General features: G+C 38.5%; 53 protein-coding genes, 2 tRNA genes, 1 pseudogene and 1 riboswitch (1 of these 57 running past the window's edge). Of the genes and pseudogenes, 25 read left to right on the top strand and 31 right to left on the bottom strand.

Annotation, left to right across the window (positions count from 1 at the left end; genetic code table 11):
- Positions 1-1,386: the 3' portion of a glucans biosynthesis glucosyltransferase MdoH gene (gene mdoH / locus H5115_RS15185; RefSeq protein ID WP_033020973.1), read on the top strand. It extends 576 nt beyond the left edge of the window; only the last 1,386 of its 1,962 coding nucleotides appear in the window; the start codon falls outside the window, past its left edge; it ends in the stop codon at positions 1,384-1,386.
- Positions 1,387-1,794: 408 nt separating this feature from the next.
- Here mdoH and fusA read toward each other — a convergent pair whose 3' ends face one another.
- The 7 genes from fusA to H5115_RS15150 form a co-directional block, all read right to left on the bottom strand.
- Positions 1,795-3,879 carry an elongation factor G gene (gene fusA, locus H5115_RS15180; protein WP_004334977.1) on the bottom strand — a complete coding sequence of 695 codons (2,085 nt, stop codon included), beginning with the start codon at positions 3,877-3,879 and terminating at the stop codon, positions 1,795-1,797.
- Positions 3,880-4,085: 206 nt separating this feature from the next.
- Positions 4,086-4,811, bottom strand: coding sequence for a response regulator (locus tag H5115_RS15175; RefSeq protein WP_182756134.1), 726 nt, complete (start codon positions 4,809-4,811; stop codon positions 4,086-4,088).
- 14 nt (positions 4,812-4,825) lie between these two features.
- The gene (locus H5115_RS15170) at positions 4,826-6,448 is read right to left on the bottom strand and encodes a sensor histidine kinase (RefSeq protein WP_182672433.1); all 1,623 of its coding nucleotides are present in this window, start codon (positions 6,446-6,448) and stop codon (positions 4,826-4,828) included.
- Between the two features lie 11 nt (positions 6,449-6,459).
- On the bottom strand, positions 6,460-7,980 hold the full coding sequence (locus H5115_RS15165; RefSeq protein WP_182756132.1) for a tripartite tricarboxylate transporter permease: 1,521 nt from the start codon (positions 7,978-7,980) through the stop codon (positions 6,460-6,462).
- 3 nt (positions 7,981-7,983) lie between these two features.
- Positions 7,984-8,451 carry a tripartite tricarboxylate transporter TctB family protein gene (locus tag H5115_RS15160; protein WP_182756130.1) on the bottom strand — a complete coding sequence of 156 codons (468 nt, stop codon included), beginning with the start codon at positions 8,449-8,451 and terminating at the stop codon, positions 7,984-7,986.
- Positions 8,452-8,463: 12 nt separating this feature from the next.
- Complete coding sequence (locus H5115_RS15155) at positions 8,464-9,444, bottom strand: tripartite tricarboxylate transporter substrate binding protein (protein WP_182756128.1); 981 nt, start codon at positions 9,442-9,444, stop codon at positions 8,464-8,466.
- Between the two features lie 11 nt (positions 9,445-9,455).
- Positions 9,456-10,697: an OprO/OprP family phosphate-selective porin gene (locus tag H5115_RS15150; protein WP_182756127.1), complete on the bottom strand. Its 1,242-nt coding sequence runs from the start codon at positions 10,695-10,697 to the stop codon at positions 9,456-9,458.
- Between the two features lie 500 nt (positions 10,698-11,197).
- Between H5115_RS15150 and H5115_RS15145 the strand changes: the two genes are divergently transcribed.
- Positions 11,198-14,176, top strand: coding sequence for a DUF3857 domain-containing transglutaminase family protein (locus H5115_RS15145; protein WP_182756125.1), 2,979 nt, complete (start codon positions 11,198-11,200; stop codon positions 14,174-14,176).
- Between the two features lie 159 nt (positions 14,177-14,335).
- Here H5115_RS15145 and H5115_RS20375 read toward each other — a convergent pair whose 3' ends face one another.
- Together H5115_RS20375 and ylqF are read right to left on the bottom strand one after the other, a co-directional pair.
- A complete protein-coding gene (locus tag H5115_RS20375) occupies positions 14,336-14,482 on the bottom strand; it encodes a hypothetical protein (RefSeq protein ID WP_404936125.1) in 147 nt (48 codons plus the stop codon).
- Positions 14,483-14,702: 220 nt separating this feature from the next.
- Positions 14,703-15,647 carry a ribosome biogenesis GTPase YlqF gene (gene ylqF / locus H5115_RS15140; protein WP_004334981.1) on the bottom strand — a complete coding sequence of 315 codons (945 nt, stop codon included), beginning with the start codon at positions 15,645-15,647 and terminating at the stop codon, positions 14,703-14,705.
- A gap of 91 nt (positions 15,648-15,738) precedes the next feature.
- On the opposite strand from ylqF, the gene H5115_RS15135 reads away from it, so the two are divergent.
- A complete protein-coding gene (locus H5115_RS15135; RefSeq protein WP_024593828.1) occupies positions 15,739-16,275 on the top strand; it encodes a YaeQ family protein in 537 nt (178 codons plus the stop codon).
- A 183-nt stretch (positions 16,276-16,458) separates the two neighbouring features.
- On the top strand, positions 16,459-17,064 hold the full coding sequence (locus H5115_RS15130; protein WP_004334986.1) for an alpha/beta fold hydrolase: 606 nt from the start codon (positions 16,459-16,461) through the stop codon (positions 17,062-17,064).
- On the opposite strand, the gene H5115_RS15125 is transcribed toward H5115_RS15130, so the two are convergent.
- Positions 17,061-17,270, bottom strand: a complete 210-nt coding sequence (locus H5115_RS15125) for a hypothetical protein (RefSeq protein ID WP_024597139.1) — start codon at positions 17,268-17,270, stop codon at positions 17,061-17,063. The two genes, H5115_RS15130 and H5115_RS15125, sit on opposite strands and share 4 nt — an antisense overlap.
- 334 nt (positions 17,271-17,604) lie before the next feature.
- On the opposite strand from H5115_RS15125, the gene H5115_RS15120 reads away from it, so the two are divergent.
- Positions 17,605-18,078: a Dps family protein gene (locus tag H5115_RS15120; protein WP_182672452.1), complete on the top strand. Its 474-nt coding sequence runs from the start codon at positions 17,605-17,607 to the stop codon at positions 18,076-18,078.
- A gap of 285 nt (positions 18,079-18,363) precedes the next feature.
- Here H5115_RS15120 and H5115_RS15115 read toward each other — a convergent pair whose 3' ends face one another.
- Positions 18,364-21,306: a TonB-dependent receptor domain-containing protein gene (locus tag H5115_RS15115; RefSeq protein ID WP_182756123.1), complete on the bottom strand. Its 2,943-nt coding sequence runs from the start codon at positions 21,304-21,306 to the stop codon at positions 18,364-18,366.
- A 238-nt stretch (positions 21,307-21,544) separates the two neighbouring features.
- On the opposite strand from H5115_RS15115, the gene H5115_RS15110 reads away from it, so the two are divergent.
- Positions 21,545-22,297 carry a LytTR family DNA-binding domain-containing protein gene (locus H5115_RS15110; RefSeq protein ID WP_024597141.1) on the top strand — a complete coding sequence of 251 codons (753 nt, stop codon included), beginning with the start codon at positions 21,545-21,547 and terminating at the stop codon, positions 22,295-22,297.
- A 22-nt stretch (positions 22,298-22,319) separates the two neighbouring features.
- On the opposite strand, the gene H5115_RS15105 is transcribed toward H5115_RS15110, so the two are convergent.
- The 4 genes from H5115_RS15105 to H5115_RS15090 form a co-directional block, all read right to left on the bottom strand.
- Positions 22,320-22,718, bottom strand: coding sequence for a hypothetical protein (locus H5115_RS15105; protein WP_182756121.1), 399 nt, complete (start codon positions 22,716-22,718; stop codon positions 22,320-22,322).
- Positions 22,719-22,778: 60 nt separating this feature from the next.
- A complete protein-coding gene (locus H5115_RS15100) occupies positions 22,779-24,854 on the bottom strand; it encodes a S9 family peptidase (protein WP_182756119.1) in 2,076 nt (691 codons plus the stop codon).
- 141 nt (positions 24,855-24,995) lie between these two features.
- Positions 24,996-25,559, bottom strand: a complete 564-nt coding sequence (locus tag H5115_RS15095; RefSeq protein ID WP_024589489.1) for a hypothetical protein — start codon at positions 25,557-25,559, stop codon at positions 24,996-24,998.
- Between the two features lie 96 nt (positions 25,560-25,655).
- Positions 25,656-25,743, bottom strand: a riboswitch (cyclic di-GMP riboswitch).
- A gap of 88 nt (positions 25,744-25,831) precedes the next feature.
- Positions 25,832-26,488 (bottom strand): cytochrome b/b6 domain-containing protein, encoded by a 657-nt coding sequence (locus tag H5115_RS15090; protein ID WP_182756117.1) that lies wholly within the window; start codon positions 26,486-26,488, stop codon positions 25,832-25,834.
- A 108-nt stretch (positions 26,489-26,596) separates the two neighbouring features.
- Between H5115_RS15090 and H5115_RS15085 the strand changes: the two genes are divergently transcribed.
- The 3 genes from H5115_RS15085 to H5115_RS15075 all read left to right on the top strand — a co-directional run bounded on the left by H5115_RS15085 (position 26,597) and on the right by H5115_RS15075 (position 28,168).
- On the top strand, positions 26,597-27,301 hold the full coding sequence (locus H5115_RS15085) for an AzlC family ABC transporter permease (protein WP_004335013.1): 705 nt from the start codon (positions 26,597-26,599) through the stop codon (positions 27,299-27,301).
- Positions 27,298-27,597: an AzlD domain-containing protein gene (locus tag H5115_RS15080; RefSeq protein ID WP_024597147.1), complete on the top strand. Its 300-nt coding sequence runs from the start codon at positions 27,298-27,300 to the stop codon at positions 27,595-27,597. Before H5115_RS15085 ends, H5115_RS15080 begins: the two co-directional genes overlap by 4 nt.
- A 73-nt stretch (positions 27,598-27,670) precedes the next feature.
- The gene (locus tag H5115_RS15075) at positions 27,671-28,168 is read left to right on the top strand and encodes a glutathione peroxidase (RefSeq protein ID WP_182672468.1); all 498 of its coding nucleotides are present in this window, start codon (positions 27,671-27,673) and stop codon (positions 28,166-28,168) included.
- 118 nt (positions 28,169-28,286) lie between these two features.
- Here the strand turns inward: H5115_RS15075 and H5115_RS15070 are convergent, their stop codons facing one another.
- Complete coding sequence (locus H5115_RS15070) at positions 28,287-28,472, bottom strand: PA3496 family putative envelope integrity protein (RefSeq protein ID WP_007579801.1); 186 nt, start codon at positions 28,470-28,472, stop codon at positions 28,287-28,289.
- 387 nt (positions 28,473-28,859) lie between these two features.
- Here H5115_RS15070 and H5115_RS15065 point away from each other — a divergent pair, with 387 nt between their 5' ends.
- Positions 28,860-29,654, top strand: coding sequence for a YggN family protein (locus tag H5115_RS15065; protein ID WP_182756115.1), 795 nt, complete (start codon positions 28,860-28,862; stop codon positions 29,652-29,654).
- Positions 29,655-29,892: 238 nt separating this feature from the next.
- Here the strand turns inward: H5115_RS15065 and H5115_RS15060 are convergent.
- Positions 29,893-31,335, bottom strand: a pseudogene (locus H5115_RS15060) (PLP-dependent aminotransferase family protein).
- Between the two features lie 103 nt (positions 31,336-31,438).
- Between H5115_RS15060 and H5115_RS15055 the strand changes: the two are divergent.
- Positions 31,439-32,368 (top strand): DMT family transporter, encoded by a 930-nt coding sequence (locus tag H5115_RS15055; protein ID WP_182756113.1) that lies wholly within the window; start codon positions 31,439-31,441, stop codon positions 32,366-32,368.
- A 40-nt stretch (positions 32,369-32,408) separates the two neighbouring features.
- Here H5115_RS15055 and H5115_RS15050 read toward each other — a convergent pair whose 3' ends face one another.
- Entirely contained in the window at positions 32,409-33,275 is an 867-nt protein-coding gene (locus H5115_RS15050) for a diacylglycerol kinase family protein (protein ID WP_182756111.1), read from the bottom strand.
- Between the two features lie 325 nt (positions 33,276-33,600).
- Between H5115_RS15050 and H5115_RS15045 the strand changes: the two genes are divergently transcribed.
- The 4 genes from H5115_RS15045 to H5115_RS15030 all read left to right on the top strand — a co-directional run bounded on the left by H5115_RS15045 (position 33,601) and on the right by H5115_RS15030 (position 34,990).
- Positions 33,601-33,741 carry a hypothetical protein gene (locus tag H5115_RS15045; RefSeq protein ID WP_004335040.1) on the top strand — a complete coding sequence of 47 codons (141 nt, stop codon included), beginning with the start codon at positions 33,601-33,603 and terminating at the stop codon, positions 33,739-33,741.
- Between the two features lie 218 nt (positions 33,742-33,959).
- Positions 33,960-34,050 (top strand) — tRNA-Ser (locus H5115_RS15040).
- Between the two features lie 51 nt (positions 34,051-34,101).
- Positions 34,102-34,194 (top strand) — tRNA-Ser (locus H5115_RS15035).
- A 307-nt stretch (positions 34,195-34,501) separates the two neighbouring features.
- Positions 34,502-34,990, top strand: a complete 489-nt coding sequence (locus H5115_RS15030) for an RNA-binding protein (protein ID WP_024597153.1) — start codon at positions 34,502-34,504, stop codon at positions 34,988-34,990.
- Here the strand turns inward: H5115_RS15030 and H5115_RS15025 are convergent.
- On the bottom strand, positions 34,974-36,098 hold the full coding sequence (locus tag H5115_RS15025) for an aminotransferase class V-fold PLP-dependent enzyme (RefSeq protein WP_182756109.1): 1,125 nt from the start codon (positions 36,096-36,098) through the stop codon (positions 34,974-34,976). The two genes, H5115_RS15030 and H5115_RS15025, sit on opposite strands and share 17 nt — an antisense overlap.
- Position 36,099: 1 nt before the next feature.
- On the bottom strand, positions 36,100-37,269 hold the full coding sequence (locus H5115_RS15020; protein ID WP_182756107.1) for a monodechloroaminopyrrolnitrin synthase PrnB family protein: 1,170 nt from the start codon (positions 37,267-37,269) through the stop codon (positions 36,100-36,102).
- A gap of 136 nt (positions 37,270-37,405) precedes the next feature.
- On the opposite strand from H5115_RS15020, the gene H5115_RS15015 reads away from it, so the two are divergent.
- From H5115_RS15015 to H5115_RS15000, 4 genes are all read left to right on the top strand, one after another.
- Positions 37,406-37,861, top strand: coding sequence for an Lrp/AsnC family transcriptional regulator (locus H5115_RS15015; protein WP_024604725.1), 456 nt, complete (start codon positions 37,406-37,408; stop codon positions 37,859-37,861).
- Between the two features lie 72 nt (positions 37,862-37,933).
- Positions 37,934-40,654: an ATP-binding protein gene (locus H5115_RS15010; RefSeq protein WP_182756105.1), complete on the top strand. Its 2,721-nt coding sequence runs from the start codon at positions 37,934-37,936 to the stop codon at positions 40,652-40,654.
- Complete coding sequence (locus tag H5115_RS15005; RefSeq protein WP_182756103.1) at positions 40,644-42,026, top strand: carboxylesterase; 1,383 nt, start codon at positions 40,644-40,646, stop codon at positions 42,024-42,026. Before H5115_RS15010 ends, H5115_RS15005 begins: the two co-directional genes overlap by 11 nt.
- 6 nt (positions 42,027-42,032) lie before the next feature.
- A complete protein-coding gene (locus tag H5115_RS15000) occupies positions 42,033-43,172 on the top strand; it encodes a GNAT family N-acetyltransferase (RefSeq protein ID WP_182756101.1) in 1,140 nt (379 codons plus the stop codon).
- Here the strand turns inward: H5115_RS15000 and H5115_RS14995 are convergent.
- Positions 43,149-43,739 carry a DUF938 domain-containing protein gene (locus H5115_RS14995; RefSeq protein WP_182756100.1) on the bottom strand — a complete coding sequence of 197 codons (591 nt, stop codon included), beginning with the start codon at positions 43,737-43,739 and terminating at the stop codon, positions 43,149-43,151. The two genes, H5115_RS15000 and H5115_RS14995, sit on opposite strands and share 24 nt — an antisense overlap.
- Positions 43,740-43,939: 200 nt before the next feature.
- Between H5115_RS14995 and H5115_RS14990 the strand changes: the two genes are divergently transcribed.
- The 5 genes from H5115_RS14990 to H5115_RS14970 all read left to right on the top strand — a co-directional run bounded on the left by H5115_RS14990 (position 43,940) and on the right by H5115_RS14970 (position 47,035).
- Positions 43,940-44,125 carry a hypothetical protein gene (locus tag H5115_RS14990; protein ID WP_010554833.1) on the top strand — a complete coding sequence of 62 codons (186 nt, stop codon included), beginning with the start codon at positions 43,940-43,942 and terminating at the stop codon, positions 44,123-44,125.
- A 101-nt stretch (positions 44,126-44,226) separates the two neighbouring features.
- On the top strand, positions 44,227-44,592 hold the full coding sequence (locus H5115_RS14985; RefSeq protein WP_231609258.1) for a hypothetical protein: 366 nt from the start codon (positions 44,227-44,229) through the stop codon (positions 44,590-44,592).
- Between the two features lie 11 nt (positions 44,593-44,603).
- Entirely contained in the window at positions 44,604-45,980 is a 1,377-nt protein-coding gene (locus H5115_RS14980) for a lyase family protein (RefSeq protein WP_182756099.1), read from the top strand.
- Between the two features lie 109 nt (positions 45,981-46,089).
- Entirely contained in the window at positions 46,090-46,623 is a 534-nt protein-coding gene (locus tag H5115_RS14975) for a hypothetical protein (protein ID WP_182756098.1), read from the top strand.
- Positions 46,624-46,633: 10 nt separating this feature from the next.
- Complete coding sequence (locus H5115_RS14970) at positions 46,634-47,035, top strand: hypothetical protein (protein ID WP_004335077.1); 402 nt, start codon at positions 46,634-46,636, stop codon at positions 47,033-47,035.
- A 29-nt stretch (positions 47,036-47,064) separates the two neighbouring features.
- On the opposite strand, the gene H5115_RS14965 is transcribed toward H5115_RS14970, so the two are convergent.
- From H5115_RS14965 to H5115_RS14930, 8 genes are all read right to left on the bottom strand, one after another.
- Positions 47,065-47,250 carry a hypothetical protein gene (locus tag H5115_RS14965; protein ID WP_024597424.1) on the bottom strand — a complete coding sequence of 62 codons (186 nt, stop codon included), beginning with the start codon at positions 47,248-47,250 and terminating at the stop codon, positions 47,065-47,067.
- A gap of 15 nt (positions 47,251-47,265) precedes the next feature.
- Positions 47,266-47,586 carry a hypothetical protein gene (locus tag H5115_RS14960; protein ID WP_024597423.1) on the bottom strand — a complete coding sequence of 107 codons (321 nt, stop codon included), beginning with the start codon at positions 47,584-47,586 and terminating at the stop codon, positions 47,266-47,268.
- Positions 47,583-48,221 carry a DUF4178 domain-containing protein gene (locus H5115_RS14955; protein ID WP_182756096.1) on the bottom strand — a complete coding sequence of 213 codons (639 nt, stop codon included), beginning with the start codon at positions 48,219-48,221 and terminating at the stop codon, positions 47,583-47,585. Before H5115_RS14955 ends, H5115_RS14960 begins: the two co-directional genes overlap by 4 nt.
- 74 nt (positions 48,222-48,295) lie before the next feature.
- On the bottom strand, positions 48,296-48,988 hold the full coding sequence (locus tag H5115_RS14950; RefSeq protein ID WP_004335088.1) for a PspA/IM30 family protein: 693 nt from the start codon (positions 48,986-48,988) through the stop codon (positions 48,296-48,298).
- 24 nt (positions 48,989-49,012) lie between these two features.
- Entirely contained in the window at positions 49,013-49,426 is a 414-nt protein-coding gene (locus tag H5115_RS14945) for a YjfI family protein (protein ID WP_004335098.1), read from the bottom strand.
- A gap of 79 nt (positions 49,427-49,505) precedes the next feature.
- Positions 49,506-51,227: a polyamine aminopropyltransferase gene (locus H5115_RS14940; RefSeq protein WP_182682754.1), complete on the bottom strand. Its 1,722-nt coding sequence runs from the start codon at positions 51,225-51,227 to the stop codon at positions 49,506-49,508.
- A gap of 3 nt (positions 51,228-51,230) precedes the next feature.
- Positions 51,231-52,130: a DUF350 domain-containing protein gene (locus H5115_RS14935; protein WP_024597420.1), complete on the bottom strand. Its 900-nt coding sequence runs from the start codon at positions 52,128-52,130 to the stop codon at positions 51,231-51,233.
- Between the two features lie 26 nt (positions 52,131-52,156).
- A complete protein-coding gene (locus H5115_RS14930; protein WP_182672490.1) occupies positions 52,157-53,089 on the bottom strand; it encodes a CHAD domain-containing protein in 933 nt (310 codons plus the stop codon).
- Positions 53,090-53,486: 397 nt separating this feature from the next.
- Here H5115_RS14930 and H5115_RS14925 point away from each other — a divergent pair, with 397 nt between their 5' ends.
- Positions 53,487-55,442, top strand: coding sequence for a bifunctional diguanylate cyclase/phosphodiesterase (locus H5115_RS14925; RefSeq protein ID WP_259396411.1), 1,956 nt, complete (start codon positions 53,487-53,489; stop codon positions 55,440-55,442).
- Between the two features lie 40 nt (positions 55,443-55,482).
- Here H5115_RS14925 and H5115_RS14920 read toward each other — a convergent pair whose 3' ends face one another.
- Both H5115_RS14920 and H5115_RS14915 read right to left on the bottom strand, forming a co-directional pair.
- A complete protein-coding gene (locus H5115_RS14920; protein WP_182672492.1) occupies positions 55,483-55,944 on the bottom strand; it encodes a hypothetical protein in 462 nt (153 codons plus the stop codon).
- A complete protein-coding gene (locus H5115_RS14915) occupies positions 55,944-57,137 on the bottom strand; it encodes a porin (protein ID WP_182756092.1) in 1,194 nt (397 codons plus the stop codon). The genes H5115_RS14920 and H5115_RS14915 overlap by 1 nt, the downstream gene beginning before the upstream one ends.
- Positions 57,138-57,671 lie beyond the last annotated feature (534 nt).

The raw sequence follows: 57,671 nt of genomic DNA, 5'->3' as shown, positions 1-57,671 counted from the left end.
GGTAACCTAACCGACTTTTGTGAGCGCTGGGGAAGTAATTACGACCATATGATTGTGCTTGATGCAGATAGCGTAATGACCGGTAAATGTATGTTAGAACTTACTACAAGCATGCTAAACAACCCACAAGCAGGCCTGATCCAAACGATTCCAATACCTGTTCGTCAAGATACCTTTTTTGGTCGTTTTTTACAGTTTGCGTCAGTGCTATATAGCCCAATGCTCGCTACTGGCTCAGCATTTTGGCAAACAGATAAAGCCAATTACTGGGGTCATAATGCAATCATTAGAGTTGAAGCATTTATAACGTGCTGTGGCTTGCCAACACTTAAAGGTAACGCACCCTTTGGCGGTGAGATTTTAAGTCATGACTTTGTAGAAGCATCACTACTTCATAGTGCAGGTTGGGATGTACTATTACTATCAGATATTGAAGGTAGCTACGAAGAAGTACCAAGTAATATTCTCGATTATGCTGTACGCGATAGACGCTGGGTACAGGGTAATATTCAGCACTTAGGTTTACTATCGTCATCTAAATTAAAATTAATGAGTAAGCTGCACTTTCTATTAGGTGCAACCGCTTATATTTCGTCACTAATTTGGCTCTCAATGCTAGCGCTAAGTACTATTGATGCAGTAACGCGCGCATTAAATAGTGATGTGTACTTTAATCGTGTTTATCAATTATTTCCTACATGGCAAATAGCTAAAACCGATCTTATTGATTCACTCTTGTATTTAACTATTATTATTTTATTAATGCCTAAATTAATGGGCGTAATAGTCACCCTAATACATAGAAACAAACGCTTTGGTGGTTCAATTAAATTAATTCTAGGTTCAATTATTGAAACTGTATTTGCTATTATTGTTGCACCATTAATGATGGTATTTCATGCTTACTTTGTACTTTGCGTATTTTTAGGTAAAAAAGTGAAGTGGGATGCACAACCGCGCGAAGGTCGTATGGTTCCGTGGAAAGAAGCGTTTGGTTATACGTTATTCTCTACTATTGTGGCTATAGCATGGGGCAGCACAGCCTACTACTTCACACCTGTCTTCTTTTGGTGGCTATCACCTATATTATTAGGCTTAGTATTAGGTGCTCCAATTATCCGTTATACCAGTAGTATCAAACTTGGCGTACAGCTAAGAAAGTTAGGTATATTTATTTGCCCTAGTGAAGTTGATAACGACTCAACTCTAGAGGCGCTTAAAGTACATCTAAAAGAGATTTCCGTGCCAGAGGAAGGAACTTACCCACAAACAATTCCGGCACTGCCACAAGAGCATATGGTATCAATGCCTATACAATCTTTTAAAAAGCCACGCAGGCTAAAGATGAAAGCGCTAAAAGCTAAGGCTATAAAAAAGTTTAATTAGCGCGTTATAAAATAAAAACAAAAAAGGAGCAATTAATTGCTCCTTTTTTCTATCTAAATTAAAAAATCATGCGCTGCATTTGCCGCTAATATTTTCTACTTTTTTAGCTAACTTATTACAGTACATTTTAGAAATAGCTGATTACATTTCATCATCAAGTTGCCAGTTATAAAAATGAAAAACCTTACCATTCTCCAGTTCTACTTAAAAATAGTGAAAAGAAAAAACGAGCTAAATGATACAACAGTAATTTCCTCACTATTGATATAACGCTCTGTGCATAGACGTGTATAACAAATCCCTGCTTTGTAACAATATAAAAAAGAGTAGTTATAAAAAATAAAACCAAATTATAGGCAATAAAAAACCCGCAACATGTGCGGGTTTTTTAAAGAGTTAAAGAGCTAATTACTTAGCAGCTTTTTTCTCTTTTTCTGCAGCGATTACTGTGTCAGCTACGTTTTGTGGACATGGTGCGTAGTGTGAGAACTCCATAGAGAACTGACCACGACCAGATGTCATTGTACGTAGTGAACCAATGTAACCGAACATTTCTGATAACGGAACGTCAGCTTTAATGCGAACGCCAGTTAAACCAGCTTCTTGGTCGCTTAGCATACCACGACGACGGTTAAGGTCACCAATTACGTCACCAACGTGATCTTCTGGAGTGAACACGTCAACTTTCATGATTGGCTCAAGAAGTTGTGCGCCCGCTTTAGGGATCGATTGGCGGAAAGCACCTTTAGCAGCGATTTCGAACGCGATTGCAGATGAATCCACGGCATGGAAACCACCGTCAAAAAGTTCAACTTCAACGTCTAATACTGGGAAGCCAGCTAGAACACCTTCGCCCATCATTGACTTAAAGCCTTTCTCAACTGCAGGCCAGAATTCTTTAGGTACGTTACCACCAACAACTGATGATTTAAATGTGAAGCCTGAAGCAACTTCGCCTGGCTTGATGCGGTAGTCGATTTTACCGAACTGACCAGAACCACCAGATTGTTTCTTATGCGTGTAGCTATCTTCGATTTCACGAGTGATAGTTTCACGGTAAGCAACCTGTGGTTGACCAACGATAAGGTCTACACCGTAAGTACGCTTAAGGATATCAACTTTGATATCTAAGTGAAGCTCACCCATACCTTTAAGGATAGTTTCGCCTGAATCTTCATCAGTCTCAACTTGGAAAGATGGATCTTCTGCAACCATTTTACCGATAGCAACACCCATTTTCTCATTACCGCCTTTATCTTTAGGCTGTACAGCAATCGAGATTACTGGAGTTGGGAATACCATTGGCTCAAGTGTTACTGGGTGCTTAGGATCACATAGAGTGTGACCAGTTTGCACATTTTTCATGCCTACGATAGCAATGATGTCACCAGCTTGTGCGCTAGTTAATTCGTTACGGTCATCTGCTTGCATCTCAACCATACGGCCAACACGCTCAGTTTTACCAGTAAACGCATTAAGGATAGTGTCACCCTTATTAAGCTTACCTGAGTAGATACGTACGAAAGTTAATGCACCAAAACGGTCATCCATTATCTTAAATGCTAGCGCCTTGAAAGGTTCGTCAGCAGATACGATTGCGAATTCGCCATTTTCGTTACCTTCTTCATCCATAAGAGGTTGAGGATCAACTTCTGTTGGAGCAGGTAAGTAGTCAACAACAGCATCAAGGATTAGTTGCATGCCTTTGTTTTTGAAAGCAGAACCACAGAACGTAGGGAAGAAAGCAAGGTCACGAGTACCTTTACGGATACAACGCTTGATATCTTCGATAGAAGGTACTTCACCTTCCATGTACGCTTCCATAAGGTCATCGTCTTGCTCTACAGCAGTTTCGATAAGCATTTCATGGTATTCATCAGTTTTTTCTACCATGTCTGCAGGAACGTCAGTGATTTCGTAGTTTTCTGGAAGACCAGTGTCATCCCATACGTACGCTTTTTTAGTTAAAACATCTACAACACCAACAAACTCATCTTCGATACCGATTGGTAAAGTCATGATTAGTGGAGTTGCGCCAAGTACTTTACGTACTTGCTCAGTAACACGGTAAAAATCAGCACCCATACGGTCTAATTTATTTACAAAGATAATACGTGCAACTTCTGATTCGTTAGCATAGCGCCAGTTAGTTTCTGATTGTGGTTCAACACCACCAGAACCACAGAATACACCAACACCGCCATCTAATACTTTAAGTGAACGGTATACTTCAACTGTGAAGTCAACGTGTCCAGGAGTATCGATAACGTTAAAACGGTGATCTTTCCAGAAACAGCTTACAGCCGCAGACTGGATAGTAATACCGCGCTCAGCTTCTTGTTCCATGAAGTCAGTAGTAGATTCACCATCATGAACCTCACCTGTTTTATGGATTTGACCAGTAAGCTTTAGGATACGCTCAGTAGTCGTGGTTTTACCCGCATCAACGTGCGCGAAAATACCAATGTTTCTGTACTTCGATAAATCTGCCATTAATTTTACTCTTAATAAAGTCGATAAATTATTCGGCAGGAGTATAACATCACTTAATGCGAACATCACCATACAAGCCGCTTAAAATGCAATCAATTCAATATATTTTTTTTATCGTCAGAATCTATTAAATATCAAACATAACAAAAAAATCGCAAGGCATTGAAATTAATAGCGTTTAATACTTAAGTTTCAGATACACCAAGTTACTTCGCTATTTTATAGCAACGTTCAGGGCGGCCAATACTGCCGTAACTTTGATCCGCTGTTAACTTACCTGATTCAAGCAAATACTCTAAGTAACGGCGTGCTGTAGAGCGACTAACACCAACCAAATCGCCCATTTGCTGAGCAGTAAATGCAGTGGTTGCGTGATCTACAAAAGCATCATGTATTTTTTGCAGGGTAAGTTGGTCGACCCCTTTAGGTAAACGAACAGACGTGTTGGTTTGCTGCTTTGAGCCAAATAACGTATCAACCATTGACTGCGTTACTTCACTTGCATCAGAAAAACATTGCTGACGTGATTCAAAACGTGCAAGTGCTTGATCAAGACGGCTTAACATTAATGGTTTTACTAAAAAGTCGCATGCGCCTAACTGCATTGCTTTTTCAAGGGTTTCGACCTCTTTTGCAGCAGTGAGTAGCATAACTTCGCTTTTAATCGTTCGGCGTCGTAAGTCGGTCAATAAATCAAGTCCGTTACCATCAGGTAAATGTATATCAAGTAAAATCAGATCGGGTTCAATTGCATGCAGTAAAGCCGTTGCCGTACTTAAATTACCTGCAATGCCCACTACCTGATACTGTGCTTGCCTTAAACTTTGCTTTGGCGTTTGATTGCCTGCAATACCATTTGGTAATAACAAGTACTGCGCTAATAGCTGTGCTACCTCTACTTCGTCTTCAATTATTACTACTGAATACGTCATGTTTAATGCTCTTATTATTTTGGAATATAAACACTTAGTCTTGCGCCAAGTAGGTCTGACTCACCAATTTCTAGCGTACCACCGCATGAGTCTAAATTTGTTTTTACTAAATATAAACCAATACCATGCTCTGCTCCTGATTTAGAGCTGTACTGAGGGGTAAAAATAACATCATGGTCAGAACCTAACCCAAAGCCTGTATCTTCTACATCAAATAAGAGGGTTTGGCTGGTTTCATCAACGGTTACCCGTACTTTTGCAGAGCGAGAGTTCGATGATCTAATAGCTGCCTCAATCGCATTATCTATAAGATTACCTAAAATAGACACGACCCGCTCAAGCATATCTTTACGTGCAATAACACCAAGTAGGCTGTCGGGGTTAAGCTCAAGCGCAACATTTAATTCTCTTGCTTTATGATATTTACCTACCAACAAACCAGCAAGCACAGGGTCTTGTATGCGCTCTAACAAGTTATGAATTTGTGCCTGAGAGCCTTGGCTTTCTTGTCCTATTATTTCTATAGCTTGTTCATTTTTCCCCATTTGCACTAACGCTCCAATTAGATTGAGCTTATTGGAGTAGTCATGAGTTTGTACCCTTAAAAGCTCTGCAAAAGCCTGGACTTTAGTTAGTTGTTGGCTTAAATACTCAAGTTCATCAGAGGGGCGCATACTCAGTAAGATACCATCAGCCTGCCCTTGCACCTGCAAAGAAAATCTCGATAAAATAAGGCGTTTATCGGCGGCAAATAATTCAAACCCCACTATTTTACGTCGCTGATTACGCAATAAAAACCCTGCATGTTCAGGTAATAAATCGTTTAAGGTGAGATTCTGATTAATAATTGAAGTTGGTTTATCTAATATTTCGCAGGCGCGTTGATTGAGTTTTCGTACTTTTCCGTCTGGGTCGAGTGCAATAATACCGCTGCGTACGGTATTTAAAATTGCATCTTGTTCTGAAAACAAACGTGCAATTTCATCTGGCTGCAGACCAAAAATAGCATTTCTGACACGTTGTCCAATATAAATAGCCGCCAGTATACTTAAACCTACAAGTATTAAGCCCCATATTAATATTTCACTACTACGAGAGAGGATAAGCGGATCGATTGATTGTACTAAAAAACCAACCGATACAACGCCTACTATTTCATTATTACCTGCGTACACCGGCACTTTGCCACGAATTGATTCACCTAAGCTACCATGAGCTACCGAAATATAGCGCTCTCCCTTTAATGCAGCTTGACTATCACCTCCAACCATTTTTTTGCCAATTTTATCTTCATCGGGATGCACAATGCGAAGCGCATTTTCATCGCCAACAACAATAAAATCAGCACCTACAAACTGTCGTAAATTTTCAATTTGCATGTTAATGGTAGTTAAGTCACTTGGTATTTCCAGTGCATTAATTATATCAGCGCGTGTGGCAATACTGCTTGCCACAGCGAGTGCTTTATCGCCAATATGGTTATGTAAGCTTTGCGCTGTAAGTTGATACACCAACGCGCCAAATAATAAAGCCTGCAATACACACAATCCTGTAACCCAAATAATTAATCGTGTTTCTAATCGCTTAGGTTTTGTGACCATGTTTTGCAATGGATTTAGCTTGTTGGTGTTTTTCATTTCATTCTCAATTATGCATTTTCTTTGTCTGCACGGCGTTGCATTAAATAATCTTTTAACGGAAACAACAGCACTAAAATTGAAACTACAAATATGCTCAATGTTAGCGGACGATCCCATAAAAAGCTTAATGAGCCATCAGAAATCATCATTGAACGACGGAAGTTTCGCTCAATCATATCCCCTAATATAAAACCTAATAATAATGGTGCCATAGGAAACGACAGTAATCGCAATACTAGCGCAACTACCGCAAACCCAACCATCATAAATAAGTCGAAGGTATTAAAGGACACTAAATAAACACCAATTAAGCTAAAAAATAATATCATCACGGTGAGTACCGACTTTGGCATTGCCAATACTTTTGCAAAATAAGGAATGAGTGGCAGGTTTAAAATTAATAAAACAATGTTGCCAAAATACATACTTACAATAACCGCCCAAAATACACTTGGGTTTTCTTGCATAAGCATTGGACCTGGTTGAATGCCGTAAGCAATCAAAGCACCTAGCATAATTGCCGTAGTACCTGAGCCCGGAATACCAAGCGTTAACAGTGGAACAAACGATCCTGTACACGCCGCATTATTTGCCGACTCAGGGGCAGCCAAACCACGTAATGAGCCTTTACCAAACTTTTCTTTTAAACCTTTGGGCGCTAAATTTCGCTCTGTTGCATAAGCCATAAAACTCGCAATAGTTGCACCAGCACCCGGTAACACTCCCACTATAAAACCTAAAATAGACGAGCGACCAATCACTGGTGCTATCTCTTTAATCTCGGCTTTGTTTAACTTGGTTGAACCTATTTGCGGTGTGTCTGAGTCATTAATGTTTTTAGCATCTTTTTTCTCTGGTTTTACAACATTTACAAGCGCCTCGGCTAATGCAAATGTTGCCATAGCAACCAATAAAAAGCTTATTCCATCGAGTAAATCAGGTTGCCCGAAGGTAAATCGGTCAGTACCTGATGATGGATCAATTCCAACCGTTGCTAGCATCAAGCCAAACACCGTCATCATCATTGCTTTTAAAAATTGCCCTTTATTTGAAAATGCTGCAATAGCTGTTAAGCCTAAAAACATCAGCACAACATAATCAGGGGATTGAAAACTCAATGACACTTTTGCTAATAAAGGTGCAGCTACCATTAATAATATGGCGCCAATCGTTCCGCCTATGAAGGAGGAATAAGCAGCAATTGCCAATGCTTTACCTGCGTGCCCTTGTTTAGCAAGCGGGTAGCCATCAAAGGAGGAAGCTACCGTACCCGCTACGCCTGGCGCATTAATTAAAATAGATGACGTAGAGCCACCAAAAATAGCGCCATAATAAACACCCGCCATTAAAATCATGCCCGAATCGGCGCCAATACTATAAGTAATTGGGATCATTAAGGCAATTGCGGTAATTGGCCCTAATCCTGGTAACATACCTATAAAAGTACCTACCAAGCAGCCAGCTATAACGTACATTAAATTATTAAAGTCGAGCACGGTCGACAAACCAAGCATAATTCCATCAAACATAACTTAACTCCACAAATTGCCCGGAACCAAGTAAATACCTAATACTTGAGTCATCAAAAACCAAAAAATCACCGCAACCGGTATCGATGCAAATAGCAAAATTCCCTTACGTCTTTCCCCCATCACAAAAAAGCCCGCTAGCAAAAATGCACTGGTCGAGATTAAAAAACCAAATGGCTCAAGTGCAGCGCTATAAATCACCATTAATATCAACAAACCAATAGTGTGCAGCACGTGCGACTTCTCAAGAACATCATTGGTATTTGTTTTTTCTTTAGGTTTGATTAATGTCGACCCTATAGAAAGTAAGCACACCACAATACCAAACCCGACATATACTTTAGGAAGTGTCGCTGAGGTAACCGTTTCGTATTCTTCAAACGGTAGTAGCGGAATTTGCCATGCAACCACAGCGTATAAAGTAAATAGCGCCAAGAATAAACTTGGCCCTATTAATTCTCGATTCGTCATTTTAAACCTCGATTACGGCAATGTGCGGATAAAGCCAAGCTCTTCCATTACAGCTCTAAGCTGCACTTCTTGCGCTTCTAGTGACTTAATAAACTCATCTTTTTCTTGAAAAAGATTTAGCCAACCGTTACGAGCTCTTACAGCTTCCCACTCAGGTGTGCTTTGCAACTCACGTAGTTTTTTTGTGTACTGTGCTAACTTTTCAAGGGGTAAATTAGGTGCCGCAAAAAGACCACGCCAATTAACAAATTCCATATCGTAACCTAGTGACTTAAGTGTGGGTATTTTTGGGTAATCAGGTAAGGGCTCACCCGATGTAACCGCTAAAATACGTGCTTGACCACCGTTAGCGACTTCAAGCGCTTCACTTAAGCCAGTAGAAAGTAAATTCACTTCGCCTGAAAGCAACCCAGCCTTCGCTTTACCGCCTGCATCGTAAGGAATATAACGCAGGCGTCGACCATCTATACCCGCAGCTTTAACTGCTTGAGCCGCCACTAAGTGATCCATACTGCCGCGAGCAGAACCGCCCGCCACTTTTACCGAACTTGGATCTTCTTTTATTGATTTAATAACATCCTCCCAAGTTTTAAATGGAGAGTCATTACGCACTACAAACGCGCCATAATCTGCAATCATACTGGCTACAGGTGTTAAATCGCGATAGCTATAAGGAATTCGGCCACTTAACGCGCGCAATACGATAGGCGTTGAGTTAACCATTAAAATATCGCCTTTTTTAGTACCCGACTCAATTAAATACGCAATAGCACGACCGCCCCCACCACCAGACATATTTTGAAAAGATGCATTATTTTCAATGCCCGACTTAACTAAACCTTCGCCTATACCACGGGCTGTTGTATCCCAACCACCGCCAGGTCCGCCTGGGATTAAAAAGTGAGTATCGGCTATTGCCAATGGACTGCTAAGTACTAACGACGCTGCAAATAGGGTCGTTTTTACTGATTTAAATGACTTAAATAACTTCATTGTGTGCTCCCTTAGAATAAATACTGCATACGTGCACTAAAGCCCATACCAGAGTCTTCATCGCCAACAAGTGCTGTAGTGCCGGCGCCCTCTACATCGCTGTAAATTAAATTACCCATAAACTTAATGTCGCTGCTTACGAAATAAGACGTACCTAATGTATACGTCGTTGCCTTCGTCCCTTGTAAGCTACTTGTCGCATCAACTTCTGAAACACGTGCCACCAACTCCCATGCATCTTTAATATTTTTAGGTTGTACAAATAATGCAGAGCTCGCTTTGTATTGACGCTGCTCGCCACCTAAAAAGTAACTAGCAGAAACATGAAAACCATCAAATCGTTCCCCATCTAAAAAATCAGCACTGTTAACTACATCAAGCGAACGGCTTGCATATTCAGCCTCAAGCGTTAAAGAATCCGCCTGATAAGCAAACTCAAGACCGGTTTGCAATAAACTATCAAGTGGGCTTGTTACACCACCAGCAGCGTAATCAACAAGTCGAGTATTCGCTTCACGCACTTCACCACGCGCAAAACGTGCGCCCAATTCATTACCACCCATATCGCGATATGAATGCCACAAGCCTAAATGAATTACATCGCCAGGTGCTGCACTCGACCATGTAGCACGCCCAGTAATGGCAAGAGTAAGCTTGTCGTTTTCATCGCTACCTGTTGCACCAAATGCATCATTTTTATAAACGCCTATCGCGTAACGAAAGCCTGAGTCTTTAAAATATTGATAGGCAGAAGCACCCCAACGAAAAAAGGGCGAGAAAGTATTGGCAAGCGAGCTGCGCTCAATCGTATTAATGTGCTTTGAACTGGTTAATGCATTTAACGATATATCTTCGCGAATTTTACCGACTTTAACTTTAAGACCGTTATCAAACGCATAGCGAACCCGCGCCATCACTATTTCAGCGGTCCCTTCGCCAAACTCAAGTAATAGCTTATGATCCCAATTTCCATGCTCACTCTCTACGTAAGTACGAATACGTCGCGGAAAAAAGTCGCTCCCGCCAGAGCCCTCATTATCGGCATTGTAAGCGCCATCAAAATAGTTGTAGTCGAGCTGAACCCGTCCACCAAACTCTAAATTAAAACCACTGGTTGTTTTTAGTACACTTACTTCTTTTTGTAACGCATCTAATTGCTCTTGTAGTTTTTGCGTATCGTTATCGGCTAAAACGGATGTACTTGCTAGTGCGGCAGCAACTGCCAAAGCGAGTTGTGTGTTACTTGCTTTCATTATTCTCTCCACGCTTGTGTATGTATTTATTGTCAGGTAGATAAGCGACGACAAACTGCTATCTAACTCGCAGCTTATTGTTAACGTGAAATTAACTAAATATTTAGAAGGTAAGGTGCATTGATGATCGTTATGTGCTTTTTGCTCATAAAATTCATGAACAAAAAGAGCAAAAGCAGTTACTGTTTATATTTTGATTTATAAACACTTTTAAAGGTTTGAATGATTACCATACGAATAAACAGATAAGATTTTTGCAGATCTAACAAAGCCCACAATAAAGTAGGCTTAACTAATTATGATTTAGCAATACAACTAAAAAATCATTTCAGGGACATTTAAGGGGGGGATAAGCATTTCGCACTTACATAGCAGTTTATTTATACACTATTAATTAACTGCTCAACAATGAATTTGTTAACATCTCATTGTCAAAAAAGCCTAAATTTGGTACATTATTCCTTCAATAGTATTTATAAAAACAACTATAAGACCCTACAATGAAATGGAACTTCCTTCGACTCAGCCCTTGGCTAATTGCACTTACCTTATTAATTTTCTCTCATAATATTTTTGCGCAGCAATATAAAATAGATAAACCAGCTAATTGGGTTAATACACATATTATTGAGCAACCCAAGAATTCCGACATAACCAAAGTACGTGACGGCACACTTTATTTATTACTCGATAACCAATCCTATATACCGAGCAGGCAAAAACAGCAACGCTATACACGCTTGGTTATGAAAGCTTTAAATCAAAGTGGTGTTGATTATATAAGCCAGCTTAATCTTGATTTTGATCCAAGTTACGAGTCGCTAACGCTAAATAGCTTAACGATTATCAGAAATAATGAGCGCATTGATAAGCTTGATAGCGCGAAAATGAAGGTTATACAGGGTGAATCTGAATTAGCTGAGCGGATTTATAATGGTAGCTTATCACTCAATATTATTATTGATGATATGCGCAGTGGCGACATACTCGATTACAGCTACACAGTCACAGGCAGCAACCCTATATATGCTAATAAGTTTAGTACAAGACGCACGCTGAACTGGTCGGTACCCGTAGTGCAACAAAATATGCGTGTACTTTGGGGTAAACAAACGCCTTTACACATTAATACAATAAACGGCGCAGCTGATATTCAAGAAACGCTTAATAAATATGGCAAAGATTATTCTATAACTCTTTTTGAAGAACCTTTACTGGAGCAAAACTCTCAAACCCCAACGTGGTACGACCCATATACACAAGTTTACTTTTCTGAGTTTGACGATTGGGGTCAGGTAGTTAACTGGGCATATCCGCTTTATCAATCAGCCATAGAAACCCCAAGCAGCATTTTGGATATAGCTGAAAAAATAAAAGCAAAACACACAAAAACATCAGATAAAATTGCAGCAGCACTGCGCTTTAGCCAAGACGAAGTTCGATATTTAGGGCTTGAAATGGGCACTAACTCGCATCAACCAACGTCAGCTTCAGAAACGCTTTCGCTACGATACGGCGATTGTAAAGATAAAACAGTACTGCTTATTTCGTTATTAAAAGCGATGGATATAGAAGCCTTCCCTGCGCTAGTTGATACAGAGGAAACCAAACGTTTAAAAGAACTTCCACCTTCTGCAAGTGTATTTAATCACGTAATTGTTACGCTTAAACAAAACGGAAAACGCTACTGGCTCGACCCTACAGTTAGCTACCAACGAGGTACTCTCGAATATTTAGCACAGCCTGATTATGGCTATGCCCTAATTATTGATAAAGGTGAAAGCGCTTTAACCTCAATGGCGCAAAAACCTGTACATACAAATGTATCTGTAGAGGATAACTTTTTTATTGCTGAAAAAGTATCTGAGCCATCACGTTTTGAAACCCAGTATACTTATGCTGAATTTGGAGCAATTAACCGAAGAAGTAATATAGCCAGCAGTGGTCTAAATAGCGTTGCTAAATCTTACTTCGAGTATTACCAAGGCTTTTTAAATGGTCTATCAATCAATGAAGTAATGGCAATTAGTGAGCAAGAAAAAACGGGTAAACTAATAACCAAAGAATCGTATTTAATTAGTGAGTTTTGGGAAAAAACAGACGAAGGCTACGAAGCTAGTTTTTATGCGAGTGAAATACAAAATAGCGTTTACGAACCAAAGCAGGTAAATCGTACCGACCCACTTTACTTTGACTACCCCAATATAATTAACACCACGATACAACTACATTTTGCAGAAAAAGGTTGGGGATTTGATAGCGATCAAGAAGAAATTGACAACGACTACTTCAATCTAAAAACAACTACTGAATTTAATGATAATGTTTTAACACTGAGCTATAACTATTACGCAAAACAAGATCATATTAAAGCGGATCAAATAGATGATTATTTAGCACAGCGTAAAAAGTTAATATCAGCAACTCATTACCCTATTCTAAAATATGCAAAGGCGAGCGAAACGCCTCAAACAACAGCTGATGTGCTAGATAGCTTTGGTTATAGCTGGCTTAAATATGTGTTGGCTGGCTATATTTTAGTACTCATATTCTTTTTCGCCGATTGGCGATTAGAGTCAGCAAAAAAAGTGAAATTTGAAGATAGTCCATTTTATGCAGTATCTATAAGTAAGTTTATTATTTACAGTATTTTAAGTTTAGGCATATTTGTTAACTACTGGAGTTATCGTAACTTTAAAGCCATTAAAGAGCGCGATAACTCAAGTATTATGCCTATTGCTCGAGGTATATTTGCGTTTTTATGGTATTACCCTTTGTATCTTGCACTTGCAGAGCACAGCCAACAACAGTTAAACAAAAATAGAGTAATGCCTAACTGGACTGCCTTAACACTCTGGCTAATGGTACTCGCCAGCGCCTTTGCTTATCGTATGGACGAATACGCAACCATAGTGATTTGTATAATGCCATTTTTATGGTTGCCTCTAGTTAGTTACATTGAACAAACCGATACAAGTAAAGAAGCCCTACATTACAACTCGCACTGGCGAATTAGGCAGTATTTAATCTCGCTTGCGTTTGCACCTCTATTATTTTTAGGCGTACTTCAAGAAGTAAATATTTTACCCAATGCTGCAATTATAAAAGGCGATAGTTTATGGCCTTACCAAGTACACTTTTTAAAACGTAATCGCCTAACACCTGAAAACGAAGAAATACTCTATTTTTATAGCGATGCAATGTTTGATTACCGAGAAGACGGTAACGGAATAACCGAGAACTATATTTTTAGTTACTACAAAAACGATGACGGTAAGCTTAAATCAGATCTTAGTCATTTTAAAGACATAGAAAAAATAGAAACCACATACGGTAAAACTAAACTTGATAACACAAGTATTAAAGTAATAAAAACTGACGGTAGTGATTTCTTGCTCATTGTAGGGCGTCTAAACAAGCAGGATAAAGTACTAGTGGAGCAGATTAATTTACGTATAACAGCAAATAAAGTGCGTTAGTGGCTTAAAATATCCAATTAAGTACGAATATTTTTAGCCATAAATTGAAGGCTGTTGATCTTTAGGGGCTAAGGTTTTCCAAGCGATGCTTTTATAATAAAAATCCACATCAAATTATTTAATAAGTATTAAGCATCTATTTTTTATTAAATGGCAGTGCTAACTAACCGATTTATATATGAATAAAAAACAAGCTGCACAATAATAAGAATTATTTGCATTTAGGTGTTGACAGATAGTTAGATCTAACTGATAATCAATATCAACAAGACGGATTGCATACCACTTGTTAAGGAATGAATTGATTTGTTTCTCGACCCTGAAACAACGTGTGGCGCACGTAAACAGCTATGGTTACTTGTTATGAACCGCAACGCCCCTTGATGTTGATGATGAGTAACCGCCCTACTATTTTACTTGCTACATTGCTCATATCGGTGACGGTAGATATGAAACTAAAAAAGCCCTTACGGGCTTTTTTTATGTCTGTAATTTAGTGAGTCGCATACTCACATAAATTCAACCATTAACGACGGTTTTTACGTGCGCGTGCTCGGCGTTGTTTTTTCTCTTCTTCTTTAGCTGCTTTTTTAGCTTCTGCTGCAGCGCGTAAACCAGCAACCATTACTTCTTCTTCCTCACGCATTTGCGGAGTTTCCATAGTAATACGGCCAATGATACCGTCGCGTAATTCGTTGATTAGTATTTCAGACATTTTGTATGTGTCTATTTGGTTACCACCACGAATACAGCCACGTTTTTTACCCGCCATTTCAACAAATTCCCAATCACTTTGTGGTAATTCATCTATTTTATAACGCGCTTTTAATAACTCAGGGTATGCACGCAATAGGTACTCAGCTGTGTAACTTGCTACTTCTTCATACTCAAGTGCTGTATCACGAATGGCACCGGTGGCGCCTAAGCGATAACCTGAGTTTTCGTTTTCTACTTTTGGCCACAACATACCTGGCGTATCGTAAAGCATAATACCGTCTTCAAGCTTAATGCGTTGTTGCGCTTTAGTAACAGCAGGCTCATTACCTGTTTTTGCAACTATACGCCCAGCCAATACATTAATTAACGTAGATTTACCCACGTTAGGAATACCCATGATCATGGCTTTAATTTGCTTATCTGCACCCACTTTATGTGGCACTAGCTTTTTACAAAGCTCATTAATACGGTGTACTTCAGCTGCTTTATCATGCCCAAAAGAAATCGCTTTAACACCGTTTTCTTGCTCAAAATAATCTTTCCAGATTTGAGTCATTTTAGGATCAGCTAAATCAGCTTTGTTCAAAATTTTGATGACCGGCTTACCTTCACGCAAGGTTGCCACCATCGGGTTTTCACTACTGTAGGGAATGCGCGCATCAAGCACTTCAATGATCACATCCATTTGTGGCATTATTTCTTTAATTTCATTGCGGGCTTTATTCATGTGCCCAGGGAACCACTGGATAGCCATTTTTAACTCCTAACGTATAATTAACCGCTATTTTAACTGGCAATTCATTTAATTGCGCTATACTGGCGCAAATTTTTTCAGATTAGTTGTTATGGCTCTTAAATCCACCATTATGAAAGTGCAGTTATCGCTTAGCGATATGGACCGCCACGTTTATCAAGATTTTAATTTAACCTTGGCTCAACACCCATCAGAAACCGACCAACGGTTGATGATTCGCTTACTCGCTTTTGCACTCAATAGCTGTGATGGTTTAGAATTTACCAAAGGGTTAAGTGCTGATGATGAGCCTGAACTTTGGCATGTAAGCTATAGTGAAGAAATAGAACTATGGGTTGAGCTTGGCTTACCAGATGAAAAACGCCTTAAAAAAGCCTGTAATAAATCTAAAAAAGTGGTGCTATATACTTATGGTGAAAACAATCAAGCAATTTGGTGGCAAAAACATCAACCTAAATTGTATGAATTTAAAAATCTAAGTATTTTTAGCCTTGATTACGCAGCAACACAAGCACTTGCTGCTTTGGTTGATCGTGGAATTAAGCTCGCCATTACCATTCAAGATGGTGAAGTATGGGTAAATACCGATACAACCAATATTGAAATAAAACCGCTACAGTTAATGTAATTACGGTAGTTATACCAATTGCATTAAATTAGTTATGTATTATAGCGACAAATAAATAAGTCGATAACAAGGCGAAAATTATGACATATAGTTGTTTTATATAAATAATTTTTAACGCAGGTAGCGGATTATTTAATACGCTAGGATGATCATGTTTTTAATAAAATTGGTATTAGGGAGCATATGAAAGTTAAACACGTTATTGTTTTACATGGCTTGTATATGTCTGGCTTTGTTATGCGCCCACTTTGTTCACGACTTGAAGAGTCGGGTATGACGGTATTAAACATTACCTACAATACGCTCGACCCTCACCGCGATACCATATTTGCACAAATTGATGAGTGTATTTCTAACGAACCTGCAGCGCTTGTATGCCACTCAATGGGAGGGCTGATTGCACGTGCTTACCTAGAGGCAAACTCTCCTGCTAGCCAGAATATTACGAAGGTAATTACACTGGGTACTCCACATAAAGGCAGCCATATAGCGCAAAAAATGAAGCAAAAAGGGTTTGAATCATTTTTAAAAAATAGTGTTGAGTTTTTGCTTACTAAAAATGGTAATTGGCCTTTTAAAGCTAAGCTTTATAGTATCGCAGGGGATTTACCTATTGGGCTTATGCCTTTAATAGTCAAAGGTAGTCAGTCAGATGGCACTGTATTACTAGATGAAACCAAACTTAAAGGTATGGCCGAACACAAAGTGTTTCATTTAAGCCATACCAGTATGATTTACTCGCGCCAAGTACTCGATTACATTTTAAAGTGCTTAAACGAGAAAGATTAATCCTCTGCATTGGCTGCTATTTTATAACTAATTAAAAATATCACAGCCAGTATCAGCGGAATGGGCGCCGCAATGTAGCCAAAAAAATCTGAGTTCGCAAAGCTTGCACCTGCTAAGTGCGCTACTAGCCCTAGCACAAATGCGATGACTGCAATTCCTACCACAATTAACTCTGCTTTATTTTGTTTCGCTGTTTTTGCATGCATGTTATCTCTCCTAATTATTTCGACAACATTATTATGCGCCATTAGGGTGGATGATTTTTGACCTACATCAATAAAAAAATAGCTAAGTTATTACCTTGAATAAAGTTTGTTTTAGATCATGATTTATATACTTCTGGGTTTTATTTATTTTTGAGGGGTAGTATTTTTATTAATCAGTCCCATTTCTATTAATAGTCTAAAGTGAATACAGGTATCAAAAACAGCTAATAGGTTAAAACTATTAACTAGATACATTTAAACGATTTTACTAATTTATCGAAATTAGTAATACTTATCACAAGTTCACAAACAAACGGTTATTCAGGAGCAAGTTATGTCACATGTAAACGCAATTGGTCTAAACAGCGCAAAAAGCGAAGACATCATAAAGTCACTCAATACATTATTGAGTAGCTACCAGATTCAATACATGAACGCGCGTGGCTTTCACTGGAATATTAAAGGCCGTAACTTTTTTGAACTACACGTTAAGTTTGAAGAAATTTATAACTTACTACTTCTCAAAGTAGATGAAGTTGCAGAACGTATTTTAACGTTAGATGGCGCACCTCTACATGCATTTTCTGATTACCTTGAAGTAAGTAAAATTAAAGAAGCTAAAGGTATTAGTGATGGCGTTACAGCCGTAGAGAACCTACTTGCTGGTTACAGTACATTAATTCACATGCAGCGTGAAATTTTAACTCAAGCTGGTGATGCAGACGATGAAGGTACAGCCTCACTAATGAGTGATTACATCTCAGAGCAAGAAAAGCTGGTTTGGATGTTAAAAGCTTACTTAGACTAAAGTTAAGCAAAAAAAAGCCCTCAATGAAGAGGGCACAAATAGGGATAAATCGTTAAATAATCAAGCGATTCGGTTACTATATTAGCCTCCTCCCCATACTAAACAACGCCCCTGTTACCAGTGGCGTTGTTTTTGGTTTAAGTGGGCACAATACTTATATATTGGGATAAACGATGTATAAAAAATTACTGCCGCATTATTTTTTCCAATAAAAAAGCCCCAGCAATACTGAGGCTTTGTGAACGTAACTAATTAAGTAACTATAGTTAGTGTCGTTATTGTTGGTTAGAATTTACTTCTAAAACCAATGTAGAATGATTGTCCAATTGGGTCATACGTACCTGCATCCGTTTCAGTACCCGTGCTTGAACCACTTACACCCGATAAAATGCGTGGTGGCTCTTTATCAAATAAGTTACTTGCACCAGCGTAAAGCTCTGTTGAATCGCTGATATGGTAACTTGCTTGAACATCATGATACGTTACTGAACCAATCCCTACTCCACCTGGAGCAATACCAAAACCACTTAAGAATTGATCATCAAAGTCTGCAGCGCCAATGTAAGTTAAGCTCCAGTTAAAATCAAAGTCGTTAAGTTTATAACCAAAGTTCCAGTTAGCTTTATGCTCTGATGCACCAATTTCTCCAGCAAACTCATCTTTATCAGCGCCTGGAAGTGGGATGCTATAACCATCGATTAGGTAAGTATAAGCAAGGCGAGTTCTAAACGCACCTGGTCCAATATCAGCAGAGTACGTTAGTGTTAAATCAACACCTTCTGTACCTAAACCACCACTGTTAGATACACCACCGTCGATAAATTCTAGTGAACCAGCACTATTATTACCTGATGGCGCACTACGACGAGTTACAAAGTCACAAAAGCTTGTATCGCCACCACCATAACATTGGTCAAGAATAAACTGACGAGGTGTTGCTACGATTGCATCTGTAATTTCGATATCAAAGTAATCAAGCGTAATGTCTAGGCCTGATATTAGATTTTCTGGTGTAAATACTAAACCTACTGTTACAGAGTCACCAACTTCTTCTTTTAAATCTTGGTTGCCACGGTTAAAACCACTAATACCTTGTAAGTCAGACTGGTTAAGCGTGAACTCGCCATTTGAAGCGATATTAGTTGTAACACCAACATCTGTACGACAAGCATCACCTGCAGCACCACCGCCACTATTAGCAACACCTAAACATGGATCGTTTAAACCACTTGGGAAAGTTTGTGAAGGTGGAGAAAATAGTTCATCGATATTTGGAGCACGTGTTGAACGTGCACGGGTAGCACGTAAACGTAAGCTATCCATTACTTCCCAGTCTACACCCACGTTCCAACTTTCAGTATTGCCTACTGTTGAGTAGTCAGACAAACGAACTGCTGCATTCATTGTTACAGAATCAAGCACGGGGATATTTGCTTCTACATAATATTCAGTTACATCAAACGAGCCTTCTGTTGCTGGAATTGCATTACCCGCATTAAGGCCAGCTTGCTGTAGAGCATCAAATTCACTACGTGAGAACTCTTCACGGTATTCAAAACCAGCAGCGATACCTACCGTACCTGCCGGTAAATCAAATAAATCACCTGAAATATTACCACCAATAATCTCTTGCTCAACCGACGTTGAAAGTGAGCTAGGTGCACTTACAAAATTAATAGCACCTTGTGATAACGAATTGAAACCGTAAATATTTACCGGCGCACAGTTAAAGCCACGTGCTGTCGCATCGATACAAATAGCCTCATCAGTAATACCGTCGCCATCTAAATCTTGGCTATCGATAACAGCTTCTAAACCTTGACGAAAACTTTGTACATTAACTAGACCGCCTGATACTTGTTGCTCTTTTGTTTTACCATATACATAGTAAGTATCGTAAAACCAACCATCGGCTATTTCACCTTGAAAACCAAGCGCTAAACGGAATGTGTCACGCTCTGCTCGTGCTCCACGGTTACCTACATCACTTAAGCGCTTTGCAAAAAAGATATCACGCATACCATCACCATCAGTATCAGTTGCTGCGTTATATATATCATCTGGAACAAACGCATTACGTAGAAGCTCACCGTTTACGTTAAATTCAATTGGTACTTGCCCATTTGCATAAATGTCGTCAGAGGCGAAAGGAAATGGCTCTAATTCAGAAACGGTCGTTGTTGCGGCGTAAGTACCTTCATAAAAAAAGCTATGCTTGTCGCTTAACTCGTAGCTACCGTTTGAGGCGAATAAATAACGCTCTGTAGGTATCGCTATCGTGCGTACACCGCTTCGGTTAAAACCATTTGCAGCTACGCCATCGCCACCGTTAGTACTAAATGAGTTTTGTAGGTTGTTTGCATCATTAAACGTAAATGTTTCATCCCCAGCGCTAAAGCGACCCTGTGGCGGAAATGAAGATAAAAATGGGCTTACAGCATCAAATACAGAGCCTGGGTTTGCTGCTGGATCATCTTCAAAGAAAATACCTGAAAATTGGTCTACTGCCGAGCGGTCACGGTCACGTGAAAAAACAGCACCTTGATCCGAATACCCAAGGTGGAACATCGCGTGCCCTTTCCCATCTGAGCTTGATAAGCCTGAGGTAAAGTTAAATTGGCGTGATTCATCATCGCCTTCGCTTGATTCACCATATTGGCCTTCGAATTCAACACCTTCAAAATCATCTTTTAAAACAAAGTTAACTACACCAGCAACAGCGTCAGAACCATAAACAGATGAAGCACCACCTGTCATAATTTCAACACGTTCGATAAATTGACTCGGGATAGTATTTAAATCGACAGCAGAGCTACCAGGTACACCTGATACATAACGACGACCATTTACTAAAACCAATGTACGGTTAGAGCCTAAATTACGTAAATCAACAGTAGCAACACCCGCACTTGCGGTATTAAAGTTTGAGTTAGTACGGCTAATAGCTGGTGTACCAAATGCAGGGTTCTCTAATAGTAAGTCTTGAATATTTAACGACCCTGATGCATCAATCGCTGCACTATCTACAACTTGGATAGGTGCTGATGACATTGCCTCAGCTGAACGAATACGAGAACCTGTAACTTGTACGCGTTCTATTTTAGTTATTTCGTCATCTTCTGCAGCCACACCTTGAAATGAAAAGCTTGCAAGTATCGCGCTGCTTAGCGCAACTGTTAACGACGATTTTTTAAATAGTCGCGCGCTACCTTTGTTAGTTAATGTCATATAATTCCCCTGAATTGTTATTTTTGTAACTAAATGGTTACTTCGCGGATTACAGTAAGGGGATTTATTTAAACACTCTACGGGCATTATTTATGAGGCGTAGTCTTTGGTACGAATAGCAGCTTTTATGGGATGAATTAGTACGTCACAATTATTTTATAAATATATTGTACTTTTCATAACAGTTTTTCCGCTAAGCACGGTCTTTATTATTATATACAGCAAGAGATATAAAATAATGATCGCTTCTTTTCATGCATTAACTTTTGTTAGTAACACTAAGTTTGCAACATTTTTAACAAAGCGTGTGCAAGATCACCGACACTTTGAATCTCAATCTTTTCTTCAAACAAATAGATTAGATCAAATAGACACAGATCAATACAATGTACTGTTTTACGAACTAACCAACCTAGCTGACCCTATGCAAATAGTGCATTTAACTGAGCTTGCTAAAAAGCTGAAGTTAGTCATTATTGCTCAATCGGGACATTTTGCGAGTTTTGCCTTTGAAGTTGGCGCTGTAGATTTTTTAATATTAGATTCAACTGCATCACGTATTGATAAATGCTTTGATAAGCTGATTCACCTTTGCCCGATTGCAAGTGCGGCCGAACGCCAATACCAGCAAAGCACACAAGCTGAAAAGCCATCATCACACATTGTGGTTAAAGATGTAGGTAAGGTAAGGCTAATTGATATAAATGATATTATTTGGATTAATGGCGCGGGCAACTATGTAGAGCTGCATTTTACCCAAGGTAATACGCCGGTACTACATCGCGAAACCATGAAAAATATTGAACAACAGCTAGAACCAGAAGGGTTTGTTCGTATTCATCGTTCAACGCTGGTAAGAAAACAAGCTATTTGCGAACTGATGCCTACTGACAGTGGCGATTATAGAGTAAGACTGAAAAACGATATGTGTTTAAACCTTTCACGGCGCTATAAAGGGTGTTTAGAGAGTATTATAAGCCCTCTTCAATAGCGGTTTATAATACTCATATTAATTACCAGTTCTGTTTTATATAACTGTCATTTGGGTGCACTAATAAATAGCTTTCGGTATCTTTATAAAAATTAACTTCTACATCGCTATTTTTCCATACTTTTTCAAACATATTTTTAGCTATGATATTAATGTTTATATAGTCAACTCGTTGATAGCCACGTTCTTTTACACCGGCAAAATAGGCCTCTAATGAATCGAGGCCATCCAAAGTTAACAGCTCAAACTCTCTTAAATTAACAACCACATACTTAATCGTATTCTCAGGGTGAGTGCTCAGCTCCTGAACAACGCCATTAGTTAACAGCGTAATGCCTTCATTGTTAAAGCTCCCTTTCAATTCTAAATACATCTGAGGGGGCTGTGAACAAATCTGAAATTCACCATGTGCTCCAAACATAAATCGCCTTACATATATCAACTTCTATATATAGGATAATACAATTTTCTGATTTTGCAGTTAATTTAATAAAGCAATAAAAAAGGCCATTTCGAGTGCTTTTTCCTCTAAACTTTTAAAGCGACCTGATGCACCACCGTGCCCTGCATCCATATCGGTTTTAAATACTAAAATATTACTATCTGTTTTAAGCTCTCGCATTTTTGCAACCCACTTCATAGGCTCCCAATACTGCACTTGTGAGTCATGAAGGCCGGTAGTAACTAGTATGTTCGGATAGTTTTGTGCACGAATATTGTCATACGGCGAGTAAGCTTCAATTACATCATAAAACTGAGGCTCATTTGGATTACCCCATTCATCGTATTCATTTGTTGTGAGCGGGATACTCTCATCAAGCATCGTGGTTAATACGTCTAAAAATGGTACATGGCAGCCAACACCGCAATATAACTCTGGTGCTTGGTTTACAACTGCCCCCATCAATAAACCACCTGCACTGCCGCCTGAGGCAAACACCTTGCTGCTATCACAATAGTTTTGCGCAACAAGTGCTTTTGTCACGTCAATAAAGTCACTAAAGCTATTTTGTTTATGCTCTTTTTTACCTTGTTCGTACCACTGACGACCTAGCATTTCAGAGCCGCGAACATGTGCTATTACATAAACAAAACCACGATCGAGCAAGCTCAATGACGAACTAGAAAAACTAGGATCAATCGTATAGCCATAGGCGCCATAGCCGTATTGAAATAACGGATTTGTGCCATCTTTTTTAAAGCAGTCTTTTCGATAAACAACCGATACGGGCACTTTAACTCCGTCGCGAGCAGTTACCATTAATCGCTCCGACTGATAGTCATCGGCATTAAAACTACCGAGTACTTTTTGCTGTTTAAGTAGTGTTTTTTCGCCGGTTGCTAAATCAACGTCATATAACGAACCTGGTGTTGTTAAGCTTGAGTAATAAATACGCGCAGTGCGAGTGTCTGGCTCTGGGTTCATTGCTATTGCAGCATAATAACAAGGATCGGCAAACTCAAGTGCCATACGATCCCCTTGCCTATTAACAACTACAAATCGAGCTTGCCCTTGTTCGCGTTCACTCAATACTAAAAAGTCATTAAATAACTCGACACCTTCAAGCAGGACATTTTCTCTGTGAGCGGTATGCTCAAACCATAGTGTTTTATCAGCAATCGTTTCGTTTGTTGCCGTCATTAATCTAAAGTTTTTAGCTTGCCAGTTAGTCACAATATAAAATGTGTCACCTAGCTTATCTACGTCAAACTCGTGGCCATTTTCACGCGGCATTAATGCTTTAAATTCGCCAGTGGGCTTATTAGCATCAAGCACCCATGTATCGTTGGTCTCTGTCGATGCTAAATCAATAATAATTAAGCTTTCATCGCGGCTTTTACCAAGTCCCATAAAAAAGCTGCTGTCTTTCTCTTCGTAAACCATTACGTCTTGGCTTTGCTCGCTGCCAAGCTCATGCCTAAATACTTGGTATCCTAATAGCGTTTTTAAATCTTTTTTTACATAAAAAACAGTTTTATTGTCGTTAGCCCAAACAATTTGCCCTTCTGTATTTTCAAGTACATCAGGTAGCATTTCACCGGTCGCTAAGCTTTTAAAGCGAACATTATAAATACGACGACCTTCAGTATCTTCAGAGTAAGCCATAAACTGCTCACATGGGCTGAGGGCGACCTCTCCTAGCTCAAAAAACTCAAATCCTTCAGCTAATACATTCACATCAAGTAAAAGCTCTTTATTATCAGCCTTTATGCTTGTACTTCTATAATGACGCGAGTATTCATCATCACCACGAACTTCTGAGTGATACCAGTATTTCCCGTCTTTAACGGGTACCGAATTGTCATCTTTTACAATGCGTGCTTTTAACTCTTCAAAAAGTGTATTTTGTAGTGGCTTCATAGCAGCTAACTGTTCATCGCAGTACGCATTTTCAGCATGTAAATGTGCAAGTACTTGCTCATCTTGGCGATCGTCATCGCGCATCCAATAGTAATTATCGGTACGTATTTTATTGTGGGTACTTAATGTATGGGCTTGCTGTTTAGCAATCGGGAAATTAGGTAATAAACTTAAAGAGTAGTCAGGACGAGACACAACAAAACCAATTAAAAAAATAATGTGATTTGCAGTTTATCATAAAAATAAAAAAGCCCATCCAATAGTTGGATGGGCTAAAACGGTAAACGCTTCATTACTAAAACCGCTATACCTTTGGGAAGATAATTCACTTGAGCCTTATATTTGCTGCCAAGCCATAGCCCAACTTTGTCCAATACCGGGCTCGAACATAAACTTTTTATCGTCACTCGCGCGGCAAAACTCATTAAATGGCCAAGGCCTGCATTGATATACATGCCCAGTTTTTGGCTGCAATACCTTTGTACCCGCATTATAGTTTTCACAATTTTCAGGGTACACGTAATCATAAGTATCAAGGTTATTAACAACACGCTCATCGCATTTTGCAATACAATGAAAGTCGACGTGTGCTTTACATATACCACTGCTTTGCAAAGCAAAAATTTCATTATTTCTATAGGCTACAATTAAACCCTGTTCGGTCATTTTACCTGCGCTAACAAGAGGAACATGCACATTAATATGCTCGGCAACTAAACGTGGCCATGCGTGAGGCTCACCTTGCTCAAGCGAGGTGATCTTGTAATCAAATGATAAACTAACCAGCTCTCCTTGCATGTCGTAAAAGGTTACACTCACCACATCACCAATAAATAATTGGGTATGATGATTTAAGCAACCTATTGTTGACCACTTTCCACAGGCCAACGACGTATGCATAAACACGGCAACACCTTAAGAGTTACAAAATCTTATCCATACACTATGGATACACAAAAAATACACTGAGGGCAAGTGATACATAACAACACGTTATGCAGTAGTCCCGCTACCATAGCTTTTAAAAAGCCTTAGACCGGAAACTTTGCGTCCTAACCTTTCGGCTAGTTTGCCAGCAATGCGGCGATTATAATTCGACCCCGCATAACAATCAAACAAAAGAATGTAACCAAAAACAAAAACCAACCCTTTAAGGTTGGTTTAATGTATTTTTAACTAAACAAATAAGTTAAAGGCTCTTTCGCCCACGTAAATACCAGCAACACCAACAAAGATATAAATATTAACCACGCAGGCCAAGACGCTTTTGTTACTTTAGCCTCAGAGTCATCCGCTTTTAACTCTTTTGAGCCTGTGATCATCGCCTTCACTAGCGGTTTGCCTTTTATTCTATAAATGATAATAGCTAATACGTGCAAGCCAATAGCATAAAGTAAAATGTCAAAATTCAGCTCATGTAGCCAATTAGCAAAATCAATCGTATCGCTAGACACATATTGAGCAAGCGGCCCGTCAGTTAAAATACCATCACTGCTCATTAAGCCACTTACAAGTTGCGTTATGATTAATATAAAAAACACTATCACCATACAGCTACCGGGTGCTGAATGGCCTAACGATTCGCTTGGTGTTTTTAGCGCCTTTAAAATAGCACCAGGAGAGTGCAGTAACCCACTTAATCTCGCGGTTTTACTACCAATAACACCCCATATTAAACGTGTTACTATAAGTGCTAAAGTAAAAAAACCAGCGACAAAGTGAAGCTCAATCATGCCCTCTTCAATACTAAAATAAAGCACTGCAATGCTTACAACCAAAAACCAATGAAAGCACCTAATAAACCCATCCCACACTTTTAACGTCGTCATTGTGCCTATCCTTAAAAAAAACAGTATTATTTAATTTGTTAACTACTTTAACATCATAATATTAAGGTATCCTTATGAGCCATTCTACAAGCCGTGAGAGTAAATATCATGCAACCAGTTAAAAAAGCTATTTTAAAAGGCTTTTTAGATATGCTACCACTGTGTTTAGCCGTTGTTCCTTGGGGTATTTTATGCGGCTCTTTAGCGATTCAAAATGGTTTTAGCGCCTTTGAAACCCAAGCAATGTCGTTATTAGTATTTGCAGGCTCTGCACAGCTTGTTGCGATTGAACTTATGGCGGGCAACACACCATTGCTCACAATTTTATTCACAACATTTATTATTAGCTCTCGGCACTTTTTATACGGTTTAGCTGTGCGTCATAAGGTCATTGATCAACCTATGCGTTGGCGCTTACCGGTGAGCTTTGTTTTAACCGACGAGCTGTTTGCGTTTTCTCATCACCGAAAAGCATATAGAACAAAAACACGTTTAATATACGCATTAAGCGCTGGTTTTAGCTTTTATATTGCATGGAATATTTGGACATTAATTGGCATTGTAGCGGGTACAATGCTGCCCGATTTAACTAATTTAGGGCTCGACTTTGCGATTGCTGCCACGTTTATCGCGTTGGTTATTCCGGGGATCAAAAACTTGGCCTCACTCGTTACAGTAATTGTAGCTGGTGTTAGCGCAACGCTTTTAAAAAGTACCGGATTTGAATTATGGCTTGTTTGCTCAGCGCTGCTGGCAATGGCCGCAGGTTACAGCACAGCAAGGCTAACCGCTAAAAAGGAAGCAACGCTATGATGACAACTATTTTACTCATGGCGTGCATTACATTTTTTACGCGTTATTTATTTTTGCACCGCGCTTTACCGTTTAAAGTAGGTCCTAAAATGCAGCAATTTTTAAGCTTTAGTGCACCTGCGGTGCTTACAGCAATTTGGGTGCCTATCGTGTTTTTGAATGAAGATGGCATTAACTTAGACTGGCAAAACCCTTATTTAAGCGCAGCGATAGTCGCCATCATTGTTGCCTATAAAACACATAATATTTATTACACTACGCTTGCCGGTATGGGGCTATTTCTGATTTTAAATTAGAGCGCTCTTTATACTTTATGAAATACTGTACTCAGGTTAAAATACCGATAACAATAATAAAAAAGACGCCAATATGCACAAATTCCATCAATTAAGCGCAACAAGCTTGCAGGGTCAACCTATTAACTTTAGTGATTTTGAAGGTAAGGTTGCGCTTATTGTTAATACCGCAAGTAAATGTGGATTTACCTACCAATACGAGTCGCTTCAAGCTTTGCATAATAAATATGCCAGCCAAGGTTTAGTTATTTTAGGGTTTCCGTGTAATCAATTTGGTCAGCAAGAACCCGGCGACGCTACACAGATAGAGCAAGGGTGTTTAATTAATTTTGGTGTGAGTTTTTTAATGGCGGCCAAAGTAGATGTAAACGGTAAGCATGCTCACCCAGTCTTTCGTTATTTAAAATCGGCTTTACCTGGTTTTTTAACACGTAAAATAAAGTGGAATTTTACTAAATTTTTAATTGCCGCAGATGGCACGCCAATTAAACGTTATGCACCTTTTACTAAACCCGAAAAGCTAGAACTTACAATTCAAAAAGCTTTAGCACAGGCTAAAAGCACGCTTTAAAAAGTAATAAAGAGGCGCAAGGCCTCTTTATTGCCAATACTATTGAAACTTAAACATACGCATAACTGCACATTTAAACTCTCAATATTAATTGGTATTTTATTTATACTAGTGAAATTTAATCGGTGTAATCGCTTAAATCGTCTTCGCCTAGATTTTTACGCAAGCGTTTTTGCTCAAGGTAGTCTTCCAACTTCTTTTTAACCTTTTGCTTGTTCTTATCGTGTTGATTACGGCCGAGCATTTCGTACTCGTCTTCAACAAAATCGTCATCTAGCGCATCGTAACTAAATGTCTTACCCACAACCCACTCCATAAAGTGTTTGAGACCAACCAAGGATTTTATTATCGCAATAGTCGGTAAAATTAAAATGTTTAACGTCAAAATGCTGTGCAAATTAACATCAAAATAAAGCCACGTGACTACTGTAAATAGTCTTCATGTCAGTAATGTGAATAAATAGCGCTAAATTTGAATTGAGGAAAGTGAGAGTTTTTTATCGTATCGATAAATAAAATTTATTAATTTTTATTAGTTAGCCAATTTGACTAAAAAATAGTTATTTATTAATTGATTTCATTTACTAAAAAACAAACAAAAACAGTTAACCATATGTTTTATATTAAAAAATAAAACTGGCATCAAACTTGTTATTAATTAATCGTCATCAACAAAAAGTAGAGAACAAACATGAAAAAATTACTATTAGTTAGCGCATTAATTTGTACGCCAGCCGCTATGGCTCATAACGATAACGATTCTGCAATTTCATTTAGTAATGATGAATGTAACGTCGAATTTAAAAATGATGTGCGCATTAAGCCAAACGAATTGGAAATTTTTACCGCCAACAATAAAACCATGCAGTTTAATAGCCATGGTGACTTAACCGTAAATGGCGAACTTGTAGCGCTGAATAATTCGCAGCGCGACGCGCTAACCAAGTACTCTGATAGCTTACGCACTCAATTACCTGAAGTAGCTAATATAGCGCTTGAGGGTGTTAAAATTGCCGGAGTAGCATTAGAAGAAGTAGGCAATGCATTTAATATTGACGGTCTTGATAATATGTCTGAGCTTATGGATGACATTAAAATCGAAGTAGAAAACACATTTTACCAGCAAGGTACATTTGTGATGGGCCAACAAAGTTTTAATCAATTTGGCGAAAACTTTGAACAACAATTTGAGCAACAGATAGAAACAGCGGTTGAATCAGCAGTGATGCAATCAATGGGCAGTATTTTAGTAGCTTTAGGTTCTGAGTTACTTGGTTCAGGCGGTGATATGGATGCCTTTGAACAACGTATGGAAAATATGGGTGCACAAATAGAAGAAAAAGTAGAGCTACATGCAAGCGCACTTGAAGAACGTGCTAACTCTTTATGTGGAAACTTTGCTGAAATTGCAAAACAAGAAGAGCAATTAGTAATGCAAGTGCCTGAGCTTGAAGGTTACCAGTTATTTAGCTTTAAACAAAATTAGTACAGCAAACGTTATTTAACATCCCTTTGGCAGCACTTAAGTTTACTTAAATGCTGCTTTTTTGTGTTTCGCAAACTTATACCAACCTGCATAAATCTTTGATCAATTTAACTAATTAAATTGCACTATAACGTCGTTAAAAATTTTTTATTTAGAACAACTAGATACAAAAACTTTTGCCTAGTTCTAGCGTAATTTTCTTAACGTTAAATAGACCCCATATATAAGCAGATTGGTATTACTTTTTAGCTAATAAAGTAAGCTTACCCAATGTAACTATTGCTTGCTCAATTTGCGCGCTCCATTGCACACCATAACTTAATCTTACGCAGCTTTTATATTTATTAGAGGCCGAAAAAACAAGCCCTGGGGTAATACTAATACCAACCTCAAGCGCAAGTAAAAACAATGTTTGGCTATCGTACTCGCCTCCTAAATCTAGCCACATAACGCAGCCTCCTTTTGGATCGCTTATACGTGTATTTTTTGGCATAGCTTGTTGTAAGCACCATCGCATACGCTCTTTGTTATCGCGCAGGCGTTGCCTAAGTACTTTTAAATTTCGGTCGTACTCACCACTGGCAATAAACTCAGATAACGTCCATTGGTTTATTAACGAAGCAGAGCAACTTAGTGCTCTTTTATATCGCCTTGCTTGCGTTGCAAATTTACCCGCAACTAACCAACCTACACGATAGCTCGGCGCTGCCGTTTTAGAAAAAGATGAGCAACTAATCACTAATCCTTTTTTAGAGTACGCTAAAGCAGGTGTGCCACGTTTTGCCGTAAAATATAAATCGCCATATACGTCATCTTCAATAAGCACTACGTCATGACTTTCAAGTAGCTCCACCAGCTGCTGTCTGTTTGTATCAGGCATAAAGCTGCCCACAGGGTTACTAATTGCAGTCGAGAATAAACACGCTTTTATGTCATGCTCATTTAAAGCGCGTTCCAAATCACTTAACCAAATACCATTATCTGGGCACAGTGGTATTTCGAGCGCTTTAAGCCCTAGGCTTTCTATTAACTCGATAATCCCGTGATAGCAAGGCGTCTCAATGGCAACTACATCGCCTGGCTTTGTTACACACTTAAGTGCAATAGCCATGGCTTCTTGTGCACCATTGGTGATCACAAGCTCGTCCATATTTACACCAATACCAAAATCTAAATAGCGATGCACCAATTGCTTTTTCAGCGGCACAAACCCATCTGTTGGTCCATAGTTAATAGCTTTACTGCCAGCTGTAGTCATTACTCGGCGCATATTTCTGGCCAGTGCTTTATCGGTAGGTGCAGCAGCAATTGGGTTAGCGATACCAAAAGGAACTACATTAGCTTGATGAATCGCACTGTATACCTGCTCTATTAAGGCTTGTTTATTTACCACAACAGGTTCGCGACTTAATTTAACTCGCTTAGGTAAATTATGCGCCATGCTGACGACTTTTAAAAATTACCCTGATTTTTCACGTGCCTCTACTAACCCCTGATCTTCAAGTGTTTGATAAGCTTGCTTCACTGTCGGAATACTAATGTTTAAGTTATCTGCCATTTTACGCAGTGATGGAAGTTTTTCGCCAGGGAGTAAAACCTGTTGGGCGCTCATATCTCTGATCAACTGAATAACTTGCTGATATAGAAACTCATGCCCCTGGCTATTTTTTTGTCTTATCATCACGCATCCAAATCTGTATAGGTTACATTTTTACTTTTCTGTATATGGCAAGTATACAGATAGGTCTTAAAATAGCCATTCAATCGGGCTTTGGAGAGTAACCATGAGAAGTGCAGCGCTATACATTACAACCGTTTTAATTTGGGGTTCTACTTGGTTAGCCATCGAATTTCAGCTAGGTGATATTGCAGTCGAGTTATCGTTATTTTATCGCTTTGCTATAGCAGCACTTTTAATGTGGTTATATGTAGCGTACAAAAAATCGGATATGCGCTTTTCATTAATCGATCATGGCTTTTTTGCTTTATTAGCTCTGTTTAACTTTGGTTTAAATTACTTAATGCTTTACTGGGCACAAAATTACTTAACCTCAGCCATGAGCTCCATTGCCTTCTCGATGCTGCTGGTTATGAACATAGTTAACACTCGACTATTTTTTGGTAAGCCTATCTCAAAACGAATTTATACCGGTGCCGCACTCGCTGTATTAGGTATTACGTGTCTGTTTTGGCCACAGTTACAGCAGTTCGACTTAAGTAACGGTGCATTGGTCGGGTTACTACTTGCCCTTGGTGGCACCTTTGTGGCTTCATTGGGCAACATGGTAAGCGTTCGTAATTCTCGTAAGCAAATTGGTGTATTGCAAGGCAATGCATGGGGTATGTTATATAGTGCTATAGGCTTAGCTTTATATGTATTAATGAACGATGTGCAATTTAGTTTAAATGCTCCACCAAGTTACTGGTTATCACTACTTTACCTATCAATATTTGGCACCGTAATCGCTTTTGGTTGTTACTTTGCACTACTAAAAAATATAGGCCCTGAAAAAGCCAGCTACGTTATTGTTTTATTCCCGTTAGTGGCAGTAACACTGAGTAGCTTTTTTGAAAGCTTTGAATGGCACGCAAATACCTTTGCAGGGTTTAGCTTAGTGCTATTAGGTAACGCCATTGTGCTTACCCCAACAAAACGAATTAACGCCTTTTTAGCTAATAGAGCAATAGCTAAAAGTGGCTCCGTCCCCAGTTAGACGCGTTATTAACGCAACTAACGCAAAAGCGCCTACTTTACTATAGGCGCTTTTTTATTGGCATATGAAAAAGTAAGGCCTGTCCATGCACACTAACAACTGCAGGAGTCTTACCTATCAGCTCACCATCTGCTTCAATCAATAGCCCTTCAGTATTTATGGAAGCTGTATTTAAGCGACTATAGGTAAGGTTTTTTATATACTCATGACGCTCAAAAAATAACTTAATAAAGCTTTTTACATTATAAAAAAGCCCACCCGATCGCATTTGATAACACTCAAGCTGACCATCAGTTAAATCTGCTTTTGGCGCTATTTCTAGCCCGCCACCAAAGTACTTATGATTAGCAAATACAGTAATTAAATTTTGATACTGCCGAGCATCGTTATTAAACGTACCTTGCAACTGCTGAGCTTGATAATAAAATAGCTCTTTAATACTCGTCCAACTGTAATCAAAAGATGAAAAATTAGCTTTCTCGTTAATTGTTTTAATAACATGAGCATCAAATCCTACCCCTGCAATATTAATAAAATAGCGGCTATTAATTTTTCCTATATCAATGGCTGTCGGTGTATTAAATAATGCCTTTCGCCAATCATCTTCTTTGCAATTAAATCCTCTAGAGAAATCGTTACCTGTACCGCAAGGTAATAATGCTAACGAACAGCTGCTCCCTATTAGCGCATTAACCGCCAAGTTCAATGTACCATCGCCACCTAGTGCAACTACTTTGGGAAATTTACTCAGTAACAACCTTATTTGAGCGCAGTCATCGTCAAAGCTTCCCGTTGTAGTAAATATACAATAAGAAAAGCTGCGTTTTTTACAGATACTTTTAAGCCATGCCAATGATTTTTGGCTCTGTTTTTTGATACTTGGTTTAATAATTATAAGTAGTGACAAGCTTTTGTTTCCAGCAATGTATTTTAGAGTGAGATAACAAACGTTTAATTAAATTTTTTTAATCTGAATAAATAATCAAAAAACATTGTATAAAATGCATAAAAATAAATTAAAAAACCAAAAACCCCAACATCAAAGGGGTTAAAACCAACCGTCATGTAAATAGCTATGCAAAAACAGTAATGCAACTTACTGAATCGCATATTAATAAAATCAATTCAGATTAGTTTAACTAATCCCTCAGGCTCAATTTTTATCGTTGTATTTTCAATCAAACAACGTGCAAAATGCACGCGATTTCAACAGATACAACCGGAGCAAAATAATGAAACCAATTAATACATTAAATCAAACAGCAGCAGCGCAAGTAGCCGTTAAACCAACTAACCGTAAAGCAAGAATGTTAGCTAAACTTAACACGATTGGTAAAAGACTAGCACTTAGCGGTGCAGCTCAATATAAATAATCACCCAACCATGATTATTTTTCGGTGCAGCGAACACTCAACCACTAAATGAAGTCACTTATTTAGCTCCCATTGTTTGCTGCAACCTATTTATTTTATTAAAAATTGCCTTAATTTCCCCTTATTTACAAAAAAAACCTCATTTACGTATATTTTTTAGGCAAACAGTCATTTTGCTATTTACACAGCGGTATCACCTAAGTATTATTCTGCGTCACGGAGAGATGGCAGAGTGGTCGAATGCACCGGTCTTGAAAACCGGCATGGGTTTATAGCCCATCTAGGGTTCAAATCCCTATCTCTCCACCATATTTTAATTGGTGGCTTTTTTTACTCCATCAATACAACCGGTTATGCGTTGGAGAGGTGTCCGAGTGGCCGAAGGAGCTCCCCTGCTAAGGGAGTATAGAGTTTGTAGCTCTATCGAGGGTTCGAATCCCTCCCTCTCCACCATACTTAATTTAAACCACTTAATTGTGGTTTTTTTGTGCCTAAAATTTAACACCGATACTAAATTGGGAGGGTGAGAACCTTCGACAGGGTTCGACAAAATGTCTGGAACATTTTAGGCCGCTGCAAGCGTCGCGCAGCGATTGATTACATGGATGTAAGCAAGTCTATCCCTTCCTCTGGACCATACTTAATTTAAACCACTTAATTGTGGTTTTTTGTGCCTAAAATTTATAAAAACTAAACAAATTGTGCCTAGTAATAACTTAGGGCATTATTAACACAACTTTAGCCACTTTTAGGTTTAGCTATGATCCGGTTCATATTGCTATCATTTTGCGCGGCAGCACCATTTTTTACCTTGGCACAAAGTACAACAGTGTATAAGTGTGTAATTAAGGGCGTTCCTACTTTTAGCCAAACGCCTTGCGCTAAAGATGCACAAGTTATTACTCTAAAAGATATAAATGTAATTGAAGCATATAAAAGCTCTACGCCCGGTAAAGGTATCACCGATACCTCTGTTGATGACTACTTAGAGGTTCAGCAAATAGAGCGTGAAATAAAGCGCCTTGAGCTATCTATTGAACAAAGCCAAAAAGAATACGCAGCTAAAAAACAACAAATAGATTATATGACCCAAGATAAGGCCAATCGTTTAGGCGCTTCGTCTATTGCTGATGCTATCGCAACTAAAACAAATTCATTAAAACAAGCCTACGACGCATCAATTAGTCAAACGCAGCAAAAAATAGAGTCATTAAAGCAAAGAAAGCAGCAGCTTAGCCAAAACCCTTAAGCGCTCGTTTTACTATAGAAATAAATTGCGCAACGTCTTCTTGAGTATTATAAACATGTGGCGATACTCGTATTCCAAATTTGCGAGCATCTACACTGACTTTCGCTTTATTAAGCTCTGTAAGTACATGGTCTTGTTGCTTGTTAAAAAACAAAATAACAGTCCCGCTGCATTTATCACCACTCATAGGTGATGCAACATATTCAGCTAGTTGCTCATGAATAAGCGTAAGCATCGCTAAGTTATGCACCCTTACCTTGTGAGCTGTTAGCTCTGCAAAGTAGGTAATACTATTTGCGGCAATAATATAAGGCGCTACAGAGGGAGTGCCACCCCAAAACTTAAGCGCACTGCTGTTATATTCAAAATTATTAATATCGAACTCAAATGGGTTTTGATGCGAAAACCAACCCACATCTTTAGGCTCACAATACTCTATTTGATTTTTGTTAACCCATAAATAAGCTGCACCTGGGCCACCACATAACCATTTAACGCTCGAGCCAATCATAAAGTCCGCATCGAGCACGCTTAAATCAAGCGGTATAACACCCGCTGACTGAGCAACATCAACTATTGATAAACTATTGGTTAATTTACTTATAGCTACAATATCGTACACAGGCGCCTGTACACCTGTATTTGAATACACATGGCTTATAAAAACTAAATCGATATCACAAGTTATATAACGCTGCCAAACACTAATATCTGTTAGGTTTTCGTGCTCAGGTATAAATATGATTTGCGCGCACTCTGGTAATGCTTTTTGCATTGCAAAACCCATGCTCGGAAAATCACTTTGCGCCATAAGCACTTTACAATCTTTTTGCTGTAATCGAGGGTGCGACATAAGCAACTTTGTTAAGCCGCTTGATAAATTAACCTGAGGACAAAACTGCGAACTAGGCGCATTAAATAACTTACCAAGCGTGGTAGTAAATTGCTCAACTGCGGGCAGCCATTGTTGCCAAGGTTCTTTATTTGAGCTCTCCCATGGTAAAAAGTAGTACTGAGCTAAATATTGCTGTGTATTTTTAAGAGGACGCCCTACCGAGTGGTTTAATAAATAACAGCCGTCGGCCATACAAAAATCATTTTTAAGCATGCTATTTAACCCATTCTTTAAGTGTATTTAGATCGTCAAAACGTGTTTTTATGTCATCGCGTTTGGCACTGGCTCGCCTATCTCTTAATTTTTCGAGCGAATCAAGTAACACATGAAGCGGCGGACCACTTGCTGTTACCTTGCTCATATGCTGCTGTTGCATATTTTTTGAGGGCTGAGCAATAAACTTTTCAACCAGTTGATTATGATGACCGACTGCAGTGTCGCCATGTAATTTACACACTTGAATAAATAACGTTGCGTGGCTTTTAAACCAATCTGTATTTTTATATGGCTCTGCTTGTAAAAAGTCATCCATAAAGCTTTGCATACGCATGGCTTCTCGCAGGATTTGTTGATCCTCTGGCATCATATATAAAAACTTATCCACCAGCATTTGCGAGTAACTAGGTTCATTTGCGCTACAAAGCCCTAGTAACATATCAATCACGTTAATACCTGCAAAGTCACCAGCATTTGCACCTCTGTAAACCTCTTTACCTACACGGTACGGTTTATAATAAGGGCGAACGCAGTTAAAAAAGCGATCTGCATCGAGCTCAGAATAAAGTGCATTATTTGACTCAATTACATCTATAAGCGCTTGTTTTGCTACTTTTAATAACTCACCACACAGGGGGTGTGAGATACCTAACGGCAATATTTTTAATAAAGCATCACTTGCACGTTTATAGGCCAAAATACCTTGGGTGTTGTAATCAAGAAATAGCTTTTCATCAGGTAAATTGGTAAATCGTTTATAAATACCGTTAAGTGCTTTGTTATGAGTAGTTAAGTGGGCGGTAGCAAAACGAGGGGTTACGCCAATGGATGCGCCTATATGCATAGCAAGCGCTGAGGCTTCAATTAGCGGTGAAGTGGTTTCTCTGCTTGGCTCAGTAATTTCATGGCGCCTACACGCTGCCATAAATAATCCTACGTTACCGAGTAAGTCAAAAGCGCTATCAAAGCCTTGATCTGTGTTTCCCTCGGCTAATAAATTACTAATTAATGCGTTGCCTTCTTTTTCTAATTGTTGCTTTAAGGCCTCACCTATTCCTTCTACATTTGCTTTATCGGTTTGCTGCCAATAAAGCTGCTCTAATTCACTATTTAAAGTGACAAACTCTGTTCGTATCCAGTGATCGAAAATAGCGGTATGTGTGTTCATTGGTGTGCTCTATTATTTTTATAGTTAAATGCTAACAGAGTTCAATTAGGGTAAAACGCCAAAAAAATTAGTAAAAACTGCAATACTTAGCAATAATCACTACAAATATAAAAATAATTAATAAAAGCCGACAACTATGTTAGATAAAAAAGACCAGCAATTACTCATTGCACTGCAAAGCCAAGCTCGTATGTCGGTTTCAGATTTAGCTGGCAGTATTAACCTATCGGATACACCTTGTTTAAGGCGTATAAAAAAGTTAGAGCAAGAAAACATTATTACCGGCTACCACGCCGCCATAAATCCCAAAGCACTTAATCTTAATGTATTGGTATATGCGTTTGTACGATTAAGCCAAAACTCGGTTAGTGCTGCAGAGCAATTTGAGCAACATGTAGAAAAATTACCACATGTATTAGAGTGTTGTGTAATATCAGGAAGCTATGATTATTTATTAAAAATCATTGCACATGATCTTGAGAGCTACGAAACGTTTGTGAAACATCAACTAGGTGGCTTAAGCTGTATCGCAAATATAGAATCAACAGTTGTGCTTAAACAATCATTTAGCAAAAAACAGTTACCTTTATAAAAATAACCAAAATAACTTACTGTTAGCTATACTGATATTTCAAAACGACAATAATAATTGCTTGGACCTTATGTGAAAAATTTTAACTCTAAAAATCATTCCATTATTTTTTACATCATGTTTGCTTTAGCATATTTTTTAGTCGGCATAGCACTCACTAAACTTGCTTTTAACTCGCAAATAATTCCAATTTGGTTACCTGCCGGCATAGCACTAGTCGGTTGTTATATTTGGTGGTGGCGCTTTATCCCGCCTTTATTTGTAGCTGCAATTGCCTTTAACCTTAATATTTTTGACAGTTCTGCTCATGAGCTAGTCCTGGTCGGTAACTCATTTAACGAGGCTATGTATATCGCCTTTGGTGTTGTTATACAGGCAATGGTCGGCGCAGCTCTTTTAAAGTATTGGCTTGGGCACCCGCTGCGCTTTAAAAAGCGCAAGAATATAATTTACTTTATCCTTGTCATAGCAATATTGGTCAGCTTAATTTCGGCTAACTTTGGCGTATTTGCCTTAAGCCAATTCAACTCGGTTTACAGTGTTGATAATCATTGGAAGAATGTTATTTACTGGTGGCTTGGTGATACATTAGGAGTATTAATTGCGACTCCGCTTTTACTTTCTTTATTACCACAAAAGTCTAATCAACATAATATATCGGCGTTTCCGACAATTGCAGTATGCTCTATTTTATTTTTATCAGTCGCGGTAACAACGCAGTTATACGATCAAGAAAATCGTATAAACACTATTAAAATTGCTGAACGTGAAGTCCACGTTATAGAAAACAGCCTTTATAGATATACAAATCGTAGTATTATTGCAGTGCAGAGCCTAGCAAGTCAGGTACAGTCATCTCCCATGCTAAGCCAGCAAGATTTTTATTCTTATGCTAGCCAGTTACTAACTCAGCACGCATTTATTAACGCCTTATCGTGGAACGCAAAAATACCTCAAGATCAACGCGACGTCTTTGCCCGGGAAATATCAAACATTTATCATTTAGATATTGATGTAGTTGGCGAACCTCTTGAAACTAGCGATCCCCTTGTTATAGTAAAATACATAGCTCCTTTTAATGGTAATCAAAAAGCTATTGGCTTTAATGTATTTTCAAACCCTGATCGGAAAAGCTCTCTGCTTAACCCCGCTATAAAGTACATGCCAGTAGGAACTAAAATAATTCAATTGGTGCAAACCAAACAACCTAAACCAGCCTATTTATTATTTGCCCCTGTGTACTCCCAGCATAGTGATGAAAAAACAATTAAAGGCTATGCCACTGGTGTATTTTTAGTGCGTAGTATTATTGAGCAGGCAATTTCTAAAGAACAGTCTGATATGTTTTCGATTGGTATATACGAAGATACAAACACTCCGCCGTTTTATAGTAATTACTCTCAAAATGTTCAGCAAGCTAAAGGCAGCCGCTTAATGTCGTTTGATGTGGACTTTGCAGGGCAAAAATGGATTGTAAAACTAGCCCTTAAAGAAAGCTTTTTAACACAACATAATAGTCAACTAACTTTATTATTACTCATACTTCAAGTTGCCGTATGTTCTTTAATTTTAATGGTTTTACTGCTGTTTAATCAGCAACAAATCGCACTTACACGTCAAGTTGCAGAGCGTACTCACTCACTCGCACAAGCAAAGAAGCAGTCCGATTTAGCTAATCAGGCTAAAAGCCAATTTTTAGCGAATATGAGCCACGAAATACGAACACCATTAAACGCCGTTATTGGTTTTTCTTCACTTGCTAGAGAAACAGACAATGCAAATACACTCATTGGCTATTTAGATAAAATAAACTCAGCATCTAAAAGCTTATTAAACTTAATTAATGACATTCTTGATATATCAAAAATAGAATCCCAAAAGTTAGTTATTGAATCTATTGCATTCAACTTAGGTGCTTTAATAACACGTATAAACAACATGTTTGAGCAAAGCGCCGTTAACAAAGGTATTAAATGGCAAGTTAATTCAAAGCTACCTGTTGATACCTGGTTTATTGGTGATCCTATGCGAATTGAGCAAATATTACTTAATTTATGTAGTAACGCGATTAAATTTACAAGCCAAGGCAGCGTTACTTTAAACATAGAAACAGAGTTTACTGCCGCCAATAAAGTACAGCTAGTTATAACCGTTAGTGATACCGGCATAGGTATAAAACCAAGCCAACATAAAAAATTATTTAACGCATTTACCCAAGCGGATAGTTCTACCTCAAGGCAGTTTGGTGGTACAGGCCTTGGCTTAACCATAGCGAAAGAGTTAAGCCAATTAATGGGAGCTGATATAACACTTAAAAGTGAAGTAAATAAAGGCTCTACTTTTACATTTTCAATGCGATTAGAAACAACCGAGCCTAAAAAAGAGCATGTTATTACATTTGATAATACTAATATTACTTCGCTAGACATTTTGGTCGCAGAAGACAACCCAGTAAATCAAATGGTTATTAAAGCGATGCTTGGCTCGTTAGGGATTGTGCCGTATATGGTAGAAAACGGTGAGTTGGCGGTCGATATAGTGAAAAAACAGCATTTTGACTTAGTGCTTATGGATTGCCAAATGCCTGTAATGGATGGCTATAGAGCAACGGCACTGATCCGCCAGTTTAAAACTGAACAAGAGCTCCCGATTATTGCTTTAACTGCCGACGTTATGCCAGAGGATAAAGCACATGCACAAGCCGTTGGATTTAACCAGCACCTTGCAAAACCGCTTGAACTCATTAAGCTAACCGAGTGTCTTGTCCAATATGCAGAAGTTAATGAACAATAGTGGTTTAATTTTAAGAATAGTTTTAAGAGTTGGTTTTGTTTTAAGTGTTTTTTCGCATATTGCTGTCGCTCAAAACTGTATATCGCAAGCGAGCGACTTTAAATTTATAACAAAAAGTAAGCAACAAGGCTTATTACGCTTTGAAAAAGAGCACAACCACCAGCGCTTTAATTACCACGCCCTTTTACCATTTAACGATTACTTAGATTTTGCATATAAACATATAAATAAAACCAATCCACGTGCAGATATGCCATGCCCTGTTATTACACAAACGTACCAGCAATTAGTAACACTAGGTACGCGAAAACCTGACCCTACTATTGCAGATCTTATCGCCCCTTTTGAGCTTACGCATCCAAACAGCAATAAAGTTGCACTATTAATTCACGGGCTAACTGACTCACCCTTTACGTATCACGATTTAGCACAAGTGTATTATCAACAAGGCTATACTGTGCGTACTATTTTATTACCAGGACATGGAAGCGCCGCAAGTGCATTGCTCAATGTAGAGGTTAGCCAATGGCAACAGGCAATAAAATACGGTATTAAACGCTCGGTGCAAGACTTTGATGAGGTGATACTCGCAGGTTACTCTACCGGTGCAGCGTTACTTATTGATTACGCAACCAAGCACACTGTTTCACCCAAAATTAAAGCGCTTATGCTTTATTCGCCAGGCTCCGAGCCACATAATAAGTACGGCTGGATAGCAAAGTGGATTGATGCCATACCCTTTGTTAATTGGATAGATAAAGACGCCGATGTAGACTTTGCTAAGTATGAATCATTTCCTTTAAATGCAGCTGCCGCGTCGTACTATGCTATGTCACTTGCAAGCGTAAGTAGCTTAAACAAACGCTCTGCACTTAAATTACCTATTTTTAGTGTACTTAGCGATATTGATACCACGATAGATACGCGTGCCACGCTAAAATTATTAAGTGCATTACACAAAGATAATTCAGTAAAATATAAGCCGCTCGATACTTTAGTACTTTATGGAAGCACTGATATTTTACCGCCAGACTTTGCTAGTGACTACACAGTAAATAATCCGCAGTGCACAACGCCTCAGTGTAAAAAAGTTCATGGTATGTCGCATATTGCTGTTGTTAACTCACCGCAAAATCCACATTATGGAATTAACGCAACCTATCGTAATTGTGGCAGCTTTATTAACGACGAGTCCCTGTACAAAACATGTAAAACAACAAAAAACCCACAACTAGGAGAGCGTACAAGCGCCAACTTAAAACACTATCCGGCCTTACAACGCTTAACTTATAATCCTCATTTTACCGAGCTTAAAAAGCAAATTAGTACGTTTATTAAAAACGTAGAACAGCTTAGAACAACTACAAGGTAAGTAGTCATGGGAACGTTTTCGCACCAATGGTTTAGCAGTATTAATGAGATTGATCAGGCGCAGTGGCAACGTTTATTTGGTGATGAACCATTTACTCAACATGCTTTTTTATATGCCCTTGAACAAAGCCAATGTGTAACACAAAAAAGCGGTTGGCAGCCCCATCACCTCGCTATTTTTGAAAGTGATACGCTCGTTGCACTTGCACCCGGGTATTTAAAAAGTCATTCATACGGCGAGTATGTATTTGACTGGGCATGGGCTGAGGCATACGAAAAACACGGTTTAGAATATTATCCCAAGTGGCTATCTGGCATTCCTTTTAGCCCTATTGAAGGCAAGCGTATTGCTATCGAGCACGCTAACCCTAATGCGGTGTATCAGTACATTACAGAGCAACTTAGCTTACACAGTGCTGAGCAAAGGTGGTCGGGGTGGCATGTTAACTTTTGCGATCAAGCTCAAGCAACATCATTAACTGAGCAACACGCCATGCTAAGAGTGGGTGTGCAATTTCAGTGGTTTAATAAAGGTTTTGAAACCTTTGACGATTTTTTGCAAATACTTAACTCACGAAAACGTAAATCACTTAAAAAAGAGCGAGCTAAAATAGCGCAACAAAATATTGATATTGAATGGCTGCAAGGAACGCAAATTACGCCCGAGATAATGCAATTGTTTTGTGAGTTTTATCAGCGTACCTACTTAAAGCGCTCTGGTCATTTGGGCTATTTAAATATGGAGTTTTTTACGCTTTTACATGCCTTAATGGCTAATACTCTCGTTATTATGCTGGCCAAAAAAGACGACAACGTGATTGCTGCAACACTTAGTTTAGTAGGTAAAAATACGCTTTATGGGCGCTACTGGGGAGCAAGTGAGGAAGTAGATTCCCTTCACTTTGAGTTATGTTATTACCAAGGCATTGAGTTTGCAATAAAGCATAAACTCAGCTGTTTTCATTCGGGTGCACAAGGTGAGCACAAAATAGCACGCGGATTTGAACCCGTACTTACCTACTCTGCTCACCATATTGTTGATGGCGACTTCAGTAATGCAATAAGCGACTACTTAAAGCGTGAACGCGGCCATATTGATATATATAAAGAGCAATGTAGCTCATTACTGCCGTTTAAAAACGAGTAACTGATTATTTGCAGGCATGGCTGTATCGCTAATAAGCGTAAGCCCTGCTTGCTTAGCTAGTTGTTCAACTGCTTCAAAATCTCTTATTCCACTTAACGGATCGCGCTCTTTTAAAAAGGCACTAAAGTCATCATTACTTGGGCTGGTAAATTCACCTTGGTACTTGAATGGCCCATAAATACACAACATACCGTCGCTATTTAAGTGGCGTTTAACACCGTCAAAAAAACGCTCAACTAATTGCCAACTTACAATATGAAATGTGTTTGCAGTATAAATAGCGTCAACCTTATCTACTGGCCACTCATTATTTAAATCAAGCTCAAGAGGTGCATGCAAATTAGTTAAATTAGCTTCGCGGTGCCATAAGTTAATCCCTTCGTGGTTTATAGCGCGATCACTTGTATGCCATTGTAAATGTGGTAATTGCTCTGCAAAAAAAACACTATGCTGGCCGGTTCCTGAGCCAACTTCGAGTACTGTTTTAGTATTTTTTAATACAACTTTTAATTGCTCTAAAATAGAGGTTTTGTTGTTTTCACAGGCTTGTGAAAATGGCTTTGTCATTACTGTGCACCAAAATTGTAGATTAATGCACAACAGTAAAGCAAATTTAGCTTATTTTGTCGTGATGAAAAAAAGGTAATTTTTAAACACTATAACTATCATGTGGTTGAGCTAATTTATTATGATTGGTACGTAATATGCTTTTATATAACTAACCCACTAAAGGGTTTAACTTATATTAAATTTCAAAGGATAAAATTATGCATATACCCCCTTATACCGCTGTAGACGCAGCTATTGCTATAACCGAAAAAACCACCGACGATCATAGTTACGCCGTTGATATGAGAGCTACAGTAATCGATTTACTTTCGCACCCTAAACATAATCAACAGGCGATGACCAAACATGAAACAGATCAGATATTTATTCTTGGCTACAATTAAAACTCAAATTAGTATCGCAAATAATTTTTATAATAACTGTTTACACTGAAACCGATTAAATGTAATGATAACTATTATCGTTAACTTGAGTCGGTTTTTTTATGTCTTCAAATTATGCCCAGCATCGTTACCATCAAGAACTCTCTTGCCATTGCTTAAGACCTGGCCTGCATGCACCCATGCTCGTTGCCGATTACATAGAAACCGCCCTTAACGTCGCCAAAAAATTTGAGCAACAACGTAATCCCTTGCTTCAAGAGTTTTATCTTAGACGCACACACCATGAAATTATGAACAAAATGTGCGACCCTCTTATACATAATGCTATTCGTAAACAATGTTTAGAGCAGTTATACAAACCTTTATTAGCACTAAAACGGTTTTATAAAGTGCATAACAATACTGCACAATTTTTAATACTTGAGCGTGAAGCTCGTATTCTTAGTCACGAATTCAACCCTTTTTAAGGAGCACACTTATGAGCAACTTTAGAACAGAATCAGACAGCATGGGCGAGCTACAAGTACCTACTGATGCGCTCTATCAGGCGCAAACACAACGAGCAGTTAATAACTTTGCCATTAGTGGCTTATCTATGCCAAAGCAATTTATCACTGCACTAGCTTATATAAAACAAGCTGCTGCGCAAAGTAACTGCGAGCTTGGTCATTTAAGTAAAACTAAAGCCGATGCTATTGAGCAAGCTTGTCAAAGTATTATTGATGGCGAGCATGTTGAGCATTTCCCCGTTGATATTTTTCAAACTGGTTCAGGCACAAGCTCAAATATGAATGCCAACGAAGTTATTGCAACGCTTGCTAGCCGTATAGGCAGTGAAAGCATTCACCCTAATGATGATGTAAATATGGGGCAAAGTTCTAACGATGTAGTCCCTACTGCTATCGCACTCAGTAGCGCAATAAATGTAGTGTATGAATTACTTCCTTCGCTTGAAAACTTATCGCAAAGCCTAGAAAAGAAAAAAGCTGAAGTAGGCCATATAGTTAAAACGGGCCGTACGCATTTAATGGATGCAATGCCTGTAACGTTTGAGCAAACACTAAGTGCATGGCAGTCACAAGTTAGTCATGCCGCAGCAGGAATTAGACATAGCTTAGAGCGTGTATGCGAACTTGCACAAGGCGGTACAGCCGTTGGAACAGGAATAAATGCCGACCCTAAATTTGCAGCAAAATTTACAGAAAATCTGAGTGCCAATGTAGGCATTAGATTTACGCCCAGTAGTAACTTTTTTTATAATATAGGTTCACAAGACGCCATCGTCGCGCTTTCGGGGCAATTAAAAGTACTCGCTGTCGCACAAATGAAAATAGCCAACGACCTACGCTGGATGAACTCAGGACCACTTGCGGGCCTTGGTGAAATAGAGCTTGAAGCACTTCAACCGGGCTCATCTATTATGCCAGGTAAGGTAAACCCAGTAATACCAGAAGCCGCAGCCATGGTAAGCGCACAAGTAATCGGTAACGACGCGACCATTACAGTAGCAGGCCAAGCGGGTAACTTTGAGCTAAACGTTATGCTACCTGTTATTGCGCATAATATTTTACAAAGTATTGAGCTACTTGCTAATAGCGCACAAGCACTGGGCGATAAAGCCATTGCCAGCTTTAAGGTGAATCAGCCAAATATAGATAAAGCACTCGCTAAAAATCCAATTTTGGTAACTGCGCTTAATCCGGTGATCGGTTATGAAAAAGCAGCAAAAATAGCAAAGCAGGCTTATAAAGAAGCTCGCCCAATTATTGATGTAGCTGAGCTGGAAACCGATTTACCACGCAGTGAACTCGAAAAGCTACTTAACCCTACCAAACTAACGCAAGGCGGACTTTAATAAACAATATTTTTCACGGCTTTAATTACTTGATAATATAGTTTTTATTGCCGTAAAAAATGCACCGTGTATGATAGTGATGAATATTTCATCACTATCAAGGTTTGTTATGCGTACCCCATTGTTAGCCATACTTTTACCACTTTGTTTAACTGCATGCTTAGATAAAACGCCAACTGAAACGCAGCAAGTAACAATAACCTCAGAAACTGAAGCGCCAAAGCAAGGGCTGCAAAAGCTAAAAGAAAACACTCAATTACAAGAAAATACAAAAAATAATGTAATTGCTGAAAGCGTTTCAATAAACGATTTAAAAAACGTTTCAATAGACGATATAAAAACAGCTAAAGCCGAATTAAATACGCTAATTACAGATAAGCAATGTGATACCAGCACTCAATGCAGAATAAGTGCAGTAGGCAGTCGCGCATGTGGTGGGCCAAGCAGCTTTATTGTGTACTCAACAAAATCAGCGTCTGAAAAACAAGTAGCAGCCCTTAGCGATAAAATTACTAAGCTTGAAAGTAGTTATAATTCACAAAAAGGGATGATGAGCATTTGTCAGCATTTAACAACGCCAAGCACGCAGTGTGTTGAAAATAAATGTGTTAAACTTGAAGGTTCAGCGGTAAGTGCATTTTAAGGATAACGTTATGAGTTGTTTACCATCGGCAATTAAACTATCAATTTTAAGCATTGCTAGCAGCATTTTATTACTAAGTGGTTGTGCTAGTACTGTGACGTCAAATGAGCAAAGTAAAAACTTGTCTGACTTAAACTATGATCTTAGTAACATGGTGAGTAATAACAGCTGCACCGCAAGTTTTCAGTGCAAAGTACTTGAAGTGGGCGCCCGCGCATGCGGCGGACCGAGTAAGTATGCTGTTTATTCAACGCTGAACACATCTCAAGAAGAAGCAGAACAGCTTGCTCAACAAATAACAAAACAAGAAAAAATACAAAATAAAGCACAAGGCTTAACCGATTGTTCACCAGTACTTGAAGTGCAGTCGCTGTGTATTAATCACCAATGCCAGTCGTTTGATATAAAATAAAAATGGTCGCGTATAATTTAATCTCAGCGTTAACCTAAATACGGAATTAACGCTGAAATTACAACAACCAGCACTACGCAAATACCCGCTTTTATAATGTACTTCATGGGCATTGTTTTAAGCACCCAATATGCATAAATAAAGCGTACAAAATAACTCGCCGCAGTACCAAACAACGCAAAAATAAGTAGATAAGCAATTAGAGTAATATTCATAATAATCTAGTGCAACTACTTAGTTTTTTTAGTGTGAGCAATTAGTAAGTCAGCTACTTGTTGTTTTACGGCTCGCTTATCATCACTTGGGACATCAAAGCGACTGGCTAGTTGCGCAATCTCGTCATCATTTAAATTAAAAGATAAACGTTGACGCGTTTTTTTAGATTTTACATCTAAGCCAAGTATTTTACGGATCATATCTGATGGAGTTAACTCTTGGTCAATAGCTTGCTTTTTTATCAGCTTTTGAACTTCACTGCTTAGATCAAATGCCATTTGTGTGGCACGTACAGCTTGTTCCTGACGCAACCACTTGTCTTTAGCATCACTCACTTAGCATCTCCGGGAAACAAGTCTACAATGTCTGACATTGGGCGCGTCAGTGTTAGCGATACTTCGGTTTCGCCGCCATCCCAAATTTCGATATTTAAACCAAAGCCTTCATTATCTGATGCTAAGCAAATCATTTCACATGGTTCACCACCTTCTTGCTCATAGCGAGCCAATGTTTGGTTACGGTAATCTTTATTATGGAAATAACACACGTAAGGCGACTCGCTTTGTTGATAGCTTTTAGCTAAAAACTGCATAAAGCGCTCTGGTGTATTTTGCACTGTAATGTGGGTTAACGACTCTTCATCAAAAATACGCGCAAACTCATCAAGGCCAAATATCTCTTCAACTTCGTTGCGCTGAATTTTAATAGAAAAGTTAGCCCACTCTTCGCCGTCATCTTGCTCAATTTGTAAAAATACAACTTGCCCGCTATTTGTCTCGAGTACAAATTCAGTATCGCTACTGTGCTGATATTGGTAAGTCTGAATATCAGTAACACGTAGCGTTTCACCTTTTAACCATGACGGATAAGCAAATGAGTCGATAACACTAAACATGTCGCCTTTTTTAAGCTCGCTTGGATGATTAAGCTGACGCTCTGGCTCTTTTTTAGATTTGAAAAAATTAAACATAGAAAGGCTGCCCTCTAAGCAAAAAAGGTAACTGAGCAAAACTCGGTTACCTTTTTAAAGTATAAACGTAATGGTTAGCTATTTTGCTTCGCTTTGATGCGAGCTAAAATATCAGCGCTTTTTGGACTTGTGTCGCCAATGCCTGCTTCAGCCATTTTTGCTTTTAAATCATCGCCATTTACGTCTGACTCAAGTTGCTTTGCAGCACCTAGCTGGTCGCTACGATCTTGTTGACGCTGTTTAATGCGTTCAAGCGATTGACGAGCCGATGTCATAGACGAGCTGTTTGTATTAAGCGTGCTGTTAACAGCCATTGTTGCTTGCTGTACGCTTTCTGTGGTTTTAACCATTGTAAGCTGGCGCTGATTCTCTTTAATCGATTTTTCAGCATCTTTAACTTGCTGCTTAAGCGCAACAATATGGTTACTAAAACCAGATAATACTTGCTCGTTTTCGGCTTTTTCAGCTTCAAAGTCACCAATTTTTTCTGCAATTTCTAATGCCAGCGCCTCGTTGCCCTTTTCAAGAGCTTGGCCTGCATACGCTTCGTGTTCCGCGATTGATGCATCTACAGCGCTAATTTTACGCTTAGTTTGCATTTCTTTAGCCATTACTTCAGTAAGGCTTTTTTTAGCACGGTGAAGTGCATTTTGCGCGTCTGCAATTTCTTGCTCAAAAATACGGATGCCATTTTTGTCTACAATTGCTTCGCCTGCTTCACGAGCGCCGCCACGTACTGCTGTAAATAATTTTTTTAAAATACTCATAATCTTAACTCCACTAACTGGCTATTAATCGTTTAAATACAAGGTCACGGCTTCTAGTGCATCGATAGCGTTATCGGCTAATGTCACTAGTTCGTGGGTAACGTCATCTAATGATGAATTTACCGACAGTGCACCAAAAATCGCGTATTTGTTATCGATTTTAGCAAATGCACTCAGTGGAATTGGCACGTTTAAACGTAGTAATGTTTCGTTTAACTCGTTGCGTAATTCACTCTTAACTTCATCTTCGTCAAACAAGTAGCTAATACATAACAACTGCTCTTGCGTTTGTGTAACAAAAATTGGAAGTTCATCATTTCCATCAACAATGACTTGTAAAACATCTTGCTCGCCTGGGTTGGCAATCAAGAAAGACTCAAAGTTAGCGCCTTCAGTTTCAAAAGAAGCTAATTTTATTGAAAGTTCATTTAATTCCATGTCTCTGCCTTTTGTCGTTTGACATATTATGTCTGAGTTAAGATTCTCACGGCCGACATATTATGTCAACCATGTTTTGTTAGTTTTTATACAATTCGCTTTCGATTTGCCATGCAGTTCGGTAGTAATCATACAACTGACCAGATCCTAACCTATTGACCTCAATACTTTTAACTTGTTCAAAGTAGTGGTTAGGAAATACAAAGCTTGCCAATAAATATTCTTTACTAATCCACCTTGATGGCACAGGCATAGCCGTCGCATCATTAATACGGCCACTGGCCGACTGACCCATTTTAGTGGCTATAGTCCAGCCCCACTGCCCAAACGAAGGTATGTTTTGCTGATACTGCTCAACATACTCAAACCCTGCGGCTTTAACTGTTTTAGCAATGCTTAAAAACGCTTTTTTAGCGTGGTAAGGTGAAGTTGATTGAACCGCCATTGCGCCATCGGGTGCTAATAACTGACGTACATGATTATAAAAGTAGTCACTGTACATTTTATTTAGATCAGGGTGATTTGGGTCCGGTAAATCAATTAAGATAGTGTCGAACTGCTTAGATTGATCAAGCAGCTTTTCAACTTCTAAAAATGCATCACCCACAATTATGTTGGCTCGCGAGTCTTGCATCGATTTATTGTTTAGCTGTAGTAATCGCTTATTGATGTGCTCTGGCGGGGTAAAGTCACCGTCTTTATGACCAAATAAATTGAGAAGCTGCGCGTCTAAATCTATTAGCGTTACTTCACTCACAGGCCATTTTAAAACATCTCTAAGCGCTAACCCGTCACCACCACCAATTATTAATACACGGTCGTGTCTGTTAGAGGCAAGCATTGCAGGGTAAACCAGCATTGAATGATATATTTGCTCATCAATACTTGAGAACTGTAAACGCCCATTTAAATATAAATCGGTGATTGGCTGAGGTTGGTTTTTGCTTAATCTTTCGGTTAAAACTACGTGTTGGTATTTAGTTGCTTGCGAATAAATTACTTTATCTTTGTATAAAACATTACTTAGACTGTTCATCCAGCTACTGCCAAATACTAAAATAAAGCCAAACAATGCCAGCAGTACTATATGGCAAACTAAAAGTGCCTTAGCAAAGCGCACATGGGCATGGTAACGCCATAAAAAAGCGAGCCCTGCGATGATATTAAATAACGCCGTCCACGCCGCAGCTTGCATTATAGGCATTGAGAGCATGATACTTACCCAAATGGCGGCACCAATACCAGCACCAATATAATCGGCACCATAAATAGTCCCTGCGTTGTTTTCTAAAAAACGACCATAAACGTGCTGACGAATGCGCGCTATAAGCGGTATTTCCATACCAATAAATAAGCCCAGTATTAAACCAAAAACATAAGGTAGAAAACGTGACCACTCTTGTAGCTTTTGAAATACGTAACCATTAAGTACAACATCTGGGGGTAAATTAAAAATGCTCGAAAATAAATGAGGAAGAGAATAACTTACAGCTATTACACCCGCTATCGCTAAAATGCAGCCCATGCCAACCAAAGCAATAATGCTTTCTAGCCAAGCAAAAGCGGTAAATGCATCTTTAAACCAACGCGCTAAAAAAGCGCCTAAGCCCATTGCTACAATCATAGTACCGATCATGGCGTAAATAGCACTTTCTACTGAGCCAAGTACACGCCCCGCATAATGAGACAGTAAGTATTCATAAATAAGGCCGCACCCAGCAAGCACGGCCATAACAGTAATTAGTAATATATCGTGCCCAAGTAAGCGAGACTTACTTGGGGGAGTGTTGGTTGATGACACTGATTATGCGCCTAGTAAGGTTGCCATAGTGATACCTACAGCAAATGATACTGCTGCAGAAATAGCTGCTACACCTACATTTTTTTGACGATTAACTTCATCGGAAATATCGCAACCAGATAAAATTATTTTAATTGTCACTAAGTGCAAAATAATAAATGCGACAAGGCTCACAACAGCGCTAATAGCCCAGTATAGTAAACTCGCATTAATGTTATCAGCAGCGTATGGCGCAACACCCGTTGCAGCTGTAATAGCTAATGCACTACCTATTAAAAATCCAGCGTAACGAATACCCACAGCTAAGTTACCATCAACAATTGCTTGTTGTAGGCAGTCGCCACTTTTGTTTGTACGCTTAAATAACTGCACTCGGTACTGGCTAACAAGTAGTAATACAACACTACCTATAATAAAGGCAGCAATTACAATTGGAAGACCATGCCAGCCATCAGTAGCCACCCATAAAAGTGCTGAGCGAATAACTATTGCAACACTAACAACATGACCAAAATCAATTATTGAAGCTGTAACGTTACCTTTAACTATTTCGTCGTGCAGGCTTACTTTACGAAGCGCTACTTTATCTTGAAAAAAGTGCCCCAACTTAATAAGTACAATTGCTAATGCGCCGTAAGCTAACATTTGCAGTGCTTCTTGTTGCAATGTTGCAGCAAAAGCACCACTACTTACACCTGTTAATACAATCGCCAGTGCCACTAAACCAGCGGCAAAGCTAATACCAAAAGCAAAGTTATCACGCTCTGTTATTTCATCATTTGCGTGTAAGTTTGAAACCCAACCTTTTATATATTTAAGGCTTACAAATAATAAAACAATAATTGCAAAATCAATCGCCAATGCTTGTAGCGACCACATAGTTATTCCATTAAATTCATACATATTATTCTAACTCCAACTTTATTCTTTTACTTACCACGGCTCACGCCACGAGAGGTTCTGCTACCGCTATCACGCACCGATCCTGAGCTATTGCTATAACTGCTCGAACGAGAATAACTACTGCGGCTTTTTGGTGGCGTATAACTACTACGGCTTAAACCGGATGCACCTGTTTTTTTACTCGCATAAGGGCTTGTAAACTGCTTACCTTGGCGTTGGTATGTTTGGCGCGTGCGTGTTTCTAGCGCGCTTTGGGTTTTAATTTGTTTAGGGCTTGAATAACGCGAACGGCCATAGTCATTGTAATAACTATACTTTCGGCGTTTGCTCCAACTACCATATTCAACACGGTCAAATACATCGCCTAAAATACGGTACATGCCGTACCATTGCCAAAAGCTAATACCATTACTATTTGTTTGCCAGTTACCATAGTTAGGGTTACCTACCATTTGGTTACCAACACCCTCACCTTCAGCTTGCTTACTAATTGCACCTACACGCGCTAAAGTGCCTTTGGACATATCAGCTAGCATATTAATAGGATCGGTTAACGCATCAGAAAATAGCGTAGGTTTAGACGCATCACGCAACAAATCAATGCTATGCAACGTATCTTCGTAAGGAGGAATTAAGTAAGTTCCTTTAATATCTTTAAGTCGCTGTGTTAAACCACTATAAAGTGCACCTTGGCGCGTTGCATCAAGGGTAATTACATCAACAACTTTTGTAAGCTCTGGTTGTTGTTTTTTAAGGAGCTCGCCATATTCTTTAAGTAATACAGCATTGCGCACATTCCCATTATCAAGCGCAGTACCAAGCTGTGACAGCTCTGTATCTGCTTTTTTAATAGACTCTTGAATTGTTTGTTGCAGCTGCTCTTCTTTAGATTGACAACCCATAAGCACTGCGAACAAACAAAACAGGCTTATAAGTTTCCAAGCTTTAATATTCGACATTCATGTCACCTGATTTACTAAATTAACTAAGGTAGTTTTACACAGGTCACTTATTAAACCAAGAATGTAATTGCAACAAAGTAAGTCAGTACAAAATTAAATAAACAGCTATATTTAGTATATGAATTTAAAAGCATTCTCAATGTTAGGCTTTTAGTGCTACAAAGGGCGTAATAAGTAGCTTTTTTGTAATTATGGATTGCCTGATTACACAATAATAACTAAAACATAATTAAATGACGGTTAAGGGTTAAATTTGATGCTTCATAGTATTCGATATAAATTTATTATAATAACAACGGTTTTAATTATATTTAGCGCAAATTTAGTTTTTTTCCTCGCGATTAATGAACACGAAGATTTATATCGCCAATCTGTTAAACAAAATTTAGATGCAATGTCTTCAAATATTTCCGATAGCTTATTACGTGTTATGTCTGAGCAAGTTGATTTGTTCTCTATAACCACAGAATTGCTCGGTTTTGATCGGTACGAACACATTAAGTTTGTTAATGTATTTGACGCTGACTGGCAATTAATCCAATCGTATGTCCACCCCAACTATTTAGAGCTTGAGAGCTTTAAGCCTGAACTTATAAGTATTCAACCAAAAAATTTACCTTATGCGGTTACAATAACCAATGAAGGACTAGTGGCCTTAAAGGCAATTGGGGAGGAGCAATTTCCTATTGGATATTTGCTCATTGTGCAAGACTTTAAAAAGCCACTGAATGAAAGTAAAATTAGCCTTTTTTATAGTGCAGCTCCATTTGTTGTTTTAATTATTGCACTCACCATTATTATTTCATTTTGGATATATCAGCGTTTATTAAGCCCACTTTTAGCGCTCTCGAAGTTCACACAGAAAGTTGAAAAATCAACAAATTATAAGCTTCAATACCAAGTCACTGGTCATGATGAAGTATCTCAACTTGGTAACGACATTAATGCATTACTACAAACAATTGACTCCCAAGTTCAAACCAATCATAAACACACCGCACAACTTTTAGTACAAACGCATTCAATGGAGCGCCTCGCCAATTACGATATATTAACAGGTTTACCTAATCGCATGTTTTTTATGGACCTACTCAAACTCGAACTAGCTAGGAGTAAAAGTAACGACCGAGACGTTGCGATTATGTTCTTTGATGTTGATAGTTTTAAAGGCGTTAACGACACCCTAGGCCATGAAACCGGAGATATGCTTTTACAAGCTGTGGCTAAAAAAGTGAAAAGTTATCTGCGTAGTAACGACATAATTGCACGCTTAGGCGGTGATGAGTTTTTAATTATGCTACCTAATATCACTGAGCAATCTATTGTTATAGATATTGCCGAAAATATCATTGAGGGTATGAAAGAGCCATTCACTATAAATGAGTGGGACGTACCAGCGGGTATTAGTATTGGTATTGCAAGTGCCAAAGAAGCTGAATTTGATATAAATACATTTATCAGTAATGCCGATATTGCAATGTACACATCAAAAGAAAAAGGCAAAGGCGCATATACAATATTCCACCATAAAATGCTTGAAGATAACAAACGAAAAGCGCAAGTCGCTAACTTAATATCTCACGCAATAGCGCAAAATGAATTTGAGTTATTTTATCAGCTTAAAATGTCGAATACAGGCGAAACTCAGGGCTTAGAAGCCTTAATAAGATGGCAAAGCAAAGAGCTAGGTTTTGTTTCTCCTAGTGAGTTTATACCTATAGCGGAACAAGCAGGTAAAATAAAAGCGATTACTCAATGGGTGATCACACAAGTATTTAAAGATATGCAAATGCTAAAACAACTTATGGGGAATAATGTACTCGTCTCCATGAATCTTTCAAGCCATGACTTAAAAGATCATAACTTCATTCATACTGTAAAAAGTAAACTACTTGAACATAGCGTCGATATTTCAAATATTCAGTTTGAAATAACAGAATCAAGCTATTTAGAAAATTTTGAAAACGCCAATCAATTTTTTAATCAAGTAAAAGTTATGGGAGGCTCAATTGCATTAGATGACTTTGGCACAGGTTACTCTTCATTGAGTTACCTTACTAAAATTGAAATTGATACATTAAAAATAGATCGAATGTTTGTAAATCAATATGCAAGCTCGGCAAAAGACACTGCAGTATTACAAGCAATACTCGATTTAGGCCAACGCCTTGGTTTAAAAATATGTAGCGAAGGAATTGAAACAAACGATCAAGCTAACTACCTAGTATCAAATGGTAGTGATGAAATGCAGGGCTATTACTTTGCAAAACCAGTGTGCATTGCACAACTACCACACACAATTGAACGAGCGAAAATATTATTTAAAGAACTAACAATAACTTCAAAATAACTCAGTGCAATTGATTTTTTACTAAGCAAGCGGCTTACTTTTAATTTAGTGCAATTATGGTGAGCTCTTTAGGTATAGTAATTCCTGCTGGAAGGTAAGCTACTGAGTCTTCAACGGTTAGTAAGTACTCTATAACCTCTTCTGTAGACTCAAATTCAACAGGGGGCTTGCTGCGCCCCGTGAATCGCATTTGGGCCCAATAAGCTTGTATTCTAGATTCAGTAAGACCTACCATCCTAGTGTTAAAATTTATTCTAAGCGGATTGCCGACAAAAAGGTTAACTGCTTTAAATTGTCTGCTCATAGCTCCGCCCATATAAATATGGCGAATTTGTTGCTTACTAAAAGATAAGTTTTTATCTGTGGTATTTACTACAATAATGACGTTCGAGGGGTTTGTATTTTCTGCATAAACTGAAATGCTAAAACCAAATAGGCTACTAGCGAATACAAAGAGCATCATTATTTTTTTAATGTTATTAATAGGTTTAAAAAATATCATTAAAACACCCAATCCAAACCAATAAGATAAAGATTAGTTTTTTTATCAAAATCAGAGTCATCAGGAGTAACGAAAAACGAGTCTTTTACATCGTCGCCTTCTAGGGTTGAAAACTCAGCTTTTAAGGCAAGGTTTGGCAACACATCCCAGCGTACACCAACCGTCCAACTCTTAATTGAGTCAGGCGTAGATTCATCAAAAATACGATTGTACCCATATGCAAGTTGATCTAAGTCGCTATTAATACCTAACGGAATTTCATTTTCAGCAGAACGAGTTTCTACGTCGCTATCTGCAAATGTTAAGTGGTAAGTAAAAGGAGCATGATTAACACCGGCAGTTAAATAATAGCTCTGAATTATAGGCACTATCCCTAAATCAGTTTTAATGCGGACCCATTCACCTCTAAAAAAATAATCTAAATTGTCGTAAATTACGCCAAATTGGTCTGCATGTGCTCTACCTTTTGTTTTTACCGAGCTGGCACTTTTTGTAAAATTAAGGCTATTAAGAACATTTTCTAGCTGTCTTATCTCATCAATATCAAGCCTGATATTCCCATTATAACGGGAAACTCTAAATTCTAAGTTTTCAATATTAATCTTACCAATGAACCCTAAAAGGTTATCAACTTCAAAGCCCGTTCTTAAGGCGCCTATCCCTATATCACCCGACTCTTCACCATAGTAACCTTCAAAGCTCAAATCAAAGTTTTCTGCACCAAATTTATAAACAGCATCTATGCCATTAAATGTTTTAAATAAATAAGTATCATAAACTTGTTGAGGTGGATTGATCCATGGGTACGCAAAACCAACATCCGAAAAGTCACTCATAGTAAAAAAAGGTGTGCGTAATTTTCCGAGTTTTATCTGAATATTATCAGTTGGCCTATATGTTAAATATAACCACTCTAACCCTGAGTTATCAGAAGCTGTTGTGTTATTGCTTCTTAGCAAAACTTGGGCTGTTGCAGACCACTTATCATCAAATTGATACTCGCCTTGGAATCCAATTAAACTAGATGGAGAAAATTTAATACTGTCTTCATATCCCTTAAATTCGACATTTTTTTCGTCTAAGTAACCACCAATAACTCGAGCATAACCAGAAAATTCTAACTCATTAGAAAAAGCTGAAAAATGAGTAAGCATAGTGGTAAAAAGTAAGCACCAAGATATTTTATATCGCATCAGAGAAAATTAAATCCTTTGTTGAATTATGCAAAGTACAATGAAGATTAATTATGCTAACAAGGAAGTAATTCACCAGTTCGGATAATCAATTATTTAATTATTTTAAGTAGCGCTCTTTACCGCGACCTAGGATTAATGATTATAGTCAATGAATTACATGTTGGCACAATATATGTGTTCTATAAGAGTATTAAGTATCTAGTTAACACTGTTCCATTCAGGATTATTGAGATAGAGCTTAACTATATTTATATAGATACTTATCAACTAAGTAGAGGATCAAACTGATTCTTAATTTATCTCGTTCACCAAGATTGAGTGCTTAATATAAGTGTTTGGTAGGATGTAAATTAGCTAAATTATAATGCGATATGTGAGTAATCCACCACATTTTATTTTTCTGCAAACGTAAAAAAGCCCGACTATTTCTAGTCGGGCTCTCTACAATTTGAAGCCTGGTAATGTCCTACTTTCACATAGCAAATGCTACACTATCATCGGCGCTGTTTCGTTTCACTACTGAGTTCGGCA

It is taken from the genome of Pseudoalteromonas sp. SR44-2 (assembly GCF_014163745.1).
Classification (GTDB): domain Bacteria; phylum Pseudomonadota; class Gammaproteobacteria; order Enterobacterales; family Alteromonadaceae; genus Pseudoalteromonas; species Pseudoalteromonas distincta.
Note: the sequence above shows the minus strand (reverse complement) of the source record. Positions and strands in the feature narration are given on the sequence as shown.

Coding starts and splice junctions, on each gene's coding strand:
- H5115_RS15025 (WP_182756109.1), bottom strand. CDS start 36,098: ATGCTTAAAAATGATTTTTGTATGGCCGACGGCTGTTATTTATTAAAC.
- H5115_RS15170 (WP_182672433.1), bottom strand. CDS start 6,448: ATGAAAAACACCAACAAGCTAAATCCATTGCAAAACATGGTCACAAAA.
- H5115_RS14930 (WP_182672490.1), bottom strand. CDS start 53,089: ATGTCGAATATTAAAGCTTGGAAACTTATAAGCCTGTTTTGTTTGTTC.
- H5115_RS14970 (WP_004335077.1), top strand. CDS start 46,634: ATGAGTTGTTTACCATCGGCAATTAAACTATCAATTTTAAGCATTGCT.
- H5115_RS15125 (WP_024597139.1), bottom strand. CDS start 17,270: ATGCATGCAAAAACAGCGAAACAAAATAAAGCAGAGTTAATTGTGGTA.
- H5115_RS14995 (WP_182756100.1), bottom strand. CDS start 43,739: ATGACAAAGCCATTTTCACAAGCCTGTGAAAACAACAAAACCTCTATT.
- H5115_RS15020 (WP_182756107.1), bottom strand. CDS start 37,269: ATGAACACACATACCGCTATTTTCGATCACTGGATACGAACAGAGTTT.
- H5115_RS14955 (WP_182756096.1), bottom strand. CDS start 48,221: ATGTTTAATTTTTTCAAATCTAAAAAAGAGCCAGAGCGTCAGCTTAAT.
- H5115_RS15105 (WP_182756121.1), bottom strand. CDS start 22,718: ATGTTTGGAGCACATGGTGAATTTCAGATTTGTTCACAGCCCCCTCAG.
- H5115_RS15135 (WP_024593828.1), top strand. CDS start 15,739: ATGGCTCTTAAATCCACCATTATGAAAGTGCAGTTATCGCTTAGCGAT.
- H5115_RS15175 (WP_182756134.1), bottom strand. CDS start 4,811: ATGACGTATTCAGTAGTAATAATTGAAGACGAAGTAGAGGTAGCACAG.
- H5115_RS15065 (WP_182756115.1), top strand. CDS start 28,860: ATGAAAAAATTACTATTAGTTAGCGCATTAATTTGTACGCCAGCCGCT.
- H5115_RS14935 (WP_024597420.1), bottom strand. CDS start 52,130: ATGTATGAATTTAATGGAATAACTATGTGGTCGCTACAAGCATTGGCG.
- H5115_RS15115 (WP_182756123.1), bottom strand. CDS start 21,306: ATGACATTAACTAACAAAGGTAGCGCGCGACTATTTAAAAAATCGTCG.
- H5115_RS15080 (WP_024597147.1), top strand. CDS start 27,298: ATGATGACAACTATTTTACTCATGGCGTGCATTACATTTTTTACGCGT.
- H5115_RS15045 (WP_004335040.1), top strand. CDS start 33,601: ATGAAACCAATTAATACATTAAATCAAACAGCAGCAGCGCAAGTAGCC.
- H5115_RS15165 (WP_182756132.1), bottom strand. CDS start 7,980: ATGTTTGATGGAATTATGCTTGGTTTGTCGACCGTGCTCGACTTTAAT.
- fusA (WP_004334977.1), bottom strand. CDS start 3,879: ATGGCAGATTTATCGAAGTACAGAAACATTGGTATTTTCGCGCACGTT.
- H5115_RS14915 (WP_182756092.1), bottom strand. CDS start 57,137: ATGCGATATAAAATATCTTGGTGCTTACTTTTTACCACTATGCTTACT.
- H5115_RS14990 (WP_010554833.1), top strand. CDS start 43,940: ATGCATATACCCCCTTATACCGCTGTAGACGCAGCTATTGCTATAACC.
- H5115_RS15130 (WP_004334986.1), top strand. CDS start 16,459: ATGAAAGTTAAACACGTTATTGTTTTACATGGCTTGTATATGTCTGGC.
- H5115_RS14975 (WP_182756098.1), top strand. CDS start 46,090: ATGCGTACCCCATTGTTAGCCATACTTTTACCACTTTGTTTAACTGCA.
- H5115_RS15090 (WP_182756117.1), bottom strand. CDS start 26,488: ATGACGACGTTAAAAGTGTGGGATGGGTTTATTAGGTGCTTTCATTGG.
- H5115_RS15030 (WP_024597153.1), top strand. CDS start 34,502: ATGATCCGGTTCATATTGCTATCATTTTGCGCGGCAGCACCATTTTTT.
- H5115_RS15000 (WP_182756101.1), top strand. CDS start 42,033: ATGGGAACGTTTTCGCACCAATGGTTTAGCAGTATTAATGAGATTGAT.
- H5115_RS15150 (WP_182756127.1), bottom strand. CDS start 10,697: ATGAAAGCAAGTAACACACAACTCGCTTTGGCAGTTGCTGCCGCACTA.
- H5115_RS15055 (WP_182756113.1), top strand. CDS start 31,439: ATGAGAAGTGCAGCGCTATACATTACAACCGTTTTAATTTGGGGTTCT.
- H5115_RS15075 (WP_182672468.1), top strand. CDS start 27,671: ATGCACAAATTCCATCAATTAAGCGCAACAAGCTTGCAGGGTCAACCT.
- H5115_RS15160 (WP_182756130.1), bottom strand. CDS start 8,451: ATGACGAATCGAGAATTAATAGGGCCAAGTTTATTCTTGGCGCTATTT.
- H5115_RS15155 (WP_182756128.1), bottom strand. CDS start 9,444: ATGAAGTTATTTAAGTCATTTAAATCAGTAAAAACGACCCTATTTGCA.
- H5115_RS15145 (WP_182756125.1), top strand. CDS start 11,198: ATGAAATGGAACTTCCTTCGACTCAGCCCTTGGCTAATTGCACTTACC.
- H5115_RS14950 (WP_004335088.1), bottom strand. CDS start 48,988: ATGAGTATTTTAAAAAAATTATTTACAGCAGTACGTGGCGGCGCTCGT.
- H5115_RS14965 (WP_024597424.1), bottom strand. CDS start 47,250: ATGAATATTACTCTAATTGCTTATCTACTTATTTTTGCGTTGTTTGGT.
- H5115_RS15110 (WP_024597141.1), top strand. CDS start 21,545: ATGATCGCTTCTTTTCATGCATTAACTTTTGTTAGTAACACTAAGTTT.
- H5115_RS15015 (WP_024604725.1), top strand. CDS start 37,406: ATGTTAGATAAAAAAGACCAGCAATTACTCATTGCACTGCAAAGCCAA.
- H5115_RS15085 (WP_004335013.1), top strand. CDS start 26,597: ATGCAACCAGTTAAAAAAGCTATTTTAAAAGGCTTTTTAGATATGCTA.
- ylqF (WP_004334981.1), bottom strand. CDS start 15,647: ATGGCTATCCAGTGGTTCCCTGGGCACATGAATAAAGCCCGCAATGAA.
- H5115_RS15120 (WP_182672452.1), top strand. CDS start 17,605: ATGTCACATGTAAACGCAATTGGTCTAAACAGCGCAAAAAGCGAAGAC.
- H5115_RS14985 (WP_231609258.1), top strand. CDS start 44,227: ATGTCTTCAAATTATGCCCAGCATCGTTACCATCAAGAACTCTCTTGC.
- H5115_RS14920 (WP_182672492.1), bottom strand. CDS start 55,944: ATGATATTTTTTAAACCTATTAATAACATTAAAAAAATAATGATGCTC.
- H5115_RS14980 (WP_182756099.1), top strand. CDS start 44,604: ATGAGCAACTTTAGAACAGAATCAGACAGCATGGGCGAGCTACAAGTA.
- H5115_RS15095 (WP_024589489.1), bottom strand. CDS start 25,559: ATGCATACGTCGTTGGCCTGTGGAAAGTGGTCAACAATAGGTTGCTTA.
- H5115_RS15005 (WP_182756103.1), top strand. CDS start 40,644: ATGAACAATAGTGGTTTAATTTTAAGAATAGTTTTAAGAGTTGGTTTT.
- H5115_RS14925 (WP_259396411.1), top strand. CDS start 53,487: ATGTCTTCAAATATTTCCGATAGCTTATTACGTGTTATGTCTGAGCAA.
- H5115_RS14945 (WP_004335098.1), bottom strand. CDS start 49,426: ATGGAATTAAATGAACTTTCAATAAAATTAGCTTCTTTTGAAACTGAA.